General features: G+C 66.5%; 55 protein-coding genes and 1 pseudogene (2 of these 56 only partly in view). 32 read left to right on the top strand and 24 right to left on the bottom strand.

Going from position 1 to position 57,671, the window contains the following annotated elements; genetic code table 11:
- From OG251_RS35925 to OG251_RS35915, 3 genes are all read left to right on the top strand, one after another.
- On the top strand, positions 1-104 hold the end of the coding sequence (locus OG251_RS35925) for a GntR family transcriptional regulator (protein WP_326681024.1). It extends 649 nt beyond the left edge of the window; the window shows 104 of its 753 coding nt (coding positions 650-753); its start codon lies beyond the left edge, outside the window; its stop codon occupies positions 102-104.
- A gap of 171 nt (positions 105-275) precedes the next feature.
- A complete protein-coding gene (locus tag OG251_RS35920) occupies positions 276-1,313 on the top strand; it encodes an AAA family ATPase (protein WP_326681023.1) in 1,038 nt (345 codons plus the stop codon).
- Positions 1,310-1,879 (top strand): phosphotransferase-like protein, encoded by a 570-nt coding sequence (locus tag OG251_RS35915; protein WP_326681022.1) that lies wholly within the window; start codon positions 1,310-1,312, stop codon positions 1,877-1,879. Before OG251_RS35920 ends, OG251_RS35915 begins: the two co-directional genes overlap by 4 nt.
- Positions 1,880-1,886: 7 nt before the next feature.
- Here OG251_RS35915 and OG251_RS35910 read toward each other — a convergent pair whose 3' ends face one another.
- Both OG251_RS35910 and OG251_RS35905 read right to left on the bottom strand, forming a co-directional pair.
- Positions 1,887-2,726 carry a DUF1932 domain-containing protein gene (locus OG251_RS35910; protein WP_326681021.1) on the bottom strand — a complete coding sequence of 280 codons (840 nt, stop codon included), beginning with the start codon at positions 2,724-2,726 and terminating at the stop codon, positions 1,887-1,889.
- A gap of 4 nt (positions 2,727-2,730) precedes the next feature.
- On the bottom strand, positions 2,731-3,381 hold the full coding sequence (locus OG251_RS35905; RefSeq protein WP_326681020.1) for an HAD family hydrolase: 651 nt from the start codon (positions 3,379-3,381) through the stop codon (positions 2,731-2,733).
- Between the two features lie 114 nt (positions 3,382-3,495).
- Between OG251_RS35905 and OG251_RS35900 the strand changes: the two genes are divergently transcribed.
- The 3 genes from OG251_RS35900 (at position 3,496) to OG251_RS35890 (ending at position 8,445) form a co-directional block, all read left to right on the top strand.
- Positions 3,496-3,804: a helix-turn-helix transcriptional regulator gene (locus tag OG251_RS35900; protein WP_326681019.1), complete on the top strand. Its 309-nt coding sequence runs from the start codon at positions 3,496-3,498 to the stop codon at positions 3,802-3,804.
- A gap of 997 nt (positions 3,805-4,801) precedes the next feature.
- On the top strand, positions 4,802-7,429 hold the full coding sequence (locus OG251_RS35895) for a hypothetical protein (RefSeq protein WP_326681018.1): 2,628 nt from the start codon (positions 4,802-4,804) through the stop codon (positions 7,427-7,429).
- A 344-nt stretch (positions 7,430-7,773) separates the two neighbouring features.
- A complete protein-coding gene (locus OG251_RS35890; protein ID WP_326681017.1) occupies positions 7,774-8,445 on the top strand; it encodes a hypothetical protein in 672 nt (223 codons plus the stop codon).
- A gap of 1,249 nt (positions 8,446-9,694) precedes the next feature.
- Here OG251_RS35890 and OG251_RS35885 read toward each other — a convergent pair.
- Positions 9,695-9,976, bottom strand: coding sequence for a hypothetical protein (locus OG251_RS35885; RefSeq protein WP_326681016.1), 282 nt, complete (start codon positions 9,974-9,976; stop codon positions 9,695-9,697).
- 46 nt (positions 9,977-10,022) lie between these two features.
- Positions 10,023-11,246, bottom strand: a complete 1,224-nt coding sequence (locus OG251_RS35880; RefSeq protein WP_326681015.1) for a hypothetical protein — start codon at positions 11,244-11,246, stop codon at positions 10,023-10,025.
- A gap of 475 nt (positions 11,247-11,721) precedes the next feature.
- Here OG251_RS35880 and OG251_RS35875 point away from each other — a divergent pair, with 475 nt between their 5' ends.
- Positions 11,722-11,847 (top strand): hypothetical protein, encoded by a 126-nt coding sequence (locus tag OG251_RS35875; protein ID WP_326681014.1) that lies wholly within the window; start codon positions 11,722-11,724, stop codon positions 11,845-11,847.
- Between the two features lie 551 nt (positions 11,848-12,398).
- On the opposite strand, the gene OG251_RS35870 is transcribed toward OG251_RS35875, so the two are convergent.
- Positions 12,399-13,052: a hypothetical protein gene (locus OG251_RS35870; protein WP_326681013.1), complete on the bottom strand. Its 654-nt coding sequence runs from the start codon at positions 13,050-13,052 to the stop codon at positions 12,399-12,401.
- A 557-nt stretch (positions 13,053-13,609) separates the two neighbouring features.
- Here OG251_RS35870 and OG251_RS35865 point away from each other — a divergent pair.
- The 4 genes from OG251_RS35865 to OG251_RS35850 all read left to right on the top strand — a co-directional run bounded on the left by OG251_RS35865 (position 13,610) and on the right by OG251_RS35850 (position 16,204).
- Positions 13,610-14,170: a hypothetical protein gene (locus tag OG251_RS35865; RefSeq protein ID WP_326681012.1), complete on the top strand. Its 561-nt coding sequence runs from the start codon at positions 13,610-13,612 to the stop codon at positions 14,168-14,170.
- A gap of 286 nt (positions 14,171-14,456) precedes the next feature.
- The gene (locus OG251_RS35860) at positions 14,457-14,690 is read left to right on the top strand and encodes a hypothetical protein (protein WP_326681011.1); all 234 of its coding nucleotides are present in this window, start codon (positions 14,457-14,459) and stop codon (positions 14,688-14,690) included.
- Positions 14,691-15,221: 531 nt separating this feature from the next.
- Positions 15,222-15,500: a hypothetical protein gene (locus OG251_RS35855; RefSeq protein ID WP_326681010.1), complete on the top strand. Its 279-nt coding sequence runs from the start codon at positions 15,222-15,224 to the stop codon at positions 15,498-15,500.
- A gap of 98 nt (positions 15,501-15,598) precedes the next feature.
- The gene (locus OG251_RS35850) at positions 15,599-16,204 is read left to right on the top strand and encodes a hypothetical protein (protein WP_326681009.1); all 606 of its coding nucleotides are present in this window, start codon (positions 15,599-15,601) and stop codon (positions 16,202-16,204) included.
- Between the two features lie 166 nt (positions 16,205-16,370).
- Here OG251_RS35850 and OG251_RS35845 read toward each other — a convergent pair whose 3' ends face one another.
- A complete protein-coding gene (locus OG251_RS35845) occupies positions 16,371-16,994 on the bottom strand; it encodes a hypothetical protein (protein WP_326681008.1) in 624 nt (207 codons plus the stop codon).
- A 284-nt stretch (positions 16,995-17,278) separates the two neighbouring features.
- On the opposite strand from OG251_RS35845, the gene OG251_RS35840 reads away from it, so the two are divergent.
- The 3 genes from OG251_RS35840 to OG251_RS35830 all read left to right on the top strand — a co-directional run bounded on the left by OG251_RS35840 (position 17,279) and on the right by OG251_RS35830 (position 19,898).
- Positions 17,279-17,668, top strand: a complete 390-nt coding sequence (locus tag OG251_RS35840) for a hypothetical protein (RefSeq protein WP_326681007.1) — start codon at positions 17,279-17,281, stop codon at positions 17,666-17,668.
- 64 nt (positions 17,669-17,732) lie between these two features.
- Positions 17,733-18,197 (top strand): hypothetical protein, encoded by a 465-nt coding sequence (locus OG251_RS35835; RefSeq protein WP_326681006.1) that lies wholly within the window; start codon positions 17,733-17,735, stop codon positions 18,195-18,197.
- An 81-nt stretch (positions 18,198-18,278) separates the two neighbouring features.
- Complete coding sequence (locus OG251_RS35830; RefSeq protein ID WP_326681005.1) at positions 18,279-19,898, top strand: hypothetical protein; 1,620 nt, start codon at positions 18,279-18,281, stop codon at positions 19,896-19,898.
- A 150-nt stretch (positions 19,899-20,048) separates the two neighbouring features.
- On the opposite strand, the gene OG251_RS35825 is transcribed toward OG251_RS35830, so the two are convergent.
- A complete protein-coding gene (locus tag OG251_RS35825) occupies positions 20,049-20,186 on the bottom strand; it encodes a hypothetical protein (RefSeq protein WP_326681004.1) in 138 nt (45 codons plus the stop codon).
- A gap of 171 nt (positions 20,187-20,357) precedes the next feature.
- Positions 20,358-20,837, bottom strand: coding sequence for a hypothetical protein (locus tag OG251_RS35820; RefSeq protein ID WP_326681003.1), 480 nt, complete (start codon positions 20,835-20,837; stop codon positions 20,358-20,360).
- A 226-nt stretch (positions 20,838-21,063) separates the two neighbouring features.
- On the opposite strand from OG251_RS35820, the gene OG251_RS35815 reads away from it, so the two are divergent.
- The 3 genes from OG251_RS35815 to OG251_RS35805 all read left to right on the top strand — a co-directional run bounded on the left by OG251_RS35815 (position 21,064) and on the right by OG251_RS35805 (position 23,110).
- Positions 21,064-21,753, top strand: coding sequence for a hypothetical protein (locus tag OG251_RS35815; RefSeq protein ID WP_326681002.1), 690 nt, complete (start codon positions 21,064-21,066; stop codon positions 21,751-21,753).
- Positions 21,754-21,807: 54 nt separating this feature from the next.
- The gene (locus OG251_RS35810; protein WP_326681001.1) at positions 21,808-22,266 is read left to right on the top strand and encodes a DUF6166 domain-containing protein; all 459 of its coding nucleotides are present in this window, start codon (positions 21,808-21,810) and stop codon (positions 22,264-22,266) included.
- A 124-nt stretch (positions 22,267-22,390) separates the two neighbouring features.
- Positions 22,391-23,110 (top strand): IS6 family transposase, encoded by a 720-nt coding sequence (locus tag OG251_RS35805; protein WP_326681000.1) that lies wholly within the window; start codon positions 22,391-22,393, stop codon positions 23,108-23,110.
- A 127-nt stretch (positions 23,111-23,237) separates the two neighbouring features.
- Here the strand turns inward: OG251_RS35805 and OG251_RS35800 are convergent, their stop codons facing one another.
- The 3 genes from OG251_RS35800 to OG251_RS35790 are packed head-to-tail and all read right to left on the bottom strand — an operon-like array spanning position 23,238 to position 26,632.
- Positions 23,238-23,825, bottom strand: coding sequence for a hypothetical protein (locus OG251_RS35800; RefSeq protein ID WP_266815388.1), 588 nt, complete (start codon positions 23,823-23,825; stop codon positions 23,238-23,240).
- 2 nt (positions 23,826-23,827) lie between these two features.
- Positions 23,828-26,068, bottom strand: a complete 2,241-nt coding sequence (locus OG251_RS35795) for a DUF6571 family protein (protein WP_326680999.1) — start codon at positions 26,066-26,068, stop codon at positions 23,828-23,830.
- Positions 26,069-26,080: 12 nt separating this feature from the next.
- A complete protein-coding gene (locus tag OG251_RS35790; protein ID WP_326680998.1) occupies positions 26,081-26,632 on the bottom strand; it encodes a hypothetical protein in 552 nt (183 codons plus the stop codon).
- A gap of 115 nt (positions 26,633-26,747) precedes the next feature.
- On the opposite strand from OG251_RS35790, the gene OG251_RS35785 reads away from it, so the two are divergent.
- A complete protein-coding gene (locus tag OG251_RS35785; protein WP_326680997.1) occupies positions 26,748-27,020 on the top strand; it encodes a hypothetical protein in 273 nt (90 codons plus the stop codon).
- A 247-nt stretch (positions 27,021-27,267) separates the two neighbouring features.
- Here the strand turns inward: OG251_RS35785 and OG251_RS35780 are convergent, their stop codons facing one another.
- The 5 genes and pseudogenes from OG251_RS35780 to OG251_RS35760 all read right to left on the bottom strand — a co-directional run bounded on the left by OG251_RS35780 (position 27,268) and on the right by OG251_RS35760 (position 31,311).
- Positions 27,268-28,113, bottom strand: a complete 846-nt coding sequence (locus OG251_RS35780; RefSeq protein WP_326680996.1) for a serine hydrolase domain-containing protein — start codon at positions 28,111-28,113, stop codon at positions 27,268-27,270.
- A 17-nt stretch (positions 28,114-28,130) separates the two neighbouring features.
- Positions 28,131-28,538, bottom strand: a complete 408-nt coding sequence (locus OG251_RS35775; protein ID WP_326680995.1) for a thiol-disulfide oxidoreductase DCC family protein — start codon at positions 28,536-28,538, stop codon at positions 28,131-28,133.
- A gap of 56 nt (positions 28,539-28,594) precedes the next feature.
- Positions 28,595-28,891, bottom strand: a complete 297-nt coding sequence (locus OG251_RS35770) for a hypothetical protein (RefSeq protein WP_326680994.1) — start codon at positions 28,889-28,891, stop codon at positions 28,595-28,597.
- 756 nt (positions 28,892-29,647) lie between these two features.
- Positions 29,648-30,064, bottom strand: a pseudogene (locus OG251_RS35765) (transposase); the annotation flags it as partial.
- 35 nt (positions 30,065-30,099) lie between these two features.
- The gene (locus OG251_RS35760) at positions 30,100-31,311 is read right to left on the bottom strand and encodes an MFS transporter (RefSeq protein WP_326680993.1); all 1,212 of its coding nucleotides are present in this window, start codon (positions 31,309-31,311) and stop codon (positions 30,100-30,102) included.
- Between the two features lie 1,272 nt (positions 31,312-32,583).
- Between OG251_RS35760 and OG251_RS35755 the strand changes: the two genes are divergently transcribed.
- The 4 genes from OG251_RS35755 (at position 32,584) to OG251_RS35740 (ending at position 38,187) form a co-directional block, all read left to right on the top strand.
- Positions 32,584-34,362, top strand: a complete 1,779-nt coding sequence (locus tag OG251_RS35755) for an alpha/beta fold hydrolase (protein ID WP_326680992.1) — start codon at positions 32,584-32,586, stop codon at positions 34,360-34,362.
- A 106-nt stretch (positions 34,363-34,468) separates the two neighbouring features.
- Positions 34,469-36,022 (top strand): GMC family oxidoreductase, encoded by a 1,554-nt coding sequence (locus tag OG251_RS35750; RefSeq protein WP_326680991.1) that lies wholly within the window; start codon positions 34,469-34,471, stop codon positions 36,020-36,022.
- Between the two features lie 55 nt (positions 36,023-36,077).
- On the top strand, positions 36,078-36,839 hold the full coding sequence (locus OG251_RS35745) for an SDR family NAD(P)-dependent oxidoreductase (protein WP_326680990.1): 762 nt from the start codon (positions 36,078-36,080) through the stop codon (positions 36,837-36,839).
- Between the two features lie 169 nt (positions 36,840-37,008).
- A complete protein-coding gene (locus OG251_RS35740; protein ID WP_326680989.1) occupies positions 37,009-38,187 on the top strand; it encodes a glycosyltransferase in 1,179 nt (392 codons plus the stop codon).
- Positions 38,188-38,371: 184 nt separating this feature from the next.
- Here OG251_RS35740 and OG251_RS35735 read toward each other — a convergent pair whose 3' ends face one another.
- Positions 38,372-39,265: a YhfZ family protein gene (locus tag OG251_RS35735; protein WP_326680988.1), complete on the bottom strand. Its 894-nt coding sequence runs from the start codon at positions 39,263-39,265 to the stop codon at positions 38,372-38,374.
- A gap of 264 nt (positions 39,266-39,529) precedes the next feature.
- On the opposite strand from OG251_RS35735, the gene OG251_RS35730 reads away from it, so the two are divergent.
- Positions 39,530-40,108: a hypothetical protein gene (locus OG251_RS35730; RefSeq protein WP_326680987.1), complete on the top strand. Its 579-nt coding sequence runs from the start codon at positions 39,530-39,532 to the stop codon at positions 40,106-40,108.
- Between the two features lie 805 nt (positions 40,109-40,913).
- Complete coding sequence (locus OG251_RS35725; RefSeq protein WP_326680986.1) at positions 40,914-41,270, top strand: hypothetical protein; 357 nt, start codon at positions 40,914-40,916, stop codon at positions 41,268-41,270.
- A 186-nt stretch (positions 41,271-41,456) separates the two neighbouring features.
- Here OG251_RS35725 and OG251_RS35720 read toward each other — a convergent pair whose 3' ends face one another.
- From OG251_RS35720 to OG251_RS35705, 4 genes are all read right to left on the bottom strand, one after another.
- Positions 41,457-42,296, bottom strand: a complete 840-nt coding sequence (locus OG251_RS35720) for an HNH endonuclease (protein WP_326680985.1) — start codon at positions 42,294-42,296, stop codon at positions 41,457-41,459.
- On the bottom strand, positions 42,296-43,942 hold the full coding sequence (locus OG251_RS35715; RefSeq protein ID WP_326680984.1) for an ATP-binding protein: 1,647 nt from the start codon (positions 43,940-43,942) through the stop codon (positions 42,296-42,298). Before OG251_RS35715 ends, OG251_RS35720 begins: the two co-directional genes overlap by 1 nt.
- A 229-nt stretch (positions 43,943-44,171) precedes the next feature.
- Positions 44,172-45,116, bottom strand: a complete 945-nt coding sequence (locus OG251_RS35710; protein ID WP_326680983.1) for a hypothetical protein — start codon at positions 45,114-45,116, stop codon at positions 44,172-44,174.
- 243 nt (positions 45,117-45,359) lie between these two features.
- On the bottom strand, positions 45,360-46,721 hold the full coding sequence (locus OG251_RS35705) for a hypothetical protein (RefSeq protein ID WP_326680982.1): 1,362 nt from the start codon (positions 46,719-46,721) through the stop codon (positions 45,360-45,362).
- Positions 46,722-46,773: 52 nt separating this feature from the next.
- On the opposite strand from OG251_RS35705, the gene OG251_RS35700 reads away from it, so the two are divergent.
- The 4 genes from OG251_RS35700 (at position 46,774) to OG251_RS35685 (ending at position 48,520) form a co-directional block, all read left to right on the top strand.
- Entirely contained in the window at positions 46,774-47,082 is a 309-nt protein-coding gene (locus tag OG251_RS35700; RefSeq protein ID WP_326680981.1) for a hypothetical protein, read from the top strand.
- Between the two features lie 262 nt (positions 47,083-47,344).
- Positions 47,345-47,818 carry a hypothetical protein gene (locus OG251_RS35695; protein WP_326680980.1) on the top strand — a complete coding sequence of 158 codons (474 nt, stop codon included), beginning with the start codon at positions 47,345-47,347 and terminating at the stop codon, positions 47,816-47,818.
- Positions 47,815-48,150: a type II toxin-antitoxin system PemK/MazF family toxin gene (locus OG251_RS35690; RefSeq protein WP_326680979.1), complete on the top strand. Its 336-nt coding sequence runs from the start codon at positions 47,815-47,817 to the stop codon at positions 48,148-48,150. Before OG251_RS35695 ends, OG251_RS35690 begins: the two co-directional genes overlap by 4 nt.
- Positions 48,151-48,280: 130 nt before the next feature.
- Positions 48,281-48,520 carry a hypothetical protein gene (locus OG251_RS35685; protein ID WP_326680978.1) on the top strand — a complete coding sequence of 80 codons (240 nt, stop codon included), beginning with the start codon at positions 48,281-48,283 and terminating at the stop codon, positions 48,518-48,520.
- Between the two features lie 80 nt (positions 48,521-48,600).
- Here the strand turns inward: OG251_RS35685 and OG251_RS35680 are convergent, their stop codons facing one another.
- Positions 48,601-51,285 (bottom strand): ATP/GTP-binding protein, encoded by a 2,685-nt coding sequence (locus OG251_RS35680; protein ID WP_326680977.1) that lies wholly within the window; start codon positions 51,283-51,285, stop codon positions 48,601-48,603.
- 157 nt (positions 51,286-51,442) lie between these two features.
- On the opposite strand from OG251_RS35680, the gene OG251_RS35675 reads away from it, so the two are divergent.
- Entirely contained in the window at positions 51,443-51,730 is a 288-nt protein-coding gene (locus OG251_RS35675; RefSeq protein WP_326680976.1) for a hypothetical protein, read from the top strand.
- Here the strand turns inward: OG251_RS35675 and OG251_RS35670 are convergent.
- Together OG251_RS35670 and OG251_RS35665 are read right to left on the bottom strand one after the other, a co-directional pair.
- Positions 51,688-53,478, bottom strand: coding sequence for a zeta toxin family protein (locus OG251_RS35670; protein ID WP_442818442.1), 1,791 nt, complete (start codon positions 53,476-53,478; stop codon positions 51,688-51,690). The genes OG251_RS35675 and OG251_RS35670 overlap by 43 nt on opposite strands.
- A 183-nt stretch (positions 53,479-53,661) precedes the next feature.
- Positions 53,662-54,051, bottom strand: a complete 390-nt coding sequence (locus OG251_RS35665; protein WP_326680974.1) for a DUF4357 domain-containing protein — start codon at positions 54,049-54,051, stop codon at positions 53,662-53,664.
- A gap of 183 nt (positions 54,052-54,234) precedes the next feature.
- On the opposite strand from OG251_RS35665, the gene tap reads away from it, so the two are divergent.
- The 3 genes from tap to OG251_RS35650 form a co-directional block, all read left to right on the top strand.
- Entirely contained in the window at positions 54,235-56,331 is a 2,097-nt protein-coding gene (tap, locus tag OG251_RS35660; RefSeq protein ID WP_326680973.1) for a telomere-associated protein Tap, read from the top strand.
- A gap of 186 nt (positions 56,332-56,517) precedes the next feature.
- A complete protein-coding gene (locus OG251_RS35655) occupies positions 56,518-57,300 on the top strand; it encodes a TnsA-like heteromeric transposase endonuclease subunit (protein ID WP_326680972.1) in 783 nt (260 codons plus the stop codon).
- Positions 57,297-57,671: the start of a Mu transposase C-terminal domain-containing protein gene (locus OG251_RS35650; protein WP_326680971.1), read on the top strand. It continues 1,755 nt past the right edge of the window; 375 of the gene's 2,130 nt are visible here — the first part of the coding sequence; its start codon is at positions 57,297-57,299; the stop codon falls past the right edge of the window. Before OG251_RS35655 ends, OG251_RS35650 begins: the two co-directional genes overlap by 4 nt.

Genomic DNA, 57,671 nt, shown 5'->3' with positions numbered 1-57,671 from the left:
AGGTGTACCGCACGGCATACGACGCGAATCACCGGGCGGTCGAAGTGAATGAGATGACTATGGACAGCGCCGCCTACGTCCTGGAATACGCATTCGATGCCTGAGCGTTTCACCGGCCCCACTCCTGACTGATCGTCGTGTGGGGCCCATCACACTCGCGCTCGGCAGCTCGGAACATCACAGGGACGTGTTGAAGTCCGTACGCACTTTCATTCACGGGTTTTCAACATCCACGTACACATGGGATTTGAGGCCCGAGCCCTAGGCTCGCGGCCATGACGACGGAGGCGCACGGGGTGGGGAAGCATCATGCGGGGTGGAGGCCAGACCGGCTGCGCGAGCAGCGGGCGGCTCACGGCCTGACCCTGGAAGCGGCCGGCGAGCGGCTCCGGGAGGTCGCTGAGCAGGCCCGGCTGCAGGGGATCCCGGCCGCGAATCCCCAGACTTTGTGGCAGCACGAGCAGGGTGAGGTCTATCCGGGCCCGCACTACCGGCGCGCCTATTGCCTCCTCTACCGGGCCACCGAGCCGGACCTCGGCTTCCGGGCAGCTCTGCCCGGCGAAGAGACGTCGACGTTCGCGCTCACGCCGATGGAGGACCGCGTCAACGGCTCGCACGTCCTTGCCGTCGAGCGCGCCGTGCACCGCATCTCGTCCGGCGGCGAGGATGCCGATCACCTCGGTCTCCAGCAGAGGATCATCGACGCCTGGAAGCGGCGGCACACTGGTGGCGATCCGCACCGCCCCGTTCTGATCCTGGTCGGCGGGTACGCAGGCAGCGGCAAGACCGAACTGGCGCGGTTTGTTGTCCAACTCACCGGCTGGCCGCTGCTCGACAAGGACCCCCTCACCCGCCCCCTGGTGGAGCGCCTCTTGGTCGCGCTCGGCGGGGACCCGAACGACCGGCACACCGACCTCTACCGCGAGAACGTCCGGCCGGTGGAATACGACTGCCTGATGCAATCGGCCATGGCCAACGTGAAGTGCGGGATCAGCACCGTGTTGAGCGCGCCGTTCATCGCGGAAATGACAGACCCGGCCTGGATGGAGCGCCTGGCCAACCGTGCTGGGGCGATGGGCGTCGACGTCTACCCGATCTGGGTGCGCTGCGATGAGGAGTCGATGCGGGAGTACATCACCTTCCGCTCTGCGGCGAGGGATGGCTGGAAGCTCCAACGGTGGGACGAGTACACGGCCACCATCGACCTCGACCTGCGCCCGGCAGTGCCGCACCTGGTCGTCGACAATCGGCTGGGCACCGCCGTCAGCCTCGCTGACCAGGCCCGTCAAGCGATGGGGGCAATGTACGCATGAGCCTGAAGCAAGGTGTGATCCTGTACGGACCGCCGGCGGCGGGCAAGGACACCGTCACCGCAGCACTCAGCGAACTCGACTTCAAGTACACGCAGTTCGCCCGGCTGAAGGTCGGAACAGGGAAGTCCGCCGGCTACCGAATGGGCACGGCGGAGCAGCTGCGCGAGCTGGAGGCTGCGGGCGGAATCCTCTACGCAAACGCGCGCTACGGCAACACGTACGTGATCGACCGGCCAGGCTTGGACGCGGCGTTCGCGGCCGGGGTGCCGGTGGTGCACCTCGGGCAGGCCGACGGCATCCGCGCGCTGGTCGACGGCTACCCGACGAACTGGTCGGTGGTGCTGCTGTGGTGCCCGCGCGAGGTGACCGAGCAGCGGTCGGCAGGGCGCGGCGACAGCGACACCGCGGCACGCCTGGCGGCATGGGACGCGACCCGCGAGGACGTGAACGCGCACCCGGGCCTGGGCTCGGACCTGACAGTGGACACCACGGCGTCCACACCTCAGGAGGCAGCGCGGCTCATCGACCAGTTGCTGTCGCGGCGGTCGGGAGCGGCGACGGCATGAGCGCGGGCTACGGGTGGGCGAGACGGTCCAGGGCGTCGGTGAGCGTGAGCTCCGTGTTGTCCTTGTCGTTGTGCCACCGTGCCAGCGTGGACGCGGCCGCGCGCAGCATCTCCGGCGGAAGGCCGGCGGCCGCGAGCGCGTCGGCAGCTTCCTCCAGCTCCGGGCCCCAGCGCCAGGCGCGCGCGGCCGTCTTGGCGACGTACTGCGGCTCCGCGAGGTACGATTCGGTGCGCCGGGAGGCCACGTCGATGAGCTCCTGGTCGACGCCGTGCTCCCGTGCCATGCCGACCGCGAGGGCCACCAGCACTCGCGATGCCTTCTGGAAAGAGGCGTACGACAGCTTCAGCGCGGATGCCTTCCCAATTTCCGTCCCCAACACCTTCGTCCGGACGGCGGTGCCCGCGAACAGCTCCTCGATGCGCCCGCTCGCGGCGGCCGGACCGCACAGGTACAGGGTCGGCGTCTTGCCGCCGACCGGCGGGGAGCCGACGACGCCGCCGTCCACGACGGTCACGTCCGGTTCGAGCAGCGCAGCGATCCGCAGCGCCCGCTCGGGGCTGATGGCGTTCGCCTCCACGTACACCCCGGCGAATCGGTGCCCGGCGACGTCGCGGGCCAAGTCCTCGGCAGCGGCTGGCGGGCAGAGGCTGATGACGATGTCGCTGCGGTCCAGCAGCTCAGCCATCGTGGCCACGGGTGTCAGCCCGAACTGGGTGGCGCGCTCCACGGACGAGACACTGCGCCCGGTCTCGCACCACAGGACCGCGGCCGCGTTGGTCGCGGCGCAGGCGGCGACGGCGGCGCCCATGCTGCCGGGGTGGAGGATGCCCACGGTCGGCTGGTCCACGGTGCTACTCCCAGGTCTCGTTGAGCAGGATGGTGATGGCGTCGGTGACATCGTCGACGACGTAGTGAGCGACGGGGAGTCCGTCGGGCCATGGTCGGCCGCGCAGCCAGATGGTGCGCAGGCCGGCCTGGTGTCCGCCGCCGATGTCTCCGGCCGGGTTGTCGCCGATCATCCAGCCGCCGTCCGCGAGGCTGACGCCGCACCGGGACGCCGCGAGCTCGAAGAGCCTCAAGTCCGGCTTGCGGATCTCCAGGTCGCCCGAGACGGCGACGCCGTCGACCAGGGAGGCAAGGCCGGTCCCGGCGAGTTTGGCGCGCTGGATGTCGCTGGCCCCGTTGGTGATGATCCCGATCGTCCAGGCGGCCGCGCGCAGGCGGGCCAGGCCCTTGAGGACCTCGGGGTGGCAGGTGACGGCGGCCGACATGAGGTCGACGTACTCCTGCCACAGGTCCGCGGCCGACGCCTCCAGACCGAAGGCGTCCCGCAGCCGGGCGAAGTCGTTGACAGTCGCGCGGTCGGCCAGCTCGACGCGCAGCCACCGCTCGGCATCTGGGGAGAGCGCGTGGGAGCGGCACAGGCACGTCAACGCGTCGCTGAGCGCCGATTGCCGGTCGGCCAGCGTGCCGTCCAGATCGAAAAGCGCGAGTCGATGCACGGTCCCGGACCCTACCGGGCGTCGGGCGCAGCGCCATTCACGGCAGCAGCGCACCCCCACCGGAGATCAAATGGTGTATGTTTCAGAGATCGATCGATCATGGGAGCCTGCGCTATGTCTGACCCGGACCGCCTGAAGCGGGTTGATTCCCTGCTCGACGGCCTGGACGACGTCCTGCCGCCGCCGCGCGTACGTGCTCAGCTGCGCCTCGCCGCGAACCTCACGCAGCAGGAGGTCGCGGACGCAGTCGGCGTGAAGCGCCTCGCCGTAGTGCGTTGGGAGTTGGGAAAGAGCAACCCTCGGCGCCCGCAGCGCACTGCCTACATCCACCTGCTCAAGCGGCTCGCGGAGCGATTCCCCGAGGCTGCTGAGCTGGATGCGGGTACGCCGACGCCATCCTCGGATTCAAGGGGGTCGGGGTGACATAACGCCACCGGCCGCGCGCCACATTGTGGACTGACAATCCACTTCGGCCGCGCGGCCCTTCTCGCCGACTGGGCGTGACACCTCAGTTCGGCTGCTCAGTACCGGTTGACGCCGGTCCTGAGCTTCGGCTCATCGAGCCATTCCATCTAGCACTACCCCGCCTTCGACAAGCGGGTCGGCCCCGTGACACGGGCCTCCAGCACGACACGGCCGCTGACAACGGCCGACGCCCCACCGCCGCGGGGCCCTGTGACAGGGGCCCTGCGGTTCACCGAGATCAAGAGGAGAAATCTCCCTCCACTCGATCCAGCGCCGCCCGCTTCTCACGAAGGGGGCGTCCCTGACACATCCGCACATCTGGCCGTCCAGCCCGAAGGGGCTCTGGCCGGTCCAGCGATATGGACGGTAGGTCGTTCCCATAGTGCCTGAGAGTGGTGTCCCCTGTCAGCTTGACCCTGTCCGTTTCACCCCGGTACGGGTCGAGCGATCTTCCTGTACACGAAGGAAGGCACTTACAGTCTGGGCCTTTGATTCATTTTGTCCACATAAATCCTTGGCCAGAGGTGTAACCGACGCGACAAACGCCGCCGGTGGCTCGAACAGTGCGGACCGGGTCGGTGGGAACGAGGCTTGCGGGGCTAACCCCCGCTCGGGCCACGGTGCCGCCCATGCCTCTCTACTTCTCCTCCTCCTGCCCCGTGTCGGCGGCGGCCGCCCCGCTCGGGCACCCGCTCTCAGAGTTCTTCGACAGGGGGCCGCAGCAGAGCGTCATCCCGTGTGACGGGACGCGATCCAAGATTTTTGCCCACCGTGCTGGAGCGCCGGGGGCGCTCAGGGCTGTACAGCCCCTGTCCACAAGCCGTCCGGTGCAGGGTCGGCAGATGGATGAGGAAGCACGAGTTCTGCCTACTGAGGGGGGTGTCCGCCTTGGCGTGTACACCCGCCCGATGACGACGCAGACGGTATCCACGACTCCGGCCGGGACGGTGGGCCGATGAGCGGCGTGGCGGCACCGGCCGCCGCGCCGCTCCCTGCTCCGCATCTGTCGGCCGTCAGCGAGGATCCGCACCGGCTGAGGTCGGTGTCGAGGCGTACGCGCACGCGCCGCGGGCCGCTTCCGGCTCAGGCCGGGCCGGCCCCGAGGCGCAAGGCGGGGCACCCGCTGGTGCTGAGTGAGGATGCCTGTTCACGGCTGAAGGGCGCGGTGCGTGCGCTGCTGGACGCCGATGGTCTGGACGGTATGCCGGATCCGGTGCGTCTGGCGGTGGTGGTGCTGGCGTCGCGGACGCCGTCGGAGTCGGGTGAGGTAGAGATCCGTACGGCGGAGCTCGGCCGGTGGATCGGATTGTCCAAGTCCCGTACCGCTACGGCGGTCGTCCCGGCCCTGCAGAAGTCCGGTCTGGTCACGGTGGAGACGGCGGAAGGCGAGTTCAACCAGCACGACGGACTGCGGTGCCGGGTACAGCCCATGTGGGCTGCCCAGGGCGTGGTGGGGCACGCGCTGAACCTGAAGAAGAAGGAACTCGCCACGTTCCTGCGGCTGATGGAGGCCGTGATGGCCCCGGGATGGGCGCACCGGGACGGCTCGGTCACTCCGGTCGGGCTGCTCGGTGCGCGTACGGGCCGGGGTGCGGCGACGGACCGGTTGGCGCTGCTGTTGCTGGTGCTGGAGGCGCGGGAGAACGGGTGGGTGCGGCAGTGCGGCGGCAGCGTGGATACCCGGCGCGGCCGCCCGGTGGCGACCCTGGCCCGGCTGCTGGGCTGCACCGTGTCGGCGGCAGAGCAGGTACTGGAGCGGCTGGAGGACATGCAGCTGGTGCTGCGGCCTCGAAGGAAGACGGTGTCCAGGCTGAACCAGCGCAGTCGGCTGGTGGTACCGGCGGTCGCCGCCGCGCACGGCCACAGGACCGCCGCCGGCTTCCAGGAGGAGCGCCTGGAAGCTCCGGATCCCGGTTTTTCAGACCCCGATGATGCGGCAGGGCCTAGTGAGGCTCCTGAGACCGGGGAAACAGCGCAGGTCAGTGAGGCTGAGGAGGCCGGGAGGGCTGAATTCGCAGAGCCCGACGTTACGGCAACCCTTCACACTGATCACCCTTACCTGGTTACTCCCGTCGTTCCTCAGCAGCTTGATTGTGGCTTTTCCGGCGAAGGCCGTGGGGGGCAAGGCCGTCGGCCGGAGCGCGTGTGCGTGCGCGAGGACCAGGCCGCCGACGGCAGGACCGCCGCTGCCGGGACCAGGTCGCCGGTGGCTGAGGGCGGCCCGCTCCGCGGGGAAAAGCCGAAGGATTCCCCGGTCGACGAGCGGGTGGGGCAGCGGGCTGCCGGGGCTGGGGCCGGTGGCCGGCCGAAGGCTGTGGGTGGTGGAAAGGCGCAGCAGCAGCGGAGGGTGGGCCTGCCTGCTGATCTTCGTCTGCGGGTGGCTCTGGGGCCGGTCTCCTGGCTGTGGGCGCGGCTGTCCGGCTGGCAGCAGGACCGTGTCGAGGAAGCCGCGAAGGCGGAGCTGGCCAGTCTGGAGGGCCTGCTGGCGCTGCCGGGTAGTGCGCCGCGGCTGCTGGCCGACCGGCTCACCGACCGCCTTGAGGAGACCGGCGGCGAGGCACTGGTGACCGGTCCATACGGGTGGCTGATCAGGCGCGGACTGGTCCAGCGCCAGGCGTGCTCGGACCCGCGCTGCGACGACGGGATCCGCCTGGACACCGGCAGCGATTGTGAAAACTGCGGGAACGTGATCCACAGTCGGCGGTCTCAGCGAGCGCGGATCGCGGCCCAGATTGACCGGGAACTGCCTGCTCTCAGCGGAGAGGCGCGCCGTCGGCTCCTTGAGGACCGGCTGCGAGAGCAGGCTGCCATCGAGGCGGAAGACCTTGTTTGGCGGCGGGAGCAGGCTCGCGCGGAGAAGCACCGGCGGGATGAGGCCCGCACGGCCGCCCTGAGCCGGGCGGAGGGCGAACGGCGGACGGCGGCTGCCGCCGACGCCGTCCGTCAGATGCTGGCGTGTGAGGACTGCGGGCAGGAGCGGGCAGGCGGGTTGTGCGAGGCGTGCGGCTACCGGCGCCGGACCGAGGTCCTGATCGTGGAGGCCGGAATGGTCGCCGCGACCTGGGCGGCCGTGCTCGACGACCGGGCCGATGTCGACGCCGTCACCGCCGACGTCCGGGCATCGCTGGCGGCCGACATCGAACGTACCCGGCAGGAGTTCCTGGACTCGGTGGAGCCGGGCGACCTGGACACGGACCCGGACGGTGCGGCATCCGTGCTCGCCTTCGCCGCGCTCCAGACGGTGGAAGCTGCGCTGCCGGAGTACTGCAGCAGCGCGCTGGGGCGGCTGGGCCGGACCGAGGAAGCCGAGGCGGAGGCCCGCCGGGCGTTCCGCACCGAGCAGGGACGACGCTGGTACCGGCACAACCCGAACGGCGCGGACGCGGTCGCCGCCGCGACTAAGGCCGCCGACGCGGCCCGGGAGCGCACCGCGCAACACCTGCTGGCAAGGCGGCTGGAGCAGCTGCGCAAGGCCGCGGTTGCCCAACCCCAGGGGCCGGCCGTTGCACCGTGGACGGGCCGGCTGGCCGAACTTGCCACGCGTCCGCTGGGCCACGAAACCACCGGCACGTTGACTGTGTGACGGTATCCAGCAGGGCGTTGTCGCACCTGTCTCCCCGGGCGGCTCCGTCTCGCGAACCACCGGGACGAAGCAGGCGAGCATCAAGCCCGAAGCCGCGTGCTGGCTTTGCCGGGCGCGCTGGCCGGTGAGCCGCTCGGCGAGGTTTTCGGCGCGATGCGGCACCCGCAGTACCGAACAGCTGCGTGCGCCGTGCCGAGCGCGAATGCCCTGGCCTCACACGCAAGGTCGAGAACGCGGTCAAAAGGCGGTGCGTTTCCCCGGAAGAGGGGGACCCGTTCACGCGTCTGAGTGGTATCGCCTGACTTCGCTGGCGAACTCCTCATCCATACGGTGACGTGCTCCGTGTGCAGCCTTCCGACTTCCGCGTCCCGACCAAGCGGCCTTACCTCCTGCGTGAGCTGCGATCCCAGCTCCCCAGCGCGGATGATCGTGTCCGGTCGATCTCGGGGCATGATCCCACCGAGTACGAGGCCGTCGCCGATGCCCTCTACAGGGTCTTCGTCACCGCCCGGAACCTGGCTCCCACCAGGAACACGACCAACTGCGCCACCCACCCGAACGGGCCGATCGACCCTGAACCGCCTCAGGGCTGGGGACGGTGTCTCTTCTGCAACAGCAACCGCCGGATCGGGAACCCACAGGCCCGTAGCGGCGGGCCCGTCAGCGCGAGCCAGTACGACGTTCCCCCACCGCCATACACCTACGAAATCCTCTACAACCGGATGCGGCAGATCAACGACGCAGTCTACGAACTCGCCCTGTGCTCACCGGACGACGCCTTCGGCGTCGTAGCCGATCTCATGCACGGGGCCTTCATCATCGCTCGTGAGTTGTCACGACCCCGGTCCACATCTAAGTGCCGAGTCCACCCCGGCGCCCCGATCGACCCGGACGCACCAGGCGGTCCGCAATGCCTGTTCTGCTCAACTGCCGCGAACAAGCGGGCACGAGCGGTCCCGCCGCCCCAGATCCGCGACCGCGTGCGCCATCCGGCTCGCCGCCGCTACACCCCCTGACCACTGACGCCAAGGTAACTACCGATGCCCTCTCCGTACGAGCACCTGATCACAGCAGAAGAACTACTCAGCCGGGCGCAGGAACTCCTGGCTGGCGACCGCCCCCACGCAGCGGTAGCCCACGCACGAGTCGCGGCAGCGTTCCTTGAGGCTGCCGATGCCCGTCAGCAACTGATCCCGGACCTCGGAGGGGTCCCGGCCGCCCGGTCCGAGCCCTGGCCCGAATGGTGCGGCACCTGCGGAGGGCCGGCTCCCGCACTGCGCATGGTCGACGTCACCATGCCCGGAGAGGGGACCCGCATGGCCAAATGCCCTAAATGTCATCCGGGATCGCCGCAATATTCCGCTGATCCAGGCCCTGACGATCACTCGCAGACCTTTCCTGAGCGCTCCGTGGCTCACTGCTGACAGGGCTCACGCACCCATGGCAGTAGCCCGACTGATTACTGCGCGAGAGCTGGATGCCGCACCGCATGCACCGCAGACCAGGCTTCTGCTGGAAGCCGCAAGATGCGCAGATTCGCGCTTCGCCAGCGGTAAAAATCCGCGGAGAGAAGCACTCCTGACAGTCCCACGGGCGACCACCTACTTCATGGTCGTGCTTGAAACGTGGCCACGCGCTTTCTGGATCACCAATAAATTTCTTGGGCACGTCCTGATATCGCAGACAGCCCCGAAAGGTTGCGCCGAAGTGCCCACGTCAGCCTCTCGGGAGGAAAACTCTCCGCCCGCTCGAACTGGTATGCCCACCCGCATGGATGTACAGCACGGCGGGAGACAGCATGGCAGCGGGCTAACCGGCATCACTCCGCCTGGCTGCGCCGAGCCAGGCTTCGTCCCAGACGGCACGAAGCCAGGTGAGGACTGGGCCGACGCCTCCGGCCCAGTGCGTGCGCCAATCCCTCGGTGTCGCGCCGCTTCTCGGAACCCGTAGCGAGCGGCCCGGCCATCCATGTCCCGGTCGTACTCTTCGAGCTGGTCGAGACAGGGGGCGCACGCTGTCGGCGCCGGGGCCGGTGGAGGCCAGTTCCGCTGTGCCGGTCGCCGATCCGAGCCTGCAGTCGGCGGCGCCCGTCGTACCGGTGGAGCGCCGGACGCCGCCGGATGAGTATCGCCGTCCGATCGGGCGCACCGCCAGGCCACGCGGCCATCCCGGGTAGACTCGGCCATCTCGAAAGCGGTGAAGCGGCAGCCCGCCGGGAACACGCCGCCCCACCCGAACCGCGGAGGGGCGGCGATACCTCAGTGGTCAGGCTTCCGGGGCATCCTGGAAGTAGTCGGGGGCAAGCCGCTGGAGGCGGTTGTCTTCCTTGGTGGCCCTCTCCAGGAAGACGTGCCAGCCGAGGTTGAAGACGCCGTGGTGGTCGTAGCTGAACCAGGTGTCCACTACCCGGTAGCACTCGCCGAGGACGAGAACGCCTGCGCCAACGGGAAGGGTCAGCAGGCCTTCATCTTCCTGATAGAGAACGTCCGATGAGTCGCTTTCGTGGAAGTAAGTCGGCCATCGGTAGATGCCGGGGCTTTCCGCCATGTGATCCCTCCCCAAGTTCGTGAGGCGCTTGGCGCGCCCTGGTAGATCATGCCTCGTGTTTCCTGCGGCACGAGAAGTGCTCGGGCAGCCCTTCCGGCCCCGGAAGACTTGCAGGCTGACCGCAGCCTAAACGGCACAGCGGGATCGCTTTTCCCGACGCGTCAACCGGAACCCTTGCTGCCTCCGATTCCCAGGGGCGGGACTCAAGAACAATCGAGCGACTGCCACGCTTCTGCTTCGGCTCTGACCGCACCTCCGAGGCCGGACGGTCCTCAGTGCACCTGTCGCGACGGTCGCCCTGCCGTACGGAAGGACGGCGCTCCTTCTCGTCCACAGCGGGCCCGTTCGCCTCCATGTACTTCTGCCACTGCTGTGCGGGGAGCCAACCGTGGTGACCGCCTCGCTGGAACGGGATCCGCTCGCCGGCCGCAGCTTCCACGATGAACCGGGTGAGGGTCAGACCGTCTTCTCCTGTGAAGGCGCTCGACTGGTGGGCGGGCACGAGGAGGCGGTGCCAGCCTCCGCAGTACCCGGCATCGGTGGGGTTCTCCGGGTCGTAGGGCTTGTCCGGGCACCGGGTGAGAGCGCCGCTCTGAGTGCACTGGCCCTCCTCCAGGACGAAGTTGCCGTCCCGGATCGCGATGGGGTTCTTCTGCACGCGGATGACGGAGGCTGGCAGGTTGGGTGTGCGGACGTAGGGCACGGTGCCGATGCCTGCGTGGTCGGGGTCAGCGAAGTCCCAGACAGACTGGATACCACTGCGACGTCGGAACCCTTCCCGTGAACGCATTCCGCGGACAGTCTGGGCACTCAACTGGGGCTCGTAGCCAAGAACGATGCCGTTGGCGCCGCTGATGCGCACATCGAGGCACGCGTGCCCGTCCGATGTGCGCGACTCGATGTCGGCGCGGAAGCCGTGGTCCTCGGAGTCCTTGGCAACACGTTCCTTACGAGCGAGATGTTCGTCGGACTCGTGACTGACGGGCTTCTCCCCAGGCTTCCGGTAGTGGGAGGCGAGCCATACGTCGCCCCGCTGGACGAGGTACATAGGGACACGTCGGGCGCGGAGGTCCCGGCAGTCGGGGCAGATGAGGCCGCGCTTCTCGACGGGGACGCGGCCTCGCATGCGAATGAGCACATTCAAAAGGTCCTGGCCGTGCGAGACGCCGAGGTCGGCGCGGTCGAGGTCGAGGTTACGGCCGGCCGGTTCGTAGTAGACGGGGTTGCGATAGAGGTCCTCGTCGCTGTCGATCTGGAGGTCTTCGTCCATTGGTGCTCCCCACAGCCGCCACGAATAGGACCCATAACAGTACGGGGCACTACTGACAATGTGGGCTGACCTGCGAAAATCGGCTGAAAAGGAGAAAGGGGTAGATCGTCTCAACCGCACTGCACTGCAGGGCCTGCCTCGCCGGCAGGGACGGGAGCCCCGGCATGAGCGAGAACACCCTGAGCGGAGCCGACCTGGCCCGCATCGCCCTCCAGACGACCCGGCGGTGACCAGCAGCGACCGGGCACCTGCGCCGACAGTTGCACTCGTGGAATCTGCGCGGCAAGAGACGCCGGAGGGATAGCGCGGCTCTCGCCGCCCACCGCGCCACCTGGGTGCCGAGGGCACCGAGGCGAGGCGGTGATCAGCCATCTGTCGCTGCCCCGGTCAGCGCAGCGCCGGAGGGACTCCAGGCCTGCACCGCGGCCATCAGCCTCGCGACCCAGACCGGAAGCGCGAATCCGAGTCCATCCGCATGTACAACGAGATTTCCGGAGTGCTGGACCGGACCACCAAGCGACCGGGCCCGAACGAACCTCCTCCCCGGATCGTCGTCGACACCGCCTTCCTCGACGCCAAGCCGCATTCTGAGAAGAGCTGATCACACACGGAAGGCCTCCCTCCCCCGCACCAAATGCGGTTGAGCGAAAACGGAGTTCGGCAGGCCCGCAGCCAGCAGCACTCCGGCGCGTCCAGCTGTGGGGCGGGAGGGCCCGAAGAGCGGTTCGCCGACGGCCGCCAGGCGGTGGAGGAACTCCGCACCAAAGCTGCGATGCACCACGGTGCCCGTTCCAGCGACGCGGCCCGGGCACGGGCCCTGCAACGCCTGGCAGCTGAGCGGGGTCGGACTCGCCACAATCACACCGGCGGCCGCGCCCGGCCGTCGTCCGCGGATCGCGGGCAGTGCGAGCACCTGGTGCGGTCCGGCGCACCCGCCGGCACGCCAGACCGTGCGGGATGAGCCACGGAAAACCGAAAACGGACGACCCGGGCGAGCCCGGCAGTCAGGCGGTCCAGCGCGAGCACGGCCATGACGAGCGGATCGAGCCGATCGTGAAGGCACGCGAGGCGTCGACGAAGGCTAAGAAGGCGAACAGAGCCCGGGAGGCGAAGGACCGCCGCACTCGACCGGGGCCTACCACGTGAGCGGGTCTACCGGGTGTGGGGCCGCTCTTTGACGGTGTCGGGGATGCGGCATCCGGTCTGGTACCAGTCGCGGGTGTCGGGGCAGATGTAGCCGAGCACGGTGAGGATGTCCTGCCGGTCGGCGAGCAGGTCGCGGCGGTGGACCGGTTCGAGGTGGGCGATGCGGTTGCGCAGCTTGTGGAGGCTGATCAGCGGCTTCTCCACCACCGATCGCGTCTGCGGCTGCAGGTGCGGGAAGGCGTGGCGTACGGCCAGGCGCCAGAGGTTGTCCTGGTAGCGGCGGGCCAGCAGGTAGCGCCAGAACCCGAAGGTCAGCTCCGCGACCGCGTGCCCTTCGGTGGGCGAGGGCTTTCGGGTACGGGCACGGGCGATCGCAATGTCCTTGCGCGCCCGGTCCTCTAGTATTCCGGCCCGGTCGTCCATCCAGCTGCCGCTGTTGCCGGTGCTCTGGTGCCAGATGACGAGCTGGTCGTGCACGGCGTTGCGCAGCACCACCTCGAGCAGGTGGAGCCCTTCGTAGACAGCGGCGGACACGGCGATGTTCCAGCGGTACAGGTCCACAGCCGCACGCTGGCTGCCGGCGGCTGCCTGGTAGGGCGCCAGCCGCCCGGGGGACAGCCGCTGTGGCAGGAAACGCTCAGGGGGAGGTTGTGCCATCACGGGGCAAACCATATAGTTATTTGTGAAGACCCCGTGCGGCCCCTGCTTGCATGCTTCCGGGGTTATGACTTTCCGAAGGGCCACCAAGCACAGCTGGTGGCCCTTCGGCCGTTCCACGTGACCCTTCCGCGTGTGCCTGCGGGGCGGGAATCAGGGTCGGCTGCGGTCTGTACAGGAACAGCCCCGGCGGCCCGCGTGGGCTGCCGGGGCCGCTGCGCACCCGGTCGTACTCCATCCCAGGACCAAGCCTGTAAGGCACCGGGCCTGTCCCACACACTCCATGTCGGTGCGGTCTACGGGCGAGCGTATGCGCCCCGGAGTTTCAGCGCGGACCTTCCTGCCCTGGAGGTTCTCTGCGGGGAGGCTGGCCGGGCTGTGCGTGGCGTCCGGGCGGATGCCGGCCGCCGTCGGCCGGGACAGCGGGCGCAGCCATTCTGGCCGTTTTCTCTCCATGGCCGTCACGGGATGGTCATGCTTGCTCTCGGCAGTGCTGAGACAGCGTGGTGTAACCGGGAGGCAGTGTGTTCCAGACGGGCTTTGTCAGCATGTACCCGTGGGTGACGGACGAGCTGGAGGAGATGCACGGGGGCCAGCCCGGGGTGGTGAACGCGGACGGCACGGAGCCCGGCCCTGTCACCATCCCGTCCAACTCCGGCGGCAGCCTCGGCACGCTCACCGAGTGGTGGGCCTACGACGGAAGCATGGACCCCACGGCCGCCACACACCTGCGCGGCTCGTGCTCGTGCGGCTGGCGGGGTGAGACCCTCTACCCGGTCGACTGGGACCAGGCCCACGAACAACAGCCCTACGAGTACGACACCTCGGGCCCGGAGCGGGACTGGCTGCAGCACACCGAAGACGTCCGGTCCGCCCTCGTGCCGCTGCCCGAGAACCTTGCGGCTCTCCTGGACCAGGTGAACGAGCAGGTGTCCATCCTTTCCGACCGCGAACCGCTGGTCGCCCTGCGCGCGGCCAACATCCTCCAACAACACACCCGGATGTCCCAGCAGAACGCGGCACGGACCATCCAACGAGACGGGATCAGCCCGGCCGCCGTCGCAACCGCCCTCGGATGCACTCCCAGCCAGACCAAGGACCAACTACGCACCTACCGCTGAACCGCCCGGACTTCGGTGCCCGGTTGCTGGCTGGTCATGGCCGGGCGCGTAGGAGGTTCGGCCGTAAAACTCCCCTCAGCTCGGGACGCCGGCCGGGGGAGCGGCGGCCGGTTCCCGGTGCGGCTGCTCGCATCCGAAAATCGAACAGACGTACCATTGGGGGGTACCCAAGAATGAGACCGGTTTCGACTTCCCGAGCGATCTTCTCGATGCCCAGGTCGCTCTTCACCGCGCCCGCAACGCCTCCGAGGAGTACGCCCGCGCCCTCCCCTGGTCCGCCGAGCCCATGACCGGGTGGGAAGCCGACAAGCAATTGCACTCCTCCTACCGGTCCGGCAAGCCGGACAGCCCCGGCTACACCGACGACCAGCGGTCCGAGGTGGCCCGTCTGCGTGCGGAGGTGCTGCGGTTGTCCGCCGTAGTGTCCACGCACCCGTTCTGGGAGACGGTCGAGAACGGCAAGGTAGTGGAGGCCAGGATGCGGCTGAAGCACGCCCACGAGTCGGCAGCCGAGGCGTAGTCGTGCCCGACGATGACGCCCCGGAGGGCCGGCCGAGGGGCTATCGCTGCTGGAGAAGAACAGGGCGTTGGAGGAGTGGCTGCGCTGGCAGCTCGGGCAGGTTCAGAAACGCATCCGGGACCTGGAGGAGCAGGAGCGTGCCGCGCTGCGGTGGAAGATCCAGCAGAAGACGCCGACGTCGCCAGCACTGCTGCACCGCGGGGACTGTGGGCTGTACCAGGCCCAGACCGGGTTCATCGACCGGTACCGTTCCGTCGTCGGTCCCGGGGACAGAAGTCGGGACAGGGGGTCGTCGTGATGGTGGGACACCCGTTCCGGTGACCGCTGGCGAAAGCCCTCTCGGACAGGGGCAGGACCGCCCACCATCAGGCCGTGACCACACTTCCCCGTTCCGATCGTCCCGCCCCGGCCCCCGCGCGTCGACCTCTGGGAGCCGCCGGCTTCGCCCTCGTTGGTCTGCTCGGCGCGTACAGCCTGTTCTGGGCGGTTGTCTGATTCCCGTCCCTCAACGCCCTGATCGCCACGCATGATGTGCCTGCCTCGCCGGTCTCCGCGGTCGTGGCGATGCTCGGCCCTGCCCTGTTCTGGGCGTTCATCGGGCTGGGGCTGGGCCTGAGCTGCACAGGCTGGGCGGCGGGGCTCGCTTTGACCGCGTCCCTGATCACTCTGACTTACGCCTCGCTTGCCGCGCAGTCCACCGGACACGGGTCCACCTACTGGTTGTTCCTCACACTCCTTGTCGTCTGCAGTCTCGCTGCGTTCTGCCTCGTTCCGAACGTCCTCGTCCGGATCGCTGTCGGCCGCCGCTGAGGAGGGTGGCCACCGTCGAGGTGGCGCCCGCACACGCGGAAATCGGCCTCAAATAGCATTTTCGGCCGTCTTTCCGTCATGGGGCGGTTTGGGTTGCGGTGCTGCTCAAGGATGACGTGGTGAATATGTCGAAATCCTCTCGCTCGCCGCGTACTGCCCTGGCCATTGCTGTTGTTGTCGCCTGCCTCGCGCTGGCGGGTTGCACCCAGTCCCCGGCAAAGCACGACGACCGGCTCACCAAGGCCGCCGGCATCGCCCGGGTCACGATCGTCTGCTCGAAGGACTTGTGGGACGAGACGAAGCCGGACGGCAAGAACATCAGCAACGGACCCGCGGTCACGGTGAAGGCGACGGTGTCCGGGATCTCCACCGGCCCGCGCGCCGACCGGGGGCTCGTGGAGGTGTCGATGACCGGCACGAACCTCGTGGCCTACCTCAAGGAACTGGACGCCAACGCTCACCCGTCGTCGTGGAACGGCACGCCGGAGAACGGGGCGGCTTCCCGCCGGGTGTACGACGCCATCGCCCCGCGATCGACCGGATCAAGGCCGCCTCAAGTCCGAACGACCCGGAGCCGGAGATCGTCATCGACGACACAATCCCCGAGAAGGTGTAGCCCAGGCTCTGCTGACCCCGGGGGACTGCGCCCTGGACTCACGGACTGGGGGGCCGGGGGCACCGAGCCCGAGTCCGTCAGTCTGTGAGGACTGGCTGAGCCTGTGAGCCTCGTGGGGTGTTCCCGCAGGTGAACGTCCTTCTGGTGAGTCTGTGAGATGTGAGACCGAAGGCCGTCCGGCATCCGTCTGTGTCCTCTGACAGATGATCTTGACCGATTGCCAGATGACTTTGATCACCGGCTTCGGTGCCGTTCTATGCCTCTTGCGTGCTTGGCTCGTGGTGTCGCAGCCACGTGAGTGCTTCAGCGCGGTCCGAGCGGGGAACCCCCATGAACCATTCCTCGCGGGGGTCCCATTCCCTGGTCGCCGCCCAGCCGATCGTGTTGCGTACGGGTTCTGTGTCGCTCGGATTGGGCACGGCCAGGGAGCTGATGCCGGTCTGCCAGGTGGTCCCGATCACGGCGACGGTGCTGTCGAGGGACAGCATGGCGAACTCCGGGCGGCCGGCGCCTGAGCCGAGCAGGTACTCGGGGTATCCGTGCTCGTTCATCCCCCGACTAATGGCGCACCCGGCGCCCATCACGTCCCAGTCGTCGAGCAGACGCACTCGGCGCCAGACAGCCTTGCGGTGTCGGGATGCCGCCCGCGGGCTATGAAGATGAGCGGGCAGGGCGAGCAGGAACTCCCGGTCGGCTCCGAACAGCCTGAAAGAGGTCGCCAACTCGTACCAGCCCTGGTTGGCGCGCTCGATGAGGGACGGGGCGTCGAAGTCGACGTAAGCGTCACGCCGCCCCGTCCCGTCGCCACAACTGACCGTCGCGCCCACCGCGAACACCGGCAACGGGCTCTCCGGCACCCCGCCCTCAAGCACCTGCAAGCCCGCTCGACGCAGCGGAGCATGAACCTTCCGCCGCATCTCCCGCCTGCCCATCATCTGCTCCCACGCTGCCGGACGTCCCTTCTCGTGATCATCCCATCGGCGTGAAAAGCACCGCCGCAAGCACCCCCAGGACCGTCAAAGTCAGATGGCAAACGGCCAAGATCATCTGTCAGAGGTCAGTCTGACCTCTGACAGATGATCTTTACCGATTGTCAAGAGATCTTGACCGTCCTGCCTCGGTTGCCCGTGACCGCGTCGGCCGAGTGGTGGATGATCGGGGTGTGCTGGTGCGTACCGAGTTGCTGCCGCCGGGCCCGTCCAGGTTGCCGAGGGTCCGGGTCCACACGCCCGTTGGCGACATCGTGGCGGTGTGGCGAGGCGACCTGGACAACGCGGTTGGCCAGCACCACATCGAATGGACCGTCGACGGAGACATCCTCTGGGGCCGCAACACGCGATCGGCCACGCTCGCCGAACCGGGGGCGCGCGAGGAAGCTGGCCAGGTAGTCCTGCGAGGACTGCTCCAGCTCACCGAAGACGGCGCCGCTGTCCTTCAGGTGGGCGACTCGCAGGTGCTGTTCGATGTCGGCTCACCGCCACCGCCCGACAACGCCTGGGTAGAGATCAGCGTCGAAGCGGACAAGGTGGAGCTGTACCCCTACGCGCCCTGACCGGTCAAAGAAGCCTGGCAATCGGTCAAGATCATCTGTCAGAGGACACCGTCGGACGGCCTTCTTGCACGTCCACCCCGCCCCCTCACCTTCCTCCGCTGAGCCCCCCCGAAGCTCTCTGGATGATCACAGTGACGACTGTCCTTGGTGTCTGGCCCTCAGCCCCTGTGCTGCACCGGCCGTTGAGGACAGGCCGGTACGGACCCGGGAGACCGCGTCGGACGGCTACCGGGCCGCCCTCGCCGCACACCACACCCACCGCCAGTCCCCAGTACCCGCGGTCGACCCGGCGGTCCAGGCCGCCCGGGACCAGCAGATCCGCAACCGGCTGCGCGAGCCGGAGGAACTGTTCGGCGACGGCCAGGACGCGCTCGCCACCCTCCGGGCCAAAACCGCGGCGACCACCACCGGCACCAGGGCGAGCGACGCCGCGCAGGCCCGCGCTCTCCAGCGGCTCGCGGCCGAGCGGGCCGGGCTGGCCACGATCACACCGGCGGTCGCGCCCGGCTCTCTGGGGCTTACAGGGTGAGCGGAGGTTCCGGCAGCGTGAAGCGGCCCTCCTTACAACACCATTCCTGGCAACATGAGTTGCGACGAAAGGTGGGGGTTCGTGCGGGGTGACAGGCGGCAGATCCAGACGGCGGTCTTGGGCAGTGCGGAGTCGGAAGACCCGTTGATGCTTCCGTTGGAGGCTATTGAGCTGGATGCCTTCCGGCGCCGTCACGAGCGCGACACGTACTGGTGCGGACTGCTGCTCGGCGGCTGTGGCGGCAGGCTGACGACCAAGCTTTACACCGACAGGGTCTGTCATTTCGCACACAACCCCGGAGCCGAAGGGCACTCCCATCTGTGTGGCCGCTCTTCCCGGGGGGTGAGCAGTGCGGACCACCTGTATGTGAAGTCCGCAGCGGTCGCCTGGCTGCGTGCCCGGGGCGAGGGGGCCGCCTTCGACTTTGCCCGGCCGGGCGGGGGACGGGTCGGTTCCGTGGTGGACATTCGGTTTCAGCACACCGCGCTGCGCGTGCATTTGGACGGCGAGGTCACACCTGAGTGGGATCGAGAGGGCCATGAACCGGTGCTCGGAGTCTCCGTGCCCGTGGACCCGGACACACTGATCCGCCGGTGGTACGTCCACCGCATCCGGCTGGACAGCCAGGGCACCACCCGCCAGGTCCAGATCGGCACCGAGGCCTTCGCCCGGCCCACCGAGTGGTTCGGGCTGAACGAATGCACGATGACACAGCGCGGACTCTCCACGCCGGCAGTGCAGCGCATCGTGGAGTCCCGCACCGCACCATCACCGCGGTGGTCCCCGCCCACCCGTAAAGGAGTAACCCCGGACGCCCAAGCGCACGCTCTCCTGAGCCGTTTGACCGACACACGTGTATTCAAGAGCGAAAGTGCCGCTGATCACGTCTGCTGGCAGATCGCCCGGCTGGAAGGGGTGAGCGAGTCGGTGCGAGCGGCACTGGACGTCGCAGTGGCAGAGGCTCAGGTCTGGAGAGAGGAACTGGCCGAGTCACGCCGTGAGCTGTTCTCCAGCCTGGAGCAAGCCGTTGACGCACAAGACTCTCAGCATGTTCGCTCCCTGATGGGGAAGATCAACTCGTCGGTCACCGAAAGGCGTACCGGGAGTGAGCAAGCTGTTGTCGACCGGGCGGCTGAGCACCTCGCCGCTGCGGCTCTTGTGACGCAGAGGAGAATTCAGGCGAAGGTGGCCGCCAAGACTGCGTCTGCGGATGCCGCGAGCAGTGTCGGGAAGATCCTCAACAACCTGCGTCGCGGCAAGTACGAAGATTTGGGTAGCGAGATCGAGGAACTCGACCGCTTCGCGAAAATCGCCGGCGGACGACTGACGATTCACCACAAGCGTCAGATCGCGCAGTGGAAGCAGAGACACCACAGCGCTTCCGAAGAACAGGACGAGCAGCCGCGAGACAGCACCCGGCTGGACAGGACCACGTCGTCTCCTGCCACGAAGCATGAGGTCGGCCAGAACGCACGGAAGGGCCGGGGACCTGCGGTCAATCGGCGTCCCGCTCAGGGAGCAAAGCCGGTCCAGCGAGAACCACGGACGGGTCGGGACTCGATGGCAGGCCCGTCATGGAAGGTGACGGATATTGCCTGTCCTGACTGCGCCGCGACGCCAGGGTATCACTGCAGGCCTCGCAGCAGCCACCCACACCCGGAGCGTGCAAGACAATTCAGGCTTCGGTGGCCCGGTAACTAGATATCCGGCCGCCCGGAGCCTGGGCCCGAGGGCGCGGCTGGCCGCACGAAATACGGTCCGCACGTTCATCATGTCAACAATGTGCGGGGTCTCCCGCTCGCTGTTGGGTTTGCGTGGCTTGCAGACCTTCGTCGAGGTGCGTCCGCACTGTCAGGCGGCGGTCTGTCGGGCGTCGGTGGTGCCGTGCTGCTCGTCCCATTTCTGGAGTGTGGTGCGCAGCCGGGGTGGCCGGCGCCGGGCGGGCTGTTCTGACACCGCCCGCGCCGGCAGGGTCCGCTTCTCGCTCACGCGGTGGGTGCTCGCCCCGCGTACGACGTGGCAGGCGCGGCGCCTGGACGCCGACTTCGGTACGGGGAAGGACGCGAGGACCGCGTGGGTGATGGCCCGGCTCGCCCGCCATCCCGACGAGCACGGCTACGCGATGGCCCACCTGGACGACGAACAGCGCGCGTGCGGCGTTCAGGCACCGGCCTCCGGCTCGCGGGGCTCCCGCTGTCCGGCCTGCTCTGCGGCCAAGGTCTTGTCGGCATCGCGTGCGGCGCGCTCCTGGTCGTTCAGCCAGAGCGCGTGCCCGAGGTAGTACATGGCGACGATGCCGGCGCCCATGAACGCGCCCCAGCCGAGAGCCAGGACGAAGAGGTTGGAGTCGGTGCGCTGACCGCTGTAGGCCATGCCCTGCCCGGCCGTGAACAGCCATGGAAACCAGGTGATCCGGCCGAAGCCCGGGTCCGCGTGCCAGTGCCCTCCCATGCGCCACCCCAGCAGAGGGACCGACGCGAAGCTCACGCAGGCCACGCAGTACATGAAGGCGAAGAAGTCGTTCTCGATGAAGTCGTGCCCGTTGCGGATCCCGAGGTAGGCGACTCCGGGGAGGAAGAACACGACCGCCAGGCCGAAGCCGAGCACATCTCCGCGCCGTCGAACCGGTCCTGCCGTCACGTTCCACCCATTCCTGCTGCCGCCGTTGTCCCGGGCACCGTACCGGGCACGGGTACGGGCACGGCTGCTTGTACGGCGGTCCGGCCGTAGCAACAGCTCCTTCTCGGCCAATGATCGTGATGAACCGGGCACGCCGGGCCATTGCGGATGTGGCGGGCTGCGCCCGCTCCATGATCTGCGGCAGCGGGACGCAACGGGCGGGCCTGGTGGCAGGGGGAGGTACCCGGTGGCAGTGACCGAGCTGTTGGTCGCGGACGAGATCATGACCCGGCTGTCGGACAACGCCCGCCAGGAGGTGGCGCTCAACCTGCACAAGAGAGACTGCCAGACCTGCGGGGCGCCGATCGGCGACCAGACGCCCGCACTCACCGTCGACGACTGCGGCCCGTTCCTCAGCGCGTCCCTCAACCACCAGGACTGCCGCCCCTCGGGCTGGTACGGGCTGCGCACGGTCATGGTCGGCGCGCACGTGTCGTGGACCAGCCGGTTCTTCACCCTGCCGATGGACGAGGGCAACGGCCGCCCCCCGCGGCCGATGTTCATCGTCTGTCCGCACCTGGAGACGGTGCATCTGGACCAGGACGGCGGCGACGGCTGGAGCGTGAACACCGAACGGTACTGGCGGGCCCGCGGCTTCCGCCCGATGGGCCGCGAGCTGATCGTCGACAAGTGGGTGGCCGACCAGACTCCGCCCCGGGCCAAGCTGACCGGCTCCACCATCCACATCGACGCCGGCCTCGATGGCCAGTGGTCGTCATCGGCGAACCTGGACACCGTCAAGGCGACCCGCGCGCTGGGCGGGCTGCTGCTGGGCATCTCCACCGTGTGCGAGCCGACCTCCACGACCGGTCCCAACGACATCCTGCGCTACGGCGCCGCCGGCCACATCTACCTCGGCTGGGTGCCGCTCACCTGACCTCCGGCAGAGCCGGTGCGTGGGCCAGGATCAGCAAGAGAATGGGGAGGACACATGACGGAGCACGACCGCGTCTACCACGGTGTGCAGCCGGTCGGGGATGAGGACTGGCAGTGCCGGATCCTGGTGGAGAAGAGGAAGCTGGGGCCCACCGAGCGGCAGGTCGACGACCTTGTCCTGTACGAGCTTTCCCCGAAGGACGCTGAGGCCCTGGGCGGGTTCAGCTGGGGATACAGCGGGTCCGGGCCCGGCAGGGCCGCCAGCGCGATCCTCGCCGACGCCTTGGGCCTGGGCGATCCCTGGAGCTGCGGGTTCGAAGGAGGGCCGGTCGACCCGGTCCTCCAGGCGCTGGGTGTCGACTTCGCCTCCGAAGTCCTGGTCCAGTGCTGCTCGGAGTGGCGGCTCAGCCGACCCGGCGTCCTGCGCTGGTGCTGCGGCTGGTACGCGCAGCAGGGCGCCAAGGATCTCCCCGCTGCCCTGGTCGACCTTCCTGAACTGACCAGCAGCCTGTGAAGACCGGCTGCACCTAGGGGCCTCATACGGCGTTTCCGCAGGTGGAAGCGCTGCGGCGGGCACTGTCACGTTGACTGACCGGGTGGGATGATCTTCTGGTTGGTCATGCTGGGAGGGGTCGTCCGTGGACAGCGCATCGCCGTCGTACAAGGGCCACCGGTACCCGGTCGAGGTCATTGCCCACTGTGTGTGGCTGTACCACCGCTTCCCGCTGTCGTTCCACGAGGTCGAGGAGCTGATGCTCGAGCGCGGCGTGGTCGTCTCCCACGAGACGGTCCGCCGCTGGTGTGCGAAGTTCGGGCAGGCCTGCGCCAACGGCCTGCTCCGCCGCCGGCCCCGGCCCGGCGGCAAGTGGCACCTGGACGAGGTCTTCGTGAAGATCAACGGAGAGCAGAAGTACCTGTGGCGGGCCGTTGACGCCGACGGCAACGTGCTCGACATCCTGGTCCAGTCCCGCCGGGACAAGGCTGCGGCCCGGCGCTTCTTCCGCAAACTGCTCAAGAGAACCTGCTCGGTGCCGAGGGTGATCGTCACCGACAAGCTCCGCTCCTACGACGCGGCCCCCCGCGAGGTCATGCCCTCCGTAGAACACCGCGCCCACAAGGGCCTCAACAACCGGGCCGAGAACAGCCACCAGCCCACCCGCCAGCGCGAACGCGCCATGAAAGGCTTCCGTAGCGTCGGCGGAGCCCAGCAGTTCCTGTCCGCGTTCAGCGGCATCTCACCCCACTTCCGACCACGCCGCCACCTGATGACCGCCCCCGAATACCGCACCGAGATGACCACCCGCTTCGCCATCTGGGACCAGGTCACCGGCATCGCCGACCTGTCCGCCGCGGCCTGAGCACGGAGCCGGAACCCGACCCCACCACACCCGACACACCATCAGGCACTCACACACCCAACAACGTGACAGCGCCCCTGGAGGTCCTGCTGGAGCCGTGTCGACCAAGATCAATGTCAGGCGACGGTCAGGCGGCGCAGCCGTATTTCTTGGCGAGCTTGGTGGCGGCCTCCTGCACCACGGCCGCATTGTTGCGGATCGCGGGGGCGTCCCGGTCGACGAGGTCCTTCTCCTCCTCTTCCCCCTTTTTCGAGGGCGCCATGAGCGTCACCGTGATGTTCGGCGCCGTCGAGCCCATGCGGGCGGCACAGCCGGCGGGCAGGTTGGCCTCGGCCTTATCGGGAAGCGCCCAGCCGGTGAAGCCGGGGCCGAGGGGGACAGAGTTCTTGGGCTTGTAGTGAGGGTCGTTCCGGTTGTCTTCGATGATCAGGGTGTAGACCCCTCGGGGGGAGTCGCTGTCCGCGTTGGCACGCAGCACCTGGCACCCCTTGAACACCGCGTAATCGGTGCTCTTGCTCTTTCTCTCCCACTCCTCCGTGGTGACCTCGCCCCCCTTGCCGTCGTCGATCAGTTCCGCCGTCTGCCGGCTGAGCGCCCCATGACACAGCGTCTGCGGTAGCGGCGGCTTCTCGTCGTCAGGCCAGAAGCTCGCCGTCACGACGCCCACCCCGACGGCGCCGAGCACGATGGTCAGCGGCAGCCACTTCCTGTCCATGTCTACGGCTGTCCCATCTTCTTCTGGGCGTCCTCGATACCCTGCTGGTACCAGTTCTCGGCAGTCGTCTGGAGACCGTCCTCGTACTCGCCCGGGCTCGCGTCCAGTTCCTCCGTCGTGATGCCCTTCTCGGTCGCCATCTTCCGCATCATGGCGTTCATCTGGTCCTCGCCGTTCTCGAAGTGGTTGACCATGTTCTTACGAGTTTCCTCGTCGACCTTGGCGTTGAGCTCGTTCATGTACCCGGCCGTGCCGGCGTCGACCGTGCGCTGGAGCGCGTCGCCGACGACGGGGATGGCCGTCAGGGGTGCGCCGATGGCGTGGTAGTCCATCCTCTGGTTCCAGGCGTTGGTGTCCTTCTCCGCCTGGCCGAGGTCATAGATGACGTCGCCGCGCACGCCGTCGAGGTGGCCGAGAACCGACGCCGACTGCTTGACCCAGGCGCGCATCTCGGGATCCTCCTTGCGGTACGAGTCCGGCGGAAAGCCGTTCAGTCCCTCGGCAATCACCACGCTCTGAGAGTGGTGCATGACACCGAACGCCTTGGGGTCCTCGGCGACGCCGCGCATGAGACGGGTGAGGTCGCCCCGCTCGATCGTGAGGTTGTTGAAGTCGGTCGGCCCGTCCATGTTCTTGCCGAGGATCTGGTGCACGTCCGAGGCGTAGTCCCCGATCATGTTGCCCATGCTCGTGCGCATGGCCAGGGGCACGGAGCTCTGGGTCCCGTAGGTCTGCTCGCCGGTGTACTCCTTGGCGATCCGCTCGAAGATCGCGGCCTGCGCGCCGTCGTGCTGGGCGGGGACGCCGTGCAGCGGACTGCCCGGCTCACGGCCGGTGGCCGCGGCCTCCAGGGCGGCGCCAAACTCGGTGCGGGCCGAGGTGCGCTGCGTCTCCTCGGGCATCCTGAACTCGACCTCGCCGCCCGGCCACTTGCGGTCCTCCAGGAAGTACTTGAGGTTGTCCGTGGTGTTCGGGTCGAAGTAGTGCGTGGAGGCGGAGGGGTTGCGGCTCATGGCGTTCATCAGACCCTTCACCGGGTCCTCCTGCGTGCCCTGCCAGTTCTTCATGACGCCGTCGTAGGCGTCGTCGCTGTCCGTCTCCCACTCGCGGATGGTGTCGCCGACCTCGTGCAGGAACGCCTCGCCGTAGACCGGGTCGCCCTTGTCCTTGTCGTACGGGGACGCGTTCTTGTCGTTCGGGTCGTACGCCTTGTCGCCGGCGTCGGCGGCCATCAGGTCCGTGAGGTCCTTCAGGGTCGCGGCGCCGCCCCCAATGGCGCCGGGGTGGCGCGTGGGCAGGCCGTTGCCGTCGCGGGCCGTGGTGATGAGCTTGTCGGTCCAGGCCGAGGTGACACCGCCGGGGGAACCTATCGAGGAGTCGGGTCCGGTGGCGGTGGCAAGGGAGCCGGATAGGGCCTTGTAGAGGCGGGCGTCGGCGGCGGAGAGCTGGCCGTCGCGGCCGCCGTGCTCCAGATTTCCGGCGAGCAGCAGCACGGCCTCCTGCTGGTCGCGGCCGTTGTAGCTGAGGTTGGTCATCAGCTGCTCGGCGAAGGCCGGCGAGTCCTTGCCGCCCTCGGCCAGCTTGAGCAGCCGCTCGCGCTCCTTGTCGTCGAGGTGCTCCCAGCGGGCGTACAGCTTGGCGGCCTCGCGGCCGTTCTCGGCCTGCTGCTTCTCCTCCTCGCGCATCTTCTTCGCGTCGGCGACGCCGCCGAGGTCGGTGCTGCCGAAGTCGTTGGGGTGGTTCTTGATCAGCGCGCGCAGACCCCAGGCACACAGCTCGTCGGCCTCGTTGGCCCGCTGCAGGATGCCTTCGATCTTGCCGCGCAGCGCCTCGAACTGTGCTTCGGTGGCAATCGGTTCGGTGCTGTCCTTCGACCGGCGGTCGGGGTGGACACGGTGGCTGAGCACGCCGTTCGGGTAGATGGTGATGCCCGGCGGAGGGTTTTCGTACGTGGCCTTGAGGTCGTCATGGGCGGTCTTGAACAGAGTGTGGGCGTCCTGGAGAAGGTCACGCACGGATTCCGCCTCGGTGACGGCATCACCGAACTCCTTGGCCGTCTTCGCGACGAACTCCTTCGTCACGGAGGCGTTCTCACCCCGCCAGGTGGACTTGTCGGCCTTGCTCTTCATGGCCGACGCATCGGTCTTGAGCTGCGTCAGCCTGGCGATCATCTCGGTCCACTGAGTGACCACGGTGTCCATCGGACCCAGCTTGGCATTCAGGAGCTGCTCGAACGTGGGCATGGCTGGGGCTCCTTACCGGAAGAACTCGCTGATCTTGGACGCGGACACGGCACCCTCGCTGCCCGGCGCAACGGGTCCGATGATGCGCAGCTGTGCTCCGACCCACTCGTCATTGGCCTTGCTGGACTTCTTCGTGTAGTCGAGGTGGTTGGAGATGTGTGCGCATGCCTGGAGGAGGGTCTTCACCTGCGTCTCCCAAGTTTTGTTCACCTCCGAGAGCGCGGCACCGGTGTCGAAGCCGTCACCCTTCAGGCTGCTCCCGGCACTCTCGCTCGCCGCGCTTGCGTGCTTGCCTGCGGGCTCCAGGCCGTTGAAGAGCCCGTAAGCGGCATGGCCGATCCCGCCAAGGTCGTCGTCTTCGACCACGTAGTCGGCCGAGCCCGGCGTCGGCGCCGAACCGCTCGTACTGCCGGCTTGGTTCAATCTCATGGTCACGGCTGCCTTGTCCGCGGCCCACTCTTCTTCGAACGACATCGTCAGCACCCCCCGTGTTGCTGGTCGTAAACCTGCCCCGTCGGTCACGCTGCCCCTCTGGGTAACGAACGGATACAGGTGATCGATCATACGTACGGGTTCCGTGCGATCGAGTGCCGCCCGGGCTGGCCAGGTCGCAAGGCTTCCGACGTCCCAGTCGCGAACTGCCCAGACGGGTCGAAGAGTCTGGTTTGGATGCCGCGCCATGCCCGGCGCCGCAGCCGCCCTCGCGGCCCTGGCCGACATGGACGGCGTCGTGCAGAGCGTGGTCACCGGCAACATCCGGGCCGTCGCGGAGAGCAAGCTCCAGACGTTCGGGCTCGACACCCACATTCAGTTCGCCTACGGCGGGTACGGCGAGGACCACGACGACCGGGCAGAACTGGTCCACACCGCCATCGCAGGCACCCGCACGCCGCGGACACCGCCTTCACCCAGGCCGACATCCTGCTCATCGGAGACACTCCGGCCGACGTAGCCGCAGGCGTACCCGTCATGGCCGTAACGACCGGACGTACTCCCGCCGCAGACCTTGCCGATGCCGGCGCCACCGCCACAGTCCGCGATTTGCGGAACCTTTCCCCGCTGCGCAACCTGCTCCGCTGAAAACGCTCACGGACTTCTGAGTGGGATCAGGCACAGGTTTCGTGAGGACGACCAACGAGGTTGGGCCTCTGCGAAGAAAGCGGCGGCTTCTGGGGACAGCCGTGACCGCCTACGCTTGCTCAGGCTTCGTCGGATAGTTCGGTCACCGCGTCCTTCAGAACCCGGGCAGCCATCTCCTCCGTCGGGAGCAGCTTTCCGGAGAGCCGGTGGGCCATGACCCAGGTGCCGTCCGCCATGGCGCCCGCGAAAACAGAAGCGCCCCGGGTGGCGCCGTCGTGCCAGCGCAGTCGGCCGGTCGTCTGCCAGGAGGGTGCAGGGTCGCCCAGGCGGCGTTCGACGAGCAGTCTGGTGACGAGGTGGGCGGTGTCGCGTGGGGTGGCCCACAGTCCTCCGGCGGGCAGGATCGCGCCGTTCATGGTCCAGGGGTGCAGGGTTCGTCCCAGGAATCCACGCCCGGACAGCCGGCTGTCCGGCGGTGGTTTCGATGTGATCGCGGTGAGGTCCAGGGGCGCGAGCACGTGCTCGCGCAGCAGTTCCTCGTACGGCGCTCGCGCTGCCGAGGCGAGGGCGGCGCCCAGGAGGGCGTAGCCCAGGTTGGAGTACTCCTCCTCCCTGCCCGGGCTGCCAGTGGTGAAGGAGTCGAGGCTCCGTACCACTGAGTCCAGGGCTCCGGCGTCGAAGTCGGCGTAGGGGTCGAATCTGCGCAGCCGAGGCGGGACCCGGGGGAGGGCCGCAGTGTGCTCCGCGAGGTGCCGCAGGGTGATGCCGGTCCCGGCCGGGGCGGGGAGGAACTGTTCGAGTGGGTCGTCCAGTCGGAGGATTCCGGTGGAGGCAAGTTGAACGAGCAGGGTTCCGGTCAGTGGCTTGGTGAGCGAGCCGATCTGGACGAAACGGTCAAGGTCGTGGCCGTGGCTGACCTTGGGCGCGTGGGAGCTGCTGAGTATGCAGAAGGGTACGTGGGGCATGGGGGGTGCTCGTGCTTTCAGTGGTGGGGACGGGGCACTGCGCAGGCTGCTGTGCCGCCCGGCATCCGCTGCCGGTTGCCGGCCACCCAGCGGTAGACCAGGTTCGCTGCCAGGCGGATCAGGGGAAGCTGCAGGAACTGCCCGACACTCCGGTACGTGCGGACCGTGGAGGTTCCGAGGAGACCGGCCAGGGCCGGGGCCCCGCCATCGCGTACCCGGTCCCCGTCGAAGAGCAGGACCTCCCAGTCCAGGCGCTCCAGATGGGGCTCGGTGAGCTCCGGCGGAAGGGTCTGCCAGGCAACGGCCTCCATTCGCGGGCTGGCCCGCCGCTGAATCTGCCGGACAGCGGCCTGGCAGAAGCCGCAGTCGCCGTCGAAGGCGAGGACAACACGTCTTCCCGCGTCACCAGTCACTGAGCTGTTCATGAGTGCTCTCCATCGCTGGGTGTGCCGTCCCTGGGTGCGGAAGGTGTCCGTGGACCTCACATGAGGGGTGCCGTCCAGTCCTCGAGGACGGCTTCCCGCTCACGTGAGTGCAGGACAGCGGACGGCTGGTTCTCCTGCCACCACTGCGTCAGCAGGGACGGCGAGGCGCTGCCCCGCACGAAGTGGGAGAGCAGACCGAGGGAGAGATCGACCTCCCGCTGCGTGTACGCGGTGGCCGCGCCGGAGAAGACCGGCGTCTCAACACGCTGGTCCAGGGCGCACACCACCGCGGTCATCATCGACGGGCCGCCCGGCCCCCAGGCGTTCAGAGCTGCGGCGACGACGGTCGTCACCCGGGTCGCCCACCGAGCCGCGGTTGACCGGACCGGAACATCCAGGACCTGGAGATCCGTCACATCGGCCCAGGGCCAGGCCTGTTGATGAGCACCTTCCCCGACCGAAAGCCTGGTAGGGGAGAGGAAGACGCCGGGATCCTCCTCAACCGGAGGCGCACCCAGGCACACCCTGTCCCGCTCTATCCAGAACAGGCCGATCATGCATCCCTGCCGCTCGGGTCCGTCGTCCTGGGGCGATGGCGCTGCCATTTTCCAGCTCCGTTTCTCGGTCCGGACATGGGCGCCACCGGTCGGCCACCTGCGGGATCACCAGCCGGGAGACACCGGACGCCGGTGGTCCTCTTCGACGGCAGAAACCGCTGCCCGGCCGCAGTGAACCCACGTTCCGTACAACACTTTTTGACCGACACTAAGCATCCCTCATGGGCGCATAACCTCATTTTGGCCATGCAGGACGTGGGGGTGCCGACCGAAGCGGGGCCGAGCGGCAAGACGGTCGGCTATCCCGCTTTCCCGGAGCCGACAGGCTCACGGGAGGCCTCTTCTCCCCGAACAGGCTTCCCCCCGGCCACGTCCCCTTCGGGTGTGGCTTCGGCTGAAGTCCCTTCGAACCTGCGGGAGCGGGCCTTCTGGAACCGTCCGACGCCGAAGGCGACGGCCTGGTCCAGCCCTCTGCTCAGGAAGACCAGATCGCAGGCCACCATGGTCAGGGCGAAGCCGGTCAGGGGCCTTGACCCCGGATGTTGAACACGTCTATGCGGCTTGGGCCAGGGTAGTTGCTGCTGGTTGGAGGTCGTTTTCGTAGGCGATCGGAGATCGCTGGCTGAGGCGGGAGTGGCGGCGGTGGGTGTTGTAGCGGGTCAGCCAGCGGAAGGCGTCGAGTCCGGCCTCGCGTTCGCTCGACCAGGCTTTGCGGCCTTTGAGTGTCTCTCTCTTGAAGGCGGCGTTGAAGCTTTCCGCGGCGGCGTTGTCCGCGCTGGAGCCGATCGCGCCCATGCTCTGCCGGACCCCGGCTGACCTGCAGAGTTCCGCGAAGGCCCTGCTCGAATATTGAGATCCGTGGTCCGTGTGCATGATCGCTCCGGTCAAGTTCCCGCGGGTCCGCTCGGCCGCCGTCAGGGCGTCGATGACGAGCTCGGTGCGCATGTGGTCGGCGATGGCCCAGCCGGCGTGAGGCGCGGTCGATGACGGTTGCGAGAGCGCGCTTACGGGACAGCCTCTACCTCTGCCTCGACGTGGCGACTCTGGGCGGCCACTCGGTATATGGAGCCGGTGCGGTCTCGGTCGAGGAAGCCTGCCAATAGTGCGACAGCGAGGCCGAGGGCAGTGAGAAGCGCACCAGCCAGAGCAGGGGATCTCCAGCCGAAGCCAGCGGCCACGACCATGCCGCCAAGCCACGCGCCGCCCGCATTGGCGAGGTTGAATGCCGACTGGTTGGACGCCGAGGCCAAGGTTGGTGCGCTCTGTGCATAGGTCATCACTAGCATCTGGATTGGTGTGACGGTCCCAAAACCAACTGCGCCTAGGACTATCACCATGGTAAGGGCAGCCCAGGTCACCTGGATCGCGAAGGTAAAAAGCAACAGTGACAGCGCAAGTGCTGCAAGCGCGCCGTACAACGTCGGCCGTAGCGCGCGATCAGTCAGTGGGCCTGCAACCATTCCCCCCAGAGTCATGCCGATACCGAATAGGGCAAGCACCCAAGGAGTACTCGACTCGGATAATCCGGTCACACGAGTCGTCATCGAACCGACATAGCTGAAGACCGTGAACACGCCGCCGAAGCCGAAAACTGCCGTAAGGAGCCCGAGCAGCACCTGACGATTCGTGAATGCTCGCAGTTCGGAACCGAAGCCCTCACGGGCCACATGCGGAACCTTGGGGATGAGCACTGCGAGTGAGGCCACGGCGAACAGGCCGATCGCGGTGATGATGAAAAAGACCGGGCGCCAGCCAAACTGCTGCCCGATTGCAGTGCCCGCGGGCACACCGACAACGTTGGCCACCGTCAAGCCCATGAACATTATCGCTACGGCACTTGCTTGGCGTTCCTTGTGTACCAGCCGGGTGGCAACGACCGCAGCAAGCCCGAAGAAAGCACCGTGCGGCAGTCCAGCCAGCACTCGACTGGCTATCAGCATACCGAAACTAGGCGCGAGAGCTGATGCCAAGTTGCCGAACATGAAGAGCAATATCAGCGTCAGCATCATCCCCTTGCGTGGGATTCGTGTGCCCAGGGCAGCGAGAATTGGTGCGCCGATTACGACGCCAATCGCGTAGGCCGACACGAGATACCCAGCGCTAGGAATAGAAATCCCCATATCCGAAGCAACATTAGGCATCAGCCCCATGATGACGCACTCAGCCGTCCCGAATCCGAAAGTTGATATCGCAAGGGCTAGCAGGGACAAAGGCATTGTTACAGGCCTTCCAGGAAGGGGCATCTAGCAGGAAATCGCTTGGGGCACGAAGGAGCCGTCAGTCCTTACTGAAGCAGTCCCCACGACGGAGCGGCTTCGTAGTCATCAATGTCGAACGAGCCCACTGCTATCAACTATCCCCAGTGCACGCCTCCATGTGTCAAGAGGCTCCCTACACTGGCCCGCCCCGGACCCGCATACAGGCTGCTCGCAGCCCCCGGAGCGCCCTCATGAAAGAGCCGGCGGGTCACTGGCGGAGTTCTAACGTCACGTGCACCGACAGCCGCGGGGGCACGCGTTGCTCGACATGAACCACCGACGCACTCAGTGATGAGCGTTGCCACAGCGCGCAAACACGGCCAATACGACACAGCAAACCGGGGGCAGGTACTCACGGGCATCGAAGCGGTGCGCTGACGTTACTGCACGCGATCGGTCAGGATTCGGATTCATCGCACCTCGTCCGCATTTGCCAGGGCATTGGGCGCACTACTCCGACAGGAGAACCAATCGGGTGCCAGAGTTCAGCCGCACCGCTCAGGCATCCAGAATTCAAGGCGAGCCAAGAACTGTCGCGATCAAGCCACCAGCAGGATCACCTTGCAGCCATGCGCAGGCAACTCCTGATCCAAGTGATCTTTTTGAGCCAAGTCACTGTTAGTCCTGGCCACGCAGATGAATGGCATGTGAACATGTATGAAGCCAGAGGCACATGCCGCACGAAGCTATAGGCCACCTTCCCTACTAGGAAGGATTGCACGAGCGCAAGTCACGAAATCGCAGACCTGCCCGTTACCGCATATCCCTCAGCGTAGCGCTATCCGCCCGTTCGCAAAGTTGCCGAACCCTGACACGGAAAAACAATTCCGACCCATCCGCCCATCTTCAAATAGAGATACCGGTGCTCGCGTTTCGAAATCTTTAACCTGCATAGCTCCCTTCAATCAGTCCCCGCATAAAAATTATCACCACCTTGTCCTCTAGAGGTCGACCAGACGACGAGTCCGCTTCTTCTATCCGGCACCGCAGTAACGACTAAGCGGTTTGCATCGGAGCGCCTATCGCCACGGGTAGCACTTTTGCCGATCTAATTATTCCTATGGATAGAGAGAAGTAACCCGCCTCGCATCAAACAAATCCCACATGAGAGGGTGGCGTTTCATAATGAATATTCTAGCCCTGCTTCATAGCCCTAGGCCGTCAGGGAATGACACAACGATCCGCAGGATCACCTCACACTTGGCAGCCGGTGGGCATGGTGTCACTCTGATGAATGCAAGCGACGGCATCGAACATCTGCACAAGGTGGCGAGATTAAATGAGATCGACCTAATAATTGGCACTCATGCACTGTTCAGCGGTAGATATGTGCTTGAGGCTGGACTGCCTTATCTCCTCATATTCGCTGGAACCGATCTCAATGAGTTCTCGCTGGACGAGGCAAGCCTTTCGGTCATGACATCAGCAGTGGAAGGTTCGGCTGGCTTGATCGTTCTCAACGAGGACTTTCAAATTCGATGTACCGAGCTCTGGCCACATGTCCGCGAGAAGCTACACAAGATCCCCCAAGCGATCTGGACTAAGCCTTCCGCTTTTTCATTGCGGGAAAACTTGGGGCTTCCTACGGATGCCAAATTAATCTTGCTGCCTTCCGGCCTGCGCCCAATAAAGGACCCACTGTATTCATTCAGGGCCATTAACGCCTGGCACGAGCAAGATCCTCGCATTCACCTCGTAATTGCAGGAACGAGCTACGACGAAGACTTTGAAGGAATCGTGATGCGACGCATCGCCTCAAGCAAGGGAATACACTACGCAGGGGCCATACTTCCTGAAAACCTCCATGCATCCATGTGCGAGGCAACCGCATTGATCAATACATCGATCAGCGAGTGCAGCCCGAACTCAGTCCTAGAGGCGATGGAATTGCAGTGCCCTGTCATTGTCCGCGACATCCCTGGCAACACGTGTGTCGTACAAAATGAGAGCACGGGTTTGGTGTTTTCCACTCCGGATGAGCTTAGAGAGCAGGGGCAGCGACTGCTCGATGACAAGATGCTAGCGCAAGAGTTGGGGCGCAACGGGCTCGAGTTCGTTAGTAAATTCCATAATCTCAACGATGAGCGTGCCGCATACTTAACCCTCATCGAATCCCTTGGCACCTACCCCTCCAGCTGTCTCAAAGGAAGAGCTCCGATGCGAGAGCGGATGATCGAATTAAACGATGTCGTCATCTGCGCGGAGATGTTCGGCAACCCTGAGGATCCAGCTGTCCTGTTAATCGCTGGGGCATCAGATTCGATGCTCTTCTGGGATAGCGAATTCTGTTCCAGAATGGCCGGCGGCGGACGTTACGTCATACGTTATGACCACCGAGACACGGGGCGTTCAACTGCATATCCACCAGGCCAGCCGCCATATACACTCCGGAATCTCGCTGCCGATGCCACAGCACTACTCAACTGCCTTAACGTAACCACCGCACATCTCGTCGGTGTCTCGATGGGAGGAATGATTGTCCAGATTGCGGCGCTCATGTCTCCTGAGGTCGTCAATTCGCTGACACTGTTTTCCTCGAGTCCCGGTGACCTTAATCCCGAAGAGCCGGATCTTCCTTCCCCGACACTAAGAGTAAGCATCGCGCTCGATGACATAGTCGAGCCCGACTGGGCTGACAAGGGCTCGGTAGTCGATTACCTAGTGGCAGTTCAGCGTTGCCTCGCAAGCGACACGCGAGAGTTTGACGATGCAGGCAAGCGCAGCCTCGCACGCGATGTCTTTGACCGCTCCGATGGAAAAATTCGATCCATGAGAAACCACAATTCTATCGAGTGGGGTGATCCATGGCGCGGGCGACTGGCAGAGATAACAGCACCCACCCTGATTATTCACGGCAAACGCGATCAGGTGAATCAGGTGCCTCACGCAGAGGCCCTAGCTCGAGGGATTCCTCAGTCCAAGATGCTTCTACTGAAAGACGCCGGCCATGAGTTGGCCCCCGCCGACTGGGGTCAGGTGCTCACTGCAATTCTTCAACATACGTCTTGAAGCGAGCTGTGTTCCACTCAAGACTGAACCGCGCGTCCTAGGGAATGCGAATACTTGCAAGCGTCACTGCTTGCCCTGAGCGTGAATTTTACGATCGGAGAAGGCGATGTATGACTATGTAATCGTCGGTGGCGGTTCAGCTGGCTGCGTCTTGGCTGCTCGGCTGAGCGAAGATCCCGAGGTCTCGGTGTGTTTGGTCGAAGCGGGTCCTCGGGACGATCACGCAGACATCCACGTACCGATTCGGTTTCCAGAATTCTTTCAAACTCAGTACGACTGGGCCTATCGTTCGGAGCAAGAGAAATTCTGCGAAGGCCGTCAGATAGCGCTTCCGCGGGGTCGGGTGCTAGGTGGATCGAGTTCGATTAATGCCATGATCTACAGTCGGGGCCATCGGTCGCACTATGACCAGTGGGGCAACCTAAACTGGAGTTTCGATACGCTGCTTCCTTACTTCAAGCGTGCGGAGAATAACGAGCGCGGCGCCTCTTATTATCACGGAAACGATGGACCCCTCCCTGTTTGCGAGAGCCGATCCAAGAACCTCATCTCAGCAGCTTTTATTGAGGCTGCAATAGAAGCTGGACACCCTGCCAATGATGATTTTAACGGTGCCATTCAGGACGGTTTCGGATTTTATCAGCTAACCCAGCGAGACGGCAGGCGCTGCAGTGCCGCTACGGCGTATCTCCAACCTGCACTTAAACGTAAGAACCTTACGGTCAAGACAGACTTTATGGTGCATCGAGTCTCGTTGGAGGGCAGCACGGCAACGGGAGTCACGGGCGTGGGTCGTGATGGGGCTGTCACCATACAGGCAGCCCGTGAAGTGATTATCTGCGCTGGCGCATATAACTCGCCCCAGCTCCTGATGTTGTCCGGTATAGGAGCAGCAGAACACCTCAAGGACCAGGGAATTCCGGTTCTCGTAGATAACCCTGAGGTCGGGCAGAACCTCAGCGACCATCCGCATGCCCTTCTCGTATTTACTCATCCAGAGAAGGTGAGTCTCCTCATAGCTGCGGAGCCTCGATACGGTAAGCAGTTTACCGAGGAGCACAATGGTCCGTTGACCTCAAATATTTCTGAGGCTGGAGGGTTCATTCGTTCACATCCCAATTTGCCCGCTCCTGATCTACAGTTTCATGTTGCGCCTACCATGTTCGCAGACGGTGGCCTTACAACTAAACATCATGCAATTTCCTTCGGTGCCGACATACTCGAGGTAAAGAGTCGAGGAGAAGTTACTCTCACTTCGCATGACCCCACGGCGAATCCGCGAATTCAGCACAACTATTTCTCGGAGCCGGAGGATATGGAGCTTGCAGTCGCAAGCCTAAGAATGTCGCTCCACTTCTCAGAGCAGAAAGCCTTGTCGAAGTATGTCAAGACGCCGGTGGAAGTGCCGGCATCGGACTCCGATAAGGATCTTCGCGCTTATATTCGCAGCTACTCGTCTACGGCTTTCCACCCGGCTGGAACATGCTCCATCGGAACCGTCGTTGATGATGAACTCCGAGTGCTCGGAACGGAGCGTCTGCGAGTTGTCGACGCGTCGGTTATGCCAACGATATTCTGCAATCCCAACGCTCCGACAATAGCGATCGCGGAAAGGGCGGCAGATCTTATTCGGGGGATTGTGCCACTAGAAGTTATCTGACTCCATAGAGGAAGATCCAGAAGAACAATAATGATCTAGGTAGTGGAGGCTGACCGTGGCAGATCTCAAAGGTAAGTCGTGTGTCGTAACTGGAGCAGCAAAGGGTCTAGGTCGGGCGACCGCAATATTCTTCGCTCAATCGGGTGCTCTCGTCACCGCAACCGACATAGACGAAGCCGGGCTGCGCGATTTGCGCGAAATGTTGACCGCCGGCGGGCATCAAATCGAGACGGTTGCTGGCGACATCGCCGAGGTGGCTGACGTGCGCCGCATGATTGGTGCGGCCGTCGAACGATTCGGATGTATTGACGTCCTGGTAGCCAATGCGGGCGTCATACCGATGATGAATGCCATCGAGGCGACGGCCGAAGACTGGGACCACGTAATGCGAATCGATGGTCGTGGAACCTTCTTGACATGCAAGTATGCAATCGCGGAAATGCTTAAGACTGGTGGAGGGTCGATTGTCTGCGTATCCTCGATTTCCGGTATCGCTGGCCAGGCGGGTCAGGCCACATATGGTCCTGCGAAGTTCGTTTCATCCGGATTGACCAAGCATCTTGCTATTGAGTGGGCGGCACAAGGTATTCGTGTTAATGCGGTGGCGCCGAGTACGACTCGCACTGAATGGGTTCGTCAGATGGAAGAGGATTCATCTGGAGCAGAACTCCTTGCAGATGTCAAAAGAATCCATCCCATGCGCCGCCTGGGTGAGCCTCAAGAGGTCGCCGAAGCAATTGCCTTCCTTGCCTCGGATGCTGCCTCTTTCATCACAGGAGTAGTTCTTCCCGTAGACGGTGGGTACCTGGCTCAGTGATCAGGGATCCCGCTTTCGCGTGCCGTTGAGATGCCATAGCAGGTACCCGTTCTCGTACAGGGTTCTGCGTTGGTAGGGAAAGTCACTCGTGTAGCGGAATTCCTGCTTAATCCGTCAATAAAACTGTCCGCACTGCGCCCTATATTCTGAAGGCATTGGGAGTCGAACCATGAGCAAACGGATTCTCCTCACCGTACAGCCAGTCGAATCGCACGTACGGGCAATTTCCGAAGTTGCCAGATTGCTGGAAAATCAAGGACACGCCGTAAGAATCGCTGCCCCTCAAGAATTTGGGCAGCGCCTTATGCGTACCTACGGATTCTCTCACGTTCCTGCAGGGATAGATTGGGCTGCAGATCCCATCGTTGGGGATCTGCTGTCGTCTGTGCTCGTAAACAGCGGAAACAAGAAATTCGTCGACACTCTTTTGACAGAGTACCTAGCAGGCCCCTCCGCATTGCGAATGGCACGTGATGTGATCGGCATCATCGACGAATGGCGCCCCAATCTGATTCTCCGAGACTGTACTGAACTTGGTGGGTACCTTGCAGCAATAAAGTGCAACATCCCTCAAGTGAGCTTGGACAACGGTTTCATACGTCTCATGACCACCAATAGGGAATCCCTACTGCCGGCCCTCGGGAAGTTCCGCGCAGAGCTCGGAATTGCTGATTCTGAACCGAGTCGTGCCAGCGGCACTGTTCTTACACCTGCACCGCCCGAACTTTTGCTGCACGACCTGCCGGATATTTCTGTTCAGGCATACCGGCATGAGAACTCCAGGCGTCTCGGAGAGAGGCTTCCTGCCTGGATGGCAAAGATTCCAACGGACCGGCCTCTGATATACGTGTCCCTGGGGTCGATCATTACGTGTGCATCTGGTCTTTCAGAGGTGGCGGTTGAGTGGTATAGGCGCATCATTGCTGCGCTGAGTAGGATTCACTGCAATGCAGTTGTCTCAGTAGGCCGCAAGAATGTGGGGAGGTTCGACGCCCCACCGCACATCACTGTGACGGCGTTTGCCCCACAGCCCCTGCTGCTGCAGGCAGGAGTCGCACTCTTCATTACACACGGTGGTTTCGGATCACTCAAGGAATCTTTGAACGCGAATGTGCCAATGGCAATCGCACCTATTTGTAGCGACCAACCTGACAATGCGCGACGTTGTGAAGAGTTGAACATGAGCTTAACTCTGGAACCAACAGATACGCCGGATGAGATTGAGACTACAGTTCGCAAGATGCTTAGTGATCAAAGTTTCAGAGAAAACACTATAGCTTGGCAACGCAAAGCTCTGGCGTTGCCTCCTCTTGGCTCGGTATTGGATCGCATCCTAAGTTGCTGCTGAGCAGTGATGCCTTTTTAGCTGTTCTTGATAACGAACTAATATGCTGACCCTGTCCATCTGAGAGGCCTCAGGAGAAGAGGGTCGGCACGGTACGGGATCTTGACCAGCCCAGCAGAACCGGGGGCCGCCCTCCAAGTACTCCCCAAGCATTGAGGGCGGCCACGGTTGAATTTCCCCGTCTGGTTCAATAGGACGGGACTAGCTGTCCTGAGATCACCTCTGCCTGACTTTTTATGATCCAGTCGAGGGAGATCCGATGGCAAACTGCGCTTACGGGTTCCGAATTCTGCTGATACACGGCGAGTGCTGCGCGTGAGAGTTCCTTGGGGAGGTCATCCATAATATCCCTGCTCACTGGGAACACTTTAAGATCACGGCTGAATCGACGAGGTGCGTCTTCCCCATGCCAAACTGTGGCGTCCAGGTCCCCGCGCTCAAACAGCTTGTTCATGAGTGGATAGGATGCGTAGATGTATTCGACCCGCTTCCGCGCAAAAACTTGACGGCAGATTACTTCCTGATCCATGGAGCGTGGATCAATAGCTACTCGGAGTCCCGTGCTGTCGAGGCTAGCGTCACGTCGCAGGAGAATGCAGTACTTCCCTGTGTACGTCTGAGTTCCAAGATCTCCCATCAGTTTGATCGGAAGCTCCTGGGAACTCCTGTCAAATGCCAAGCGGGACATTGCAATGAGATCTAGCCTACGATCTACGAGCGCGTTAACTCTAGAATGCGAACCCTGTATAAATGTGAGGTTGAGTGGGATTCCCGACTGCTGAAACGCGCGCCTGAGCCCTGTCGCCAGACCTTCACTTTGGAGCCCTGATGGCATTGGCATTGCTGCTGTTACCGCCCCCAGTCCCGCTACCTTCCACAGTAGGGAAATGTCGGCCCGCACCAGATAGGTTCCTAGGTGGCCACGTGCCTCAGTTTCGATAGCGCCGCATTCTTCGAGGAGCGAAAATGCCGCCTGAACCGTCCCGTTCCCGCATTTCAGCCGCCCTGCGTAATCGCGAATTCGGCCGATCCGGTCCCCCTCGTTGCGACGTAATAGGAAAAGTGCGAGTGTCTGCGCCACTCGGCCACTTCTAGTAAGCAGGGGGGAATCAACGGAAGTCATGCTTGAACTGTACCCTCGAGGTTCTCTGTGATGGGAAGTCGGGTGTCCGGCTGCTCGCAGTCGGCCTAGAACCCAGTCGCGAACAGCCCGACTGCCGTTGGTACGCGCGGGCCGGCGCCAATGAGGCACCTGTGACGACACGCCGGGTGTGGTTTTCCCCATGAGCCAGTGAGCCGTTTCCAACCTGACGGGCGGTCGGACTGGCGGCCCCGGGAGCGAGGCATGAAGAATGCCCCTTCGGCCGGATACACGGACCGGATCGACAAGGCCGCGGGCGTAGCCGCGCTCAACATCACCTGCGCCAAGGACCTGTGGGAGCGCACCAGTCATGCCGATTACGGTGGCGATTCGTTCGATGTTGCCAACCGGCGCAAGCTCGCAGATGCACAGGCCCAGGGCGGTCTGATCGAGATCAAGCTGACAAGGACACATCTCGTGGACTACCTCGGAGAACTGGAGCAGGACATCAGGGGAGGTTTTTCGCGAACAGGAACGACGCACCGATGGCACGGCGCATGTATGCCGCCATCGCTCCGGTGGTTGACCGCATTCAGAAAGGCGTTCCTCCCAGGGAGGTTCCGCAGGCGGTGGTCAATAACGCGTCCGTCTCGGCCGGGCCGACGTCCCCGAGCAGCACCTGAACCTGCCGGGCTCCGACACCGGCGGCCTCTTCTCGGTCTCCAGCAAAAAGGAGCCGCGGCTCTGTCGGAGGACCTGCGGATGGTCTTGGCACCGGTCGACCTGCCCGAGCCGGCCGCCCGGTCTATGGGCGGCGACACGGCCGGGACGCTGATCGCATGACCACCCGAGCAGAACAGGGGCGACGTCTCACGCCAAGCCCTGGCAGCCATCCGGAGGCGGGTACGAGAGCGGCGCTACCCGCGCGGCTCTACGCAGCGACGACCTCGAGCCGCTCCGGGCTGGATGTAAGCAGTGCTCCGTCACCCGACCGAGTGGAAGTTGAGCGTGGATCCCCAACGGCTCGGATCAGGCGGCCAGAATCCCGACTACGTGTGTAGTGCGACATGCGGCGCGCAAACCAAGACGGAGACCACCGCCATGAACAGTGCCCATGATCGGGCCGTACTCGTCGGGCCGTTGTCCTTGCCCTCACCGAAAGCCTGGACCTGACCAATGAGCAGGCCGTGGCGCTGGCCGTTCTCCTCGCCCAGCAGGAACCGGCGCGGCCGACCACTCCAGACGTGCCCGGGGAGACCGACGAGTCTGAGGGCGGCGCACGGCTGACAGACGAGGAGCTCGACTCCGTCGTACGCCGCCTCATAGCCACGCACAAGCCGGATACGTACCGGCAGATGCGTGCGACATTCCGTGCTTCCAAGCACCCCGCAGGGGAGGAACGCCTGCGTGCCGCCTGGGACCGCATCACCGCCGCAGACCCGTCATCCCCTACGGAAGGTTGACTGCCAAGAAGGCATCGGCCGCACAGGGGAAGACGAACGCCGTCGGACATGCGCCCAAGAGACCTTCACGTGTCTCCGGCCAGAACGGAGCGACCTGATCAACCACACGGAAGGAAGCGGCAGTTCGCGCTCTGCCAGCCGTCCGGACGGGTAGCTACGCTGCCGGGTATGTCGAAGCATCGTCAGTGGCCAGGCCCGAAGGGGCAGTCGTACGTTGCCGCACCGGAACTCCCGTCGTACGATCGGCCGCCGAGTTCGTCGCCCTGCAGGTGGGACCTCGCCGGGTCGGTGGCCGCTACGACCACGGGGACACCGACAGCGAGTACGAGGTCCTCGCTATCGACCGCGGCCCGCGCCTGGACTGGCAGTCCTGGCAGATCACCGTTCGGGGCGAGGACGGCCAGGTCCGCGACCACTGCACCGGCTGGGACCCCGCACGGACCGCGTCGTCTCATCTCAAGCCGGGCAACGTGCTGCTCGGCGCCGCCGGTCACCCGATGTCTGGGGAACTTGCTGTACTGAAGCCCGCGCCGGGGCAGTAGCCTCCCGTCCGCAGGATCCGAGGATGCCGCTCTACGAGCGTCGGGCGGCCCCTGACCATGCCACACCCATATGTCGCGCCCGGAGGGGCATCATGGGATGCGAAGCCCGTCCGTCGCCTACGCACGTCGACCGGACGGGCCGGACCACCGGCAGCCCCTGGTGGGCCCCGACCTGACGGTACGGGCTCATTGCGGCCATCCGCCTGCGCAGAAGTTGTCGTTTTCTGCCAGAGCCCGGTAGGTCACTCCTTCCCAGCCGTTGGGACGGTCGGCGAGCCGGGTCTCGGCTTCGGCGGCCAGGTAGGCGTGTACCGGCTCCTTGCCACCGGCCTGCAACAGGCTGGTGAGCTGTCGCCGGATGCCGGCCAGGGTGCGGTTGGCCTGAGCTGCGAACCGCTCAGCAAGCCGGAACCGCTCGAAGTGATGCCGGGTTCTCTGCGCAAGTACTTGCTCCCACGACCTCGGGGGACTGACGAAGAACTCGAGCCAGAGTGGACTGGAATCCACGATCCTCGCCTCGAGCCATCGGTCCTGGTCTATGCGGTCCAGATAGGGGTGCAGCAGCGTTGTCTCCGCGCTCGACGGCACCCTCTCGCCCTTGGCATGGTTGCACTCGGCACACGCTGGCACGAGATTGAGCGGATCCACACACAGCGCCGGGAACAGCTTCTTCGGCAGGAAGTGGTCCAGCGTGGTCACGGTGCCGTGGCCGCACAGAGGACACCTCTCGTGCAATGGGGCCCGCATCAGGTGGTCGTAGATACGACGGCCCTTCCCGTCGACCATGCCGTTCTTGTAGACCCACCGCACAGCATCGTCAGCGCCGATCCCCGGCACAGGGAAGTGCTCGCTCCGCAGATCGTGCAGAGCACCCTCCTGTGCGGCGTCACGAAAGCGCGTCCCGGCGTCCTCGACGCTCGTCCCGGCGGCAACGAGCAGTTCGCGGCGTTGCGGGTCACGGGTATTGCTTACACACGTGTCGAAGCTGAGGCGCGCGGACACGGCGGGTGGTTCGAGCGGCCACATCAGCGGCGTTCCCGGTAGGCCAGGAGGATCCGGACCAGCCCTTTGGCCTCACCGCCGAGCTGACCACGGAAACGGGCCAGGACCTCCTCGTAGGAGCCGCATTCCCTCACCGCCTTCTCGATCTCGGCCTGGACGCCGGATTGGGCGACCTCCAAGCCAAAGACCTCATGCGTAAGGATGCCGACGTTCTCCCCGTAGGTTTCGATCTCCGGCCGCACGGGCTGGCTGCCGTGAGCCCAGTGGCTGATCTTCCAGACGCACGAGCGCGGCACCTCCTGCAGGACCACCGGCGAGTGCGTGGCGACCACAGCGACCCCGTTGCGGTCGGTGAGAAGATCCGACACTGCCCTGACGAACGACGCCAGCAGGGGCGGATGGAGGTGTGCCTCGGGTTCGTCCAAGAGCACCAGGGACGCCTCGGCGACCGTTTCCACCAGCCGTGTGATGGTCAGCAGGACGATTGCGTGCCCCGAACTCAGAGAGGTGAAGAGCATCTCCGTAGTCGCCTCGTCTTCCTTCCGGAACCCCCCACGTTCCCGTAGATCCCGTGCAAAAGGATGGACGGGTGACTGGTTGAAGTGCGGGTCGCTCCGCAGTCTGTCCAGCGCGGCGATCCACCGGTCGACGCGGCCAGCAGCCACGACCTCCGCCACGCTCTTGCCGAACTCCTTGCTCAGGTCCTCATAGGATTTGCGTTCACGTGTCGGGCGGCCGAACTCGTCGACCTTGGCGAGCCCCACGTACCAATAGGCAACCGAGGGCCTGCGGCCCAGGCTTGGTCCACGTCTGCCGCCGGGCACATTCTGAGGATCCCAGCCCTTCAGCTCGGCCTGGACGTCCTCGCCATCGTCGGACTCGGTACGTTCCTCCTGGGCGGGATCGAAGGCGCTGAAGGCCACCGAGACCACGTTGACGAACGTTCCGGGCGCGGCCCTGGACCACTCGATTCTCCCCACGTCAGCGCCGTGCCCTTCAGGGGCCACTACCGAGCTGGTGAGGTCGCCGAGCAGGGTCGTTTTCCCTGCGCCGTTTCGGCCGATCAGGACGTGTACGTTCGTCGGAGGAGTGGAGTTGGGCCGAACAGCGAAGGACAGACGCCAAGGCTCCGACGCGATTTCCTCGCACGGAGGGGCGGGCGCGACGTACGAGAAGTCGTAGTCCGTGAACTGCAACCCCCCCCAGGCGATACGCCGGAACTGGACCCCGACTGTCTGGGGCGTGACCGCGTGAAGCAAGGACGCGTGAGTGACGTCCCACATCATCGCCTGATCGAACAGGCCCTCGTCGTAGGCGATGTCGCACAGCCCGTCCAGGACTTCCGCACGCAGCATCGGGCCGAGCGCCCGGATGTTGCCGTAGTAGCTGTCATTCTGGCCCACCGAGAACCAGTACAAGCGGCGGTCGTGCCCCGGTCCCAACGAGTCGAAGTTCCCGGCCTCAAGGGGCCGTTCCCCCCGGATGAGGTCGGCATAGCCGATCTTGACCAGACCCAGCTCGCGGTCTGCTCCCGCACCATCCCGGAACCACAATCGATACAGCGTGCAGTACTCATCACCCTGCGTCTGCGACACCGGCGCCGGCACCAGGACACACCCACGATCACCACCCCGCAGATGCTCGTCCTCCCGTAGCACGGTGAACCGCACGGACCCCTCCTGTCGCAGACTGCACTGCCCCGGATGCCTCCACCGAAGAGGCATGGACGCGACGACCCAGCGAGTGGGCCGTCAACGCACTGAAGGGTATGACCACGCGTCGGCTCTGGGCAGCCGACGATCCTCCGACGCGATCCTGCGGCAGCGACCAGTACATCCGGACCGCGGCAGAGCCGTGCCAGACCGACCCCGGCCAGGCCCCTGGCTCTGCAGCAGTGCGCTACTGCACCGGGTACGGCCGATCTCCGCCGAAGGCTAGGCGATTCAGCTCGGTGATGGTCTGACGGCGGCCGTCGCTGTGGCTGCGGCCCCATTTGAGGTTGGAGTAGTACACGAACTGACCCGTGGTGGGTTCGAGGAAGTCGATGGTGCAGCCCATGCCGGAGCGGGTGTGGCCGCACAGGCAGGTGCAGTTCTTGTGATCGATCCTCCAGCCCAACCCGGTGGGACCGTCGCCGAGGAGGCGGGCGAGTTCGGGACACGGCGGGCCGTCGGTGGTCTCCAGCCGGAAGGATCCGCCGACCGAGTTCCAGGCGTCGGTGCCGTTGAACGGCCCCGTGCCGGCGGTCGCCCGGATGCGTCGCAGCAGAGGAGAGAAGAGCAACGCCGGTTCGAAGGGGGAGCGCACGGCCGCGGTGTACGCAGCCCGTTCCGTGAGTGTCCAGTCCCGCTTGATCTGGAGCAGGCCGTAGTCGGTGTCGAGCCGCTCTGCGATCCGATCCCACCAGCGCGGGTTGAAGCCCGTCAGCAGAACCCGGGCCGGCGTGCCGGGACGGTGCAGCATGATGCCGCCGCCCTCGCGGCGGTAGCGGAGGCCGGCCACCCCCGCGACACAGTCCTGGGGGTGGTCGCTCTCCACATCGTTCAGACGGGGGAGGAGGAATTCGGCCCAGTGGTGCACGACGTACGGCTCGTTGAGGAGCCTGAGGGTGAGCTGCTCCTCCTCCGGATGTACCTGGACGATGCCCAGGGGGTGTTCAGAGAGCCCGCCGATCTTGCAGCAGGCGAGGAAGACCGCAGCCTCCAGCTGCGCCTGTTCCGGGTGGCGTGCTGCGGGAATGGCGAGCGCCTGACCGCCGTCGCTGAGAAGCGGGTGCAGAGCTTGGTGGGACTCTCCAGTGCTGCGGCGGCGGTCTTCGGTGAGGGCCAGAGTGGCCTGAGGCATCGTGGTCGCTGTTCCGCGCCAAACCGGCCCCCGGCGGCGAGCGCTTTGTGAGGTGGGTCGGCAAATGTCGTACGGATGGTGATGCTTCTGGCCGGTCCTCGGCGAAAGGGTGCGGGGGCGTCTTCCATCGCGCGGCCGGGCGTTCACGAGCCCGGACACATCGAAGCCCGCAGCGAGGCGGCGGTGCAAGGCGCCACAGCAGCCGTGACCCGAATGGGTGAGAGATGCCCGCTCCGGCAGTGGTCAGTGAGGCGGCTCGAGAAGGTCCACGGTGGACAGGCCGGTTTCGCCGTTGACGAGTCGGAGGGCGACTTCGGCGCGGGCGGCGAGGTCGAGCGGGTCGAGCTCTTCGGTGTAGGAGGCGTGGACGATGCGGTCGAGGCCGGCGCCCAGAAGGGGCGCGGCTGTCCGCAGGGAGGCGTCCAGGGCTACGCCTTGGGTGGCTCCGCCGTGGAGGATGATGTTGCGGGTGCGGTAGAGGCGGCGCATGGCGATGCGGAACGCGTGGTTGACCTCGGCGAGCTGCTTGCCGGGATCCTGTACGAGTGCGGCCATTCGCTGGGCGGCCGCAGTGTCGGTGTACTTCAGGGCGAGAGCTTCGGGCCCCCCGGCGCGCAGAGCGTCGGCGACGAGACGGGCGCGTTCTCGGTTGGCGGTACAGGCCGCGACGGCCTCGGAGAGGGCGTCCGGCTGTGCGGGCTGGTGGCGGTGGGCCAGCGTGGTCAGCTCGGCGCGAGGCCAGGAGCAGGCGATGATCGCTGCCATCCGGTCGGCGGCGACGGCCTTCCCGGACCGTTCTCCGTCGCCCCGGGGGTCGTCGGGGTGGACAAGGAGGGACTCGACAGCTGCCCAGCCGCTGGCGACGGCGGGCGCGAGGGCGCCGCGGTTGCTGACGGCAGCCAGTTCGAGGGCGTCGTCGATGCGCGCTCGGCTGTCGACCTTGTAAAGGTGGCCCTCGTAGACGAGGGAGAGGACATCGACGCCGCGGGCCGGGGGTTCAAGCGGTACGGGGGTGTCGTACCCGGCGACCCAGATGAACGGCAGCGGCAGTACGCCTCCGCGGCGGCCGCGCAGGAACTCCGAGCGGGCCGTCATGCGGTCTAGGAGCTGGCGGGCCTGGTCGGCCGCACCGAGGGGATCGAGCGCCTGGAGCTGATAGACGAAGCCCCCGCCGGTACGGAAGCCAGCGGTGTTGTGGCCGTGTTCGCGGAGCCAGGCGCCGACCTTGCCCTTGTCGAGCCAGTTCGGCAGCGCCTCTGCGAGTTCGCGGTGAGGGACCTTGTCAAGGGCCACTAGGACGTCGAAGGTCTGCGGGCGGGCGCGGGCGAGTTCTGCCGCGCTCTCGGCAATGTCGGTGGGCGTCACGCGGGCGGCCTTGAGACCGCGTGCCCAGTCGCGCAGGTGGAGGCCGCTGTAGCCGAGGTCCAGGAGGTGGGCGGCCACGGTCCGGGAGAACCGCTCTGGCTTGACCCGCTTCGCTTCCTCGATGCCGATCGCCGTCACCCACCGGTCCAGGTAGCCGGGGCGAAGGTGCCCGATGACCTCCTTGAGCCGGCGCCGCTCCGGGCTGGGGTCGAGGAGGGGCTTGCTGCTATTTATGGCCACTGCCCCTCTTTTCTTTTGGTGCGCACGCCGACCGGCGTGCGCACCATTTGTTTTGCCGGGCCCTGGTGCCAGCGGGCCGCGCGACGACGGCTCCGCACCAGCTCCTGGTCCGGGGCCTCGTGCTTGCACACGCTGTCAGCAGCCGTCTGCTCCTGCTCTCCTGTTCGCCACCGTCCTCGGGCCGGCACCACCAGCACAGGCCACCGAGCGCTGGCTGGAGTGCGCCACCCACGTACTGCTGTACCGCCTCACCTACCGCATCGACGACCAGGTCCTCGCCCTCGGCCCCTGCCCCGACCCCGCGCACCGGCTCCAGCACCGGTGGTACGAGGAACTCCGCAAAGAACTGCGCCACTGGTGAACCGCAGGCCCGCCGGGGTACTGGGCCCACGAGGCCCATGATGGGCACGATCGTGGTCCTGGGGGTACTGCGCCAAGCGAAAACCTCTGCTGTTGGACAAACGTTGTACGCTCGGAGTATGAGTGTTGGATTCCGTCCTACACGTGAGGACACCGAGATAATCCGAGCCCATCAGCGCCCCGACGAGTCGACCTCCGACGTATTGCGCCGGGCGCTGCGTGCGCTCGACCGTGACCGGTGGGACCAGCAGGCCCGCGAGGACATGGAGCGGATCGCCGCGAGTGGTGAGAATCTCGCCGACGAGCCGGACGAGTGGGGGTACGACGAGGACGGCAGTGCGGTGGATCTCCGTGGTGCCGACACCGGACTCGACATCGGGTCCGGTCACGTCGAGTTCGTCGGTGGGATGCCCGCAGCAGCGGATACCAGGACACGGTGGGACGACATCGTTCCGGACATGTTCCGCAGGCACTCCGCCGGGCCGGACCGCGCCGCACTCCCTCCTGAGGGTGTCAGGAGTCGGGAACATTTCATGGCTGGCCTTGCAGGCGCTGACCTGCCCAGCGCCGTCCGACTGCTCTGCACGGGAGAGGCGGAGGGCAGCGCAGAGACAGCACTGCGCGGCATTGAGGCCTTGCTGTCCATGGCTGTCACCGCGCAGGACGAGGGACATCCTGCATCCGGGAGGCTGGCGCACCTGCGGACGATCTCCCGCCGGCGGGCAGGCAGGCGGTGATCCGGGGTTCCGTCTACCGAGTTGACTTCGGGGACAGGAAGCGCGGGCACGAGCAAGGCGGCAGGCGGTACGGCATTGCTCTCAGCGATGCCCCTGACACGTGGACGACGGTGATCATCGTGCCCACGTCGACCAGCGCACAGAACGCCGTGTTCCGCCCCAGGCTGGTGATCGCCGGGAAGGAAACGGTCGTTCTGACCGACCAGATCCGCACAGTCGACAAGCAGTATGTTCTCGGGGATCGGGTTGACCACCTGACGGGTACGGACATGGCAGAGGTCGAGTTCGCGCTCGGAAGACTGCTGGGGCTTCGCATCAATCTCAACTACTAGGTCCGGGGTCGAGCCCGAGCGATCCGCAGAGAGCGGTCCCCTTCGTCCGGGGGCGGTACGGTGCCCGCCGGTCGCGATACCGTAGGGGCTCGATGACCGTGTCTTTTCATGATCTGGCAGGAGTGCCCGCGTGCCCGAGGACCCCATCGCCCACAGCGAGCTCGCTGCCCTGACCCGGCGTTTTGAAGAGGTCGCGGCACAGAACGACCGCGAGTTCGGGATCATCAAGTCCGACCTCACCGCGGTGCGCCTCCAGATCGGCAACCTCGACCAGAAGGTCGAAGCGCTCGACAAGAAGATCGACCGCAATCAGGCCCAGATCATCGAGCTGCTCACTCAGCTCGTGGGACAGCGCCCCGACGCCGACTGATTTCACCGGGCCCGGCGCCCGGCCCGTACATGGCGGTGGCCCCGACCAGACATGGTCGGGGCCATCCGTGCGTCCAGGGGTCAGTTTCCGGCGCGCAGGTGTTCCTGCCGGGCCTGGACGAGGCCGCGCCACGAGGAGCGGACGTGGTCTTCGCTCGTGGTCCAGCGGATGGCCGACGGCTCCGGCAGGGGAAGGGCGGCCATGAAGTGGGCGATGTCGGTGAAGTAGGCGAAGTCGCCGGTGGCGGTCAGCGCTCGCAGCCGGTCGATGGTGGCGGCCAGGTCCCGGTGTTCGCCGCGGACGGCGTGGTGGAAGGCGAGGGCGAGCTCCACGAACCGGTGGAGGAAAGGAAGCCCGGCGTTCTCGACGTCGCGGTGCAGGTTGTGAGCCCGGTCGAGGACGTTGCTGGTTCCGGCGTCCTTGATCAGGGCCACGACCTGGGCGAGGAGGGTGTTGGAGCGCTGGTCGAGACCGTCGAGGAGCTGGTGGGCGAGAGCGAGCTCGTCGTCGGCGCGGGCGGGGTCGGCGAAGGAGACGGCGAGGGCGAGGCGGACCTGCATCATGGCGCGCTCGCCGGCGGCGCCGTGCTGCTCGGCTTCGGCCCGGCCGGCTTCGAAGGCGGTGACGGCCTGGGCGGTGTCGGCCTGGGACCAGTGGATGTCGCCGAGGACGCGGTGGTGGCGGCCCTTCCAGCCCAGCGCTGGGACCGCGGCCAGCGCGGTGGGGAAGTCGCCGGCCAGGCGGGCCAGGTTGGCCAGGCCGCGCAGGGCCCGGGGCGCGTACCGGCCACCCGAGTCGGCGACCTGCTGCATCCCGGTACGGGCGGCATCGTTGAGGCTGAGGTCCTTGTACGCCTTGGCCCGGTAGTACAGGCCCATCTCGGCGAGCTCAGTGGGCAGCAGGCCGCTGTCGAGAACGGCGGTGAGCCGGTCGGCGGTGCGCTGGCGGTGTTCGTGCTGGCGGCGGGCGATCGTTGTGAGGAGTTCGGCCAGGGCGTCGGCGGGTGTGTCGGACGCCGGTTCGGTGCTGGTGTCGGTGGGCAGGGCGAGGGGCTCCCAGACGGAGTCGTCGGTGTAGGCGTGGGCGGCGGCGGTGAGCCAGCCCAGGTCGGTGAGGCGGTGGTCGCGGGCCAGGCGCAGGCCTTGGCGCAAGCACGCGACGAGGAGCAGCCGGCTGGGGCCGAGCGTGGTGGCGGTGGTCCACTGCTCGCCGAGGGCGGCCAGGGCGCGGGCGGCGGCCTGGTGCCAGTCCGCCGGCGTCCAGCGGTCGTCGCTGTGCTGGTCGTCGCGGACGGCGCTGCGGATCGCACGGTGCAGGTGGTAGGGCCACAGGGCGTACGGGTTCTCGTTGACCAGGGGCCGCTCGGTCAGGCGCCGGGCCGGCGCCTGCTGGGCGAGGCCGGCGGTGCGGGTGGCCAGGTTGAGGTCGAAGGCATCCAACAGGGCGACGCTGCGCAGCAGGTGGCGTTCTTCGGGGGTGAGGTCGGACAGGGCGCGGGCCAACAGCGCGGGGAAGGTGCAGTCGAAGTCGGCCGGGGTGGGGGTGCGGCCGCTGCGGCGGATCTCCAGGAAGCGGGAGACGGCGAGGTCGAGGTGGAGGGGCAGGCCGTGGGAGCGTGCGGTGATCGCGGCCCGGATGTCGGCGCTGATGAGGGGTTGGCCGTCTTGGACCAGGCGGCGGGCGAGGTGGGTCTCGCAGTCCTCAGGTGAGAGGTCGCCGATCAGAAACTGCCGGGCGCCAGAGCCGGCTGTCCGCGGCTGCGGGACCGTCAGGGAGGCGGAGGAGGAGACCAGGCCGGGCCAGGCGGCGGGGCCGGTCCAGTCGAGCTGGCCGTGCAGCGCGGGGTCCGCCCACGGCAGCCGGCTGCGGCCGCCGATGACGAAGAAGGTGCCGGGCATGAGCCAGACCAGGCGCTGCAGCAGCCGCTCGAAGTCCCGGTGGCGGTCGGCGGTGTCCTCGAAGGTGTCCAGCAGGACCACCGGCACGATGCGCGTCTTTGCGGGCAGTTGGCTCAGGTCCCAGGCCAGCAGGTGCGGGTAGTAGGACAGCGCCTCCAGGTCAGGGGTGGCTTCCAGCAGCGCTGCCGTCCGCGTGGCGCCGGCCAGGGCCTGGGCGCGTTCGTGGCGTTCGCGCAGCGCGTTCACCAGCGCTGAGGTGAGCTGTCCGGCGGCCGAGCCGACCAGGCCGGGCAGCGCCAGAGCCGCGGCGACCTCCCCCACTCCGGCCTGCAATTGCTGGGGCAGCATCTCCGCGAACTTCCCGGCCAGACCGGACCGCCGGATGTACTCGTCCAGCGGCTCACCTGGGTGCACGTGCTCCCAGTAGTTCCGCAGCGCCACGTCGAAGGACGGCATCGGCCTGCCCAGGGCCCCGGCGAGCGCGAGGCGGATCGTCAGGATGACGCGCTCGAAGTCCGAGCCGGTCGACGCGGCTCTCGACAGGTCGATCCGGATGGGTAGCACCCGGTCCGTCCAGGTGGGAGCGCCCCACTGCTCGGGGCGGTGCTCGGCTGCAGTGAGCGCGGCCTCGATCTTGCGGAGCAGCGTCGACTTTCCGACGCCGCCCACCCCGTGGAAGACGAGAACGTTGGTACGGGGAGCTTCGAGGTCCTCCACGGCGAAGGCCGGGCCGGTGGTGCGGCGCAGGTGTTCCTCCAGCGCGGCGGCCACCAGGACCCACTGGCTGTTGCGGTCGGTGAACGCCTCCGAGACATCAAACGCCGACGGGTCGTTGGAGCTGAACAGCGCACGCAGGTTGTCGGCCATGGTCCCCCCACAGGTGATCGTCTGGGCCCAACTTATGCCGCCCGGTGGTCCCTGGGGGACACTCCGGTCAGCGCGTCCGGTGCCCCGCCAGCGGTGGACTGGATATCGGCCACGGCCGACAATGATCCTTTTGTCATTCCTGTGAAGGTTGGTTCCCGTGCACGATCCGGCATCCCCCTCCAGCTCCTCCGAACCTACCGACGAGGCCGGCCCGCGGGCCCCCGCTGACGTGGTGGAGGAGGTGATGGCCTGGTACACCCGGGAGCTCCTGGCCGGGCGCCGCGCGGCCCGCCCCGACCCGGAGCGGATGAAACACCTCCTCGCCCGGCACCAGGAGTGCGCGCGCGACAGGGAGCGCCTGGAGGAAGCCGACGGGGAGGAGACAGCGCGTATTACCGCTCTCTACACGGCCCGCCTCCTGGAGCTGGAGGCCACCGGCCCGTAGTCGGCTCCATCGCGGGCCCGGGGACGAGGGAGAGCGGCGACGCCGGGACCGGTAAGACACCGCGGCTGAAGGTGAGCGGGCATCAGTGCCCGCGCCAGGCGGGCGATCTGCTCAAGATCGTGGCGATACTGCGGCAGCTCGGCCCGCAGGCGGCGCTGGAGGGCCCAGAAGCGTGCCGCCTCCTGGGAGGTGTAGGGGCGGGCCTGCTCGGCGCGCAGTACATCTGCGGCCCTTGTCGGCCGCGCCCAGGAGCCCTGAAGGGTGGAGTCATTGCGGTAGAGGACGGTGCCGTCGCGCCCCCACACCATGACCGAGTCGGCCACCGCTTCCTGTTCCGCTGCGGCAACCGCTTCGGCGAGTACTGCGAAGTGGTAGTCGTGCCCCTGCCCGGTGGTGAACCGCCCACTACCGCCCAGCCGGTTCACATCCGCGCAGCGCACCGCGGTGCCCTGCCGGGAGTCCGCCGCCCGTACGGCCAGCACCACCACCTCCACCTGGTAGCCCGCCCGCCGGTAGGCCATCACTCCCTCCACGAAACCGGCCGCGCTGCCGGGGGCGACCTCGATCACCACATCCCCGCGCCGCTCCCGTACGGCCGCCTCGGCCATGGCCTGCCAGGCCCGGTAGTCCGCCCGGATCCGCTCACCTGCCGTACGCGGCTCTTCGCGCAGCAGGTCGTAGTAGTCCGGGTGCGACGCCTTGAAGGAGTCACCGCTGATCTGGGTGGGCCGTCCGCGCAGCGCCCGGCGCAGTACCCGGGCTGCGGTGGTCTTGCCGGAGCCGGGCTGGCCCACCACGTACACCGCGACCGGCCGCTCCTGCGGAGTGATGTTCTTCAGGAGAACCGGGGCGATCAGCACGTCGAAGATCCAGCGGTGCTCCTCGGCGGAGAGCCGGTGGTAGTCGACGCCCGGCGCCTGGCGGCGGGCCTGCGCACCGCGCCGCACCGGCTCGGCCAGCGCGGCTGCACGCTCGCTGTCGCGCCGTACCGCGAGCGCCCAGTCCTCGGGCAGCCTCGGATCGTGCGCACGTCGGTCGGCGTCGGCGAGCTGGCGGCGGAAGGCGCCGGTCTCCGCCGCGTTCCACGGGCGTAACCGCTCGGCCAGCAGTGCCTCGGGCGCACCGGCCGGCCGATGCCAGTGGCCTGCGGGCGTGAGCTCATTGGTGTACAGGACTTCACCGCCGCGGCGTACGACGAGGACCCGGTCGGCCAGGTGCCCGGCCTCGATGTCCGCGAGGGCCATGGGCAGCGCGGCCGCGCAGGCGTCGTGGTTGTCCCACCCCACGTACCGGGCCCGGCCCTCCTCGGCCTGGCGCAGGTAGCGGTCCAGCACACCGAGTTGGGAGACCGCCTCCGGCACGGCCAGGGCCACCACCTCCACGCGGTAGCCCGCCGCACGGTAGACGGCAAGCGTGGCCAGCCACCCGGCCGCATCGGCCACGGCTTCCTCCACCACCACGTCGCACCTGGTGGCGCGGGCCTGGGCTTCGGCCTCGGCCTGCCAGCGGTAGGTTTCCGGCCGCACCCGAACCCCAGCCGTACGCACGTCCTCGGCCAGGTATCCCTGATAGTCCGGATGAACCGCCTTGTAGGCGTCCCGTTCCACCCGGACCGCACCGCCGCGCTGTTCGAGGGCGGCGTGCACCAGGTCCATCACCCACGTCTTGCCGCTGCCGGCCTGCCCGGCCACGAACACCACCACCGGGCGCTCCCGGGAGACCACGACCCGAACCGCGCACTGGGATATCGCCGGCGCGCAGCCCCCTTGGCCCCGGTCACCGGTCAGTGCCCCGGCTGTTCCCGGCGCCGGTACTGGGACAAGGGGGTGGAACGGCGAACTCACGAACTCCTCCATGAACAGACGAACGGTTGCGGGTTACGGAACGTGAGGCCGGGACGGGTCGTCGGCGCTGGGCCGCGAGTTGACCGGTCAGTCCTGCTGCAGTTGATTCCGCAGCACATTGAGGGTGCGTCCGTCCGCGGTCCGCCACAGTGTCCAACCGTTGACCGTGCTGTGCGTGACGGCGCTCGCTGCCTTCGACGGTGAGGTGTACGGCGTGGGATGGCCTTCGATGACCAGCCGGCCCTCGGCCGTCACCGTGGCCGTGGCCTGCCGCCCTGCCCGGCGTTGCTGAAACGACAGCACTTCCCCGGGCTGCAGCAGGCCCTGCAGCAGCAGCTTGGCCAACGGGCCCTGTGGGGCCACCGCTTGGTCAGGAGTCGGTTCCTGGGCGGATGGCGTGCTGGGTGGTGGTGCGGTGTCGATGGACAGCGTGATGTGGATGGTCTCATCCGGTCCGGCTGCGGCGATCTTCCTCATGAGGGACGAGGCGAAGTGAAGACTCACGTTGGGCACTTGGGCTCCTCTCGGCGACCGCCCCATAATAGCTGCTTACATCTCCAGACCTTGGAGCCGTCAGCAGTAAAATTCCCGGAGAGGTTAAACAAACGGGTTAAATCGCGGGGTAAGTGGTGCTAGTGTTCAGGGTGGAGGTAGACAGATATGGCATCCGAGGAAGAGTTGTTCGCGAACATCGACGCGCTGCTGGCGGAGGAGCCGCAGCTCCCGCCCCCGGCGGAGCGTGCCCGGCTGCGTGAGGCCGCCGGTATCACCCAGGCCCGTCTCGCGACCGCGTTGAAGTCGACCGTGCAGACGGTGAAGAACTACGAGAACGGCCGCTCCGAGCCGAAGTCGCCGCGCCTGGAGGCGTACCAGCGGCTGCTGAACGGCTGGGCCGCGAAGTACCCCGCCCGCGGAGCTCCCTCCGCCCCGGCCCCGGCGGCCGCGCCGCAGCCGCAGGTGCCGCAGACGTTCACCGGCCCGGCCGCCCCCGAGCCGGAGGCGAAGACCGCCGCACCGGTGGAGGCCCCGGCCGTGCCCGAGCGTCCGGCCTCGCGCCCGGCGACGTCGTCCCGGCGTCCGTCCGCGAAGAAGGCCACCCAGCCCGCGACCGACCCGCGCTTCCCGCACGGCCCGCTCGCCGTGCTGGACGGTGACGGCTCCGCGTACGCCGTGGGCGGCATCGTGCTGGACTGCCCGGCCACCACCGTCCCGGAACTGGTGGAGTGGACCCTGCGCGAGTCCGGCCTCGGTGCCGCGAAGCTCAACCGGTATGGCAAGGACTCCGACCCGCTGATCGTGCTCACCGCGGCCGCCGCCGTGAAGCTCGGGCTGCCCGAGCGCCTGGAGGGCCACGAGCAGCGCCGCTCCCTGCGCCTCCCGGAGGACCACCCCGTGGTCAAGCAGGTCGTCAGGGCGAAGTGGCAGCTCACCCAGCGGGGCTTCGGCCCCTGGGCCCGGATCTACCGCAAGGCGCAGGGCCGCGACCGGCAGTGCGTGCAGCTCGCGATCCTGTCGTGGGACGCCCTCGACGAGCGGTCCTGGCCCGGCGTCGCCGAGATGGAGCCGGCCGACATCGCCCGCGTCCTCGGCGTGTACGCGACCCGGGTCATCACCCCGCGCGGCTCCACCGCCGTCTCCGGCCTGGAACTGATGACCGCGCTGCGCCCGCCGACGAAGGCCGTGCAGGACCCGGAGACCGGCAACTGGGTCTCCGGCTACAACTCGGGCAGCCTGGGCACCGAGCCGATGGACCCGGCGCCGCCGGAGGCCACCCCGGAACACCCCGTCGTCGTCAACTCCGGCTGGACCGGGGGTTTCCTGAACGAGGAGGCGTACCAGTGGGTGCGGCCGGTGGACACGCTGTCCGATGAGGAGTGCATCCTGCCGTTCGCGGTCGGCCTTGACCTGAACACGGCGTTCCTCGCCGCCGCGGCCCGCCTGGTCGTCGGCCTCAGCGGCCCCGACCATTTCCACGCCCCGAAGTTCAGCCCGAAGATCCCCGGGAGCTGGCTGGCCGACCTCAGCCACATCGAGGTGGACCCGCGCCTGCCCAGCCCGTTCACGCCGGACGGCACCCGGCCCACGGGTCCGGCCTGGTACCAGACGCACACCCTCGCCTACGCCCAGGAGCTCGGGCACGACGTCCACCCGATCGAGGCGTACCTGCGCCGCGAGACCGGCGCGTACCTCGACCCCTGGCACGACCGCCTCAAGACCGCCTACGTCGACACCCTCGCCGACATGGGCGTCACCAAGGACCTCACCGACACCGAGTTCCTGGCGGCGATGGAGCAGCACAAGCAGAACGACCCGGCCCTGGCCGCCGTTCTGTCCGCGATCAAGGCCACGGTCAAGGGCGGCGTCGGCAAGCTCCGCGAGCGCCCCCAGGGCAAGCACTACAAGGAGGGTGAGACGTGGCCGGCCCTGTCGCGGCCGACGTGGCGCCCCGATATCCGGGCCGCCGTCATCAGCAAGGCCCGGGTCAACATGCACCGCAAGCTCAACAACATGGTCAAGATGACCGGGCTGTACCCGCTCGCCGTGCTCTCCGACTGCGTCGTCTACCCGAGCCCCGGCGCCAGCCCGCTGGACTTCCTCCCGTACGCCGCCTCGGGCAAGCCGCAGCCGGGCGGGTTCCGCCTCGGGCCCACGCCCGGCCTGGCGAAGCTGGAGGGCGTCCAGTCGATGCTGTGGGCGGTCGACCTGATGGAGAAGGGCCTCAACCCGGCCCGCCACATCAAGGGCGGCGACGTGTAGGTACTCAGAACCCGCGTCATGTTCTCGCGAGCGATGACCTCTAAATAGCACTTATGCCACGGCTCTGAGATTCCCAGCCCGGAAGGATCACCCTTTCGAGTGATCGAAAGTACGCGTGATCGTTCGTACCCCAGTGCCCGTGCAACTGTCCTGCGATCAAGGTCAGTTACACGAACGCTGGGGTGGATGGTGGCTGTAGAGGTGTGTGTTCGGCTTGCCGAGGATGAGGCGTCCGAGGGCCTCGCCTGGGAGTCGGTGCCCTTGGAGATGCTGTACGCGGCTGAGCCGTGGCGGACGTTCCGCTGGTACATGGGGCAGAAGCACTACTCGGGTTCGTACTGGTCGAGTACGCAGTCGGATCACGTCATCTACGAGTCGCGGCTGGAGCTGGCACGGCTGCTCTACGCGGACTTCGACCGGGATGTGACGGCGATCGTGGCCCAGCCCTTCTTGCTGCGGGCCGAAATGGACGGAGTGCTGCGCCGGCACATCCCGGACTACCTGATGGCCACCACGGCAGGCCCGTTGGTCGTCGACGTCAAGCCGCGGCACCGGGCGGCCAAGCCGGAGCACGCGTTCACCTTCGCCTGGACCCGCGAGGCGGTCGAGTCCCGCGGCTGGCACTACGAGGTGTGGAGCGAACCGCCGGACGCCGAGCTGGCCAACGTCCGGTTCCTCGCGGGCTACCGCCGCGACTGGCTGTTCGAGCCGGACCTGACCGAGGAGATATACGACCTGGCGGTGGAGGAGGAGTCGCCGCCTGAGCGGCTGTTCGACCCGGTCATCCTTGATGAAGTACGCGAGCGGGTCGTGGACGGGGACACGCTGGGAGAGGCGTTTTCCTGCCTGCCTGGTCGTCCGGCTCCGCTGGTGCGGGCCGGGGTCCTGCATCTGCTCTGGAAGCAGCAGTGGTCGGTCGACCTGAGCGTTCCCTTGAGCGCCCGCAGCGGGCTGAGGACGGCGTCGTGAGCCGGGCTGCGGTGCGGGTGGGAGTGGGGAGCCGCTTCTCCTATGACGGTGAGGTCGTCGAGGTGGTGGAATTCGCCGGCACGCAGGCAGGCGGTGAGGTGGTCCTCAAGGACGGCCGGGGCCGGCTGCTGCGGCTGGCGGTCAAGGAACTGCTGTTGTCGGAGCGCGCTCGCGTCATCCCGGACGGGCCGGGGCCGGCCTCCGACGATCCGCAGGAGACAGCGGCGGTGGTGCTGGACCAGCTGGACGGCGGCGAGCGGGAGCGGGTGCTGGAGCGGGCCGCGCATGTCCGGGAGGTGTTGACCGGGTTCCGCAGTGGCAGCGAGGAACTGCCGGCCGTGGGGGAGCCTCGTGCTGCCTACGCGGCGGGT

It is taken from the genome of Streptomyces sp. NBC_01237 (assembly GCF_035917275.1).
Classification (GTDB): Bacteria; Actinomycetota; Actinomycetes; order Streptomycetales; family Streptomycetaceae; genus Streptomyces.
This window is presented reverse-complemented; position numbering and strand designations above follow the sequence as displayed.

Bases quoted from the DNA above. Each gene is read 5' to 3' on its own strand.
- OG251_RS35920 (WP_326681023.1), top strand. From the start codon at position 276: ATGACGACGGAGGCGCACGGGGTGGGGAAGCATCATGCGGGGTGGAGG.
- OG251_RS35915 (WP_326681022.1), top strand. From the start codon at position 1,310: ATGAGCCTGAAGCAAGGTGTGATCCTGTACGGACCGCCGGCGGCGGGC.
- OG251_RS35900 (WP_326681019.1), top strand. From the start codon at position 3,496: ATGTCTGACCCGGACCGCCTGAAGCGGGTTGATTCCCTGCTCGACGGC.
- OG251_RS35895 (WP_326681018.1), top strand. From the start codon at position 4,802: ATGAGCGGCGTGGCGGCACCGGCCGCCGCGCCGCTCCCTGCTCCGCAT.
- OG251_RS35885 (WP_326681016.1), bottom strand. From the start codon at position 9,976: ATGGCGGAAAGCCCCGGCATCTACCGATGGCCGACTTACTTCCACGAA.
- OG251_RS35880 (WP_326681015.1), bottom strand. From the start codon at position 11,246: ATGGACGAAGACCTCCAGATCGACAGCGACGAGGACCTCTATCGCAAC.
- OG251_RS35875 (WP_326681014.1), top strand. From the start codon at position 11,722: ATGTACAACGAGATTTCCGGAGTGCTGGACCGGACCACCAAGCGACCG.
- OG251_RS35860 (WP_326681011.1), top strand. From the start codon at position 14,457: ATGACCGGGTGGGAAGCCGACAAGCAATTGCACTCCTCCTACCGGTCC.
- OG251_RS35810 (WP_326681001.1), top strand. From the start codon at position 21,808: ATGACGGAGCACGACCGCGTCTACCACGGTGTGCAGCCGGTCGGGGAT.
- OG251_RS35800 (WP_266815388.1), bottom strand. From the start codon at position 23,825: ATGGACAGGAAGTGGCTGCCGCTGACCATCGTGCTCGGCGCCGTCGGG.
- OG251_RS35795 (WP_326680999.1), bottom strand. From the start codon at position 26,068: ATGCCCACGTTCGAGCAGCTCCTGAATGCCAAGCTGGGTCCGATGGAC.
- OG251_RS35790 (WP_326680998.1), bottom strand. From the start codon at position 26,632: ATGATCGATCACCTGTATCCGTTCGTTACCCAGAGGGGCAGCGTGACC.
- OG251_RS35785 (WP_326680997.1), top strand. From the start codon at position 26,748: ATGCCCGGCGCCGCAGCCGCCCTCGCGGCCCTGGCCGACATGGACGGC.
- OG251_RS35780 (WP_326680996.1), bottom strand. From the start codon at position 28,113: ATGCCCCACGTACCCTTCTGCATACTCAGCAGCTCCCACGCGCCCAAG.
- OG251_RS35775 (WP_326680995.1), bottom strand. From the start codon at position 28,538: ATGAACAGCTCAGTGACTGGTGACGCGGGAAGACGTGTTGTCCTCGCC.
- OG251_RS35760 (WP_326680993.1), bottom strand. From the start codon at position 31,311: ATGCCTTTGTCCCTGCTAGCCCTTGCGATATCAACTTTCGGATTCGGG.
- OG251_RS35755 (WP_326680992.1), top strand. From the start codon at position 32,584: ATGAATGCAAGCGACGGCATCGAACATCTGCACAAGGTGGCGAGATTA.
- OG251_RS35750 (WP_326680991.1), top strand. From the start codon at position 34,469: ATGTATGACTATGTAATCGTCGGTGGCGGTTCAGCTGGCTGCGTCTTG.
- OG251_RS35740 (WP_326680989.1), top strand. From the start codon at position 37,009: ATGAGCAAACGGATTCTCCTCACCGTACAGCCAGTCGAATCGCACGTA.
- OG251_RS35730 (WP_326680987.1), top strand. From the start codon at position 39,530: ATGAAGAATGCCCCTTCGGCCGGATACACGGACCGGATCGACAAGGCC.
- OG251_RS35720 (WP_326680985.1), bottom strand. From the start codon at position 42,296: ATGTGGCCGCTCGAACCACCCGCCGTGTCCGCGCGCCTCAGCTTCGAC.
- OG251_RS35710 (WP_326680983.1), bottom strand. From the start codon at position 45,116: ATGCCTCAGGCCACTCTGGCCCTCACCGAAGACCGCCGCCGCAGCACT.
- OG251_RS35695 (WP_326680980.1), top strand. From the start codon at position 47,345: ATGGAGCGGATCGCCGCGAGTGGTGAGAATCTCGCCGACGAGCCGGAC.
- OG251_RS35680 (WP_326680977.1), bottom strand. From the start codon at position 51,285: ATGGCCGACAACCTGCGTGCGCTGTTCAGCTCCAACGACCCGTCGGCG.
- OG251_RS35665 (WP_326680974.1), bottom strand. From the start codon at position 54,051: ATGAGGAAGATCGCCGCAGCCGGACCGGATGAGACCATCCACATCACG.
- tap (WP_326680973.1), top strand. From the start codon at position 54,235: ATGGCATCCGAGGAAGAGTTGTTCGCGAACATCGACGCGCTGCTGGCG.
- OG251_RS35655 (WP_326680972.1), top strand. From the start codon at position 56,518: ATGGTGGCTGTAGAGGTGTGTGTTCGGCTTGCCGAGGATGAGGCGTCC.